Annotated in this window: 55 protein-coding genes and 2 tRNA genes (2 of these 57 cut by a window edge); 43 read left to right on the top strand and 14 right to left on the bottom strand. The window is 31.7% G+C overall.

From position 1 onward, the window contains the following. The 18 genes in view from JE46_RS14345 to JE46_RS14260 are tightly spaced (at most 55 nt apart) and all read left to right on the top strand, a layout consistent with a single transcriptional unit that may run on beyond the window. On the top strand, positions 1–26 hold the 3' portion of the coding sequence (locus JE46_RS14345; RefSeq protein WP_031455988.1) for a polysaccharide pyruvyl transferase family protein. Its footprint begins 790 nt before the window's first position; 26 of the gene's 816 nt are visible here — the last part of the coding sequence; its start codon lies beyond the left edge, outside the window; its stop codon occupies positions 24–26. Between the two features lie 10 nt (positions 27–36). Further along, positions 37–1,131 (top strand): glycosyltransferase family 4 protein, encoded by a 1,095-nt coding sequence (locus JE46_RS14340; protein WP_031455987.1) that lies wholly within the window; start codon positions 37–39, stop codon positions 1,129–1,131. Further along, positions 1,132–1,794: an acylneuraminate cytidylyltransferase family protein gene (locus tag JE46_RS14335; RefSeq protein WP_031455986.1), complete on the top strand. Its 663-nt coding sequence runs from the start codon at positions 1,132–1,134 to the stop codon at positions 1,792–1,794. 10 nt (positions 1,795–1,804) lie between these two features. Next, positions 1,805–2,845: an N-acetylneuraminate synthase family protein gene (locus JE46_RS14330; protein ID WP_031455985.1), complete on the top strand. Its 1,041-nt coding sequence runs from the start codon at positions 1,805–1,807 to the stop codon at positions 2,843–2,845. Continuing rightward, positions 2,838–3,983 (top strand): UDP-N-acetylglucosamine 2-epimerase, encoded by a 1,146-nt coding sequence (gene neuC, locus JE46_RS14325; RefSeq protein ID WP_031455984.1) that lies wholly within the window; start codon positions 2,838–2,840, stop codon positions 3,981–3,983. The genes JE46_RS14330 and neuC overlap by 8 nt, the downstream gene beginning before the upstream one ends. Further along, positions 3,970–5,364: a glycosyltransferase family protein gene (locus tag JE46_RS14320; protein ID WP_031455983.1), complete on the top strand. Its 1,395-nt coding sequence runs from the start codon at positions 3,970–3,972 to the stop codon at positions 5,362–5,364. The genes neuC and JE46_RS14320 overlap by 14 nt, the downstream gene beginning before the upstream one ends. Then, entirely contained in the window at positions 5,361–5,999 is a 639-nt protein-coding gene (locus JE46_RS14315) for a CatB-related O-acetyltransferase (RefSeq protein WP_051872891.1), read from the top strand. The genes JE46_RS14320 and JE46_RS14315 overlap by 4 nt, the downstream gene beginning before the upstream one ends. 55 nt (positions 6,000–6,054) lie before the next feature. Further along, entirely contained in the window at positions 6,055–7,488 is a 1,434-nt protein-coding gene (locus tag JE46_RS14310; RefSeq protein WP_031455981.1) for an MBOAT family O-acyltransferase, read from the top strand. Further along, positions 7,488–8,369: a hypothetical protein gene (locus JE46_RS14305; RefSeq protein WP_031455980.1), complete on the top strand. Its 882-nt coding sequence runs from the start codon at positions 7,488–7,490 to the stop codon at positions 8,367–8,369. Before JE46_RS14310 ends, JE46_RS14305 begins: the two co-directional genes overlap by 1 nt. Next, complete coding sequence (locus JE46_RS14300; protein ID WP_317041407.1) at positions 8,366–9,523, top strand: glycosyltransferase family 4 protein; 1,158 nt, start codon at positions 8,366–8,368, stop codon at positions 9,521–9,523. Before JE46_RS14305 ends, JE46_RS14300 begins: the two co-directional genes overlap by 4 nt. Next, positions 9,523–11,058 (top strand): glycosyltransferase family 2 protein, encoded by a 1,536-nt coding sequence (locus tag JE46_RS14295; RefSeq protein WP_031455978.1) that lies wholly within the window; start codon positions 9,523–9,525, stop codon positions 11,056–11,058. Before JE46_RS14300 ends, JE46_RS14295 begins: the two co-directional genes overlap by 1 nt. After that, entirely contained in the window at positions 11,055–12,056 is a 1,002-nt protein-coding gene (locus JE46_RS14290) for a glycosyltransferase family 2 protein (protein ID WP_031455977.1), read from the top strand. Before JE46_RS14295 ends, JE46_RS14290 begins: the two co-directional genes overlap by 4 nt. A gap of 5 nt (positions 12,057–12,061) precedes the next feature. Then, positions 12,062–12,850, top strand: coding sequence for a hypothetical protein (locus JE46_RS14285; RefSeq protein WP_157505928.1), 789 nt, complete (start codon positions 12,062–12,064; stop codon positions 12,848–12,850). Then, positions 12,837–13,676: a class I SAM-dependent methyltransferase gene (locus JE46_RS14280; RefSeq protein ID WP_031455975.1), complete on the top strand. Its 840-nt coding sequence runs from the start codon at positions 12,837–12,839 to the stop codon at positions 13,674–13,676. Before JE46_RS14285 ends, JE46_RS14280 begins: the two co-directional genes overlap by 14 nt. 1 nt (position 13,677) lies before the next feature. Next, positions 13,678–14,796, top strand: coding sequence for a glycosyltransferase (locus tag JE46_RS14275; protein WP_031455974.1), 1,119 nt, complete (start codon positions 13,678–13,680; stop codon positions 14,794–14,796). Then, positions 14,793–15,881 carry a glycosyltransferase gene (locus JE46_RS14270; protein WP_031455973.1) on the top strand — a complete coding sequence of 363 codons (1,089 nt, stop codon included), beginning with the start codon at positions 14,793–14,795 and terminating at the stop codon, positions 15,879–15,881. Before JE46_RS14275 ends, JE46_RS14270 begins: the two co-directional genes overlap by 4 nt. After that, on the top strand, positions 15,871–17,220 hold the full coding sequence (locus JE46_RS14265) for an O-antigen ligase family protein (RefSeq protein WP_031455972.1): 1,350 nt from the start codon (positions 15,871–15,873) through the stop codon (positions 17,218–17,220). Before JE46_RS14270 ends, JE46_RS14265 begins: the two co-directional genes overlap by 11 nt. A gap of 51 nt (positions 17,221–17,271) precedes the next feature. Further along, on the top strand, positions 17,272–18,666 hold the full coding sequence (locus JE46_RS14260) for a sugar transferase (RefSeq protein WP_031455971.1): 1,395 nt from the start codon (positions 17,272–17,274) through the stop codon (positions 18,664–18,666). A 6-nt stretch (positions 18,667–18,672) separates the two neighbouring features. Here JE46_RS14260 and JE46_RS14255 read toward each other — a convergent pair whose 3' ends face one another. Together JE46_RS14255 and JE46_RS14250 are read right to left on the bottom strand one after the other, a co-directional pair. After that, the gene (locus tag JE46_RS14255; protein ID WP_031455970.1) at positions 18,673–19,803 is read right to left on the bottom strand and encodes a lipoprotein N-acyltransferase Lnb domain-containing protein; all 1,131 of its coding nucleotides are present in this window, start codon (positions 19,801–19,803) and stop codon (positions 18,673–18,675) included. Positions 19,804–19,828: 25 nt separating this feature from the next. Next, positions 19,829–20,896, bottom strand: a complete 1,068-nt coding sequence (locus tag JE46_RS14250; RefSeq protein ID WP_449403939.1) for a putative type IX sorting system protein PorV2 — start codon at positions 20,894–20,896, stop codon at positions 19,829–19,831. 190 nt (positions 20,897–21,086) lie between these two features. Between JE46_RS14250 and JE46_RS14245 the strand changes: the two genes are divergently transcribed. Continuing rightward, positions 21,087–21,797 (top strand): CDP-alcohol phosphatidyltransferase family protein, encoded by a 711-nt coding sequence (locus tag JE46_RS14245; protein WP_031455968.1) that lies wholly within the window; start codon positions 21,087–21,089, stop codon positions 21,795–21,797. Positions 21,798–21,806: 9 nt separating this feature from the next. Next, positions 21,807–22,658 carry a glycoside hydrolase family 25 protein gene (locus tag JE46_RS14240; protein WP_031455967.1) on the top strand — a complete coding sequence of 284 codons (852 nt, stop codon included), beginning with the start codon at positions 21,807–21,809 and terminating at the stop codon, positions 22,656–22,658. A 94-nt stretch (positions 22,659–22,752) separates the two neighbouring features. Here the strand turns inward: JE46_RS14240 and lptB are convergent, their stop codons facing one another. The 4 genes from lptB to JE46_RS14220 form a co-directional block, all read right to left on the bottom strand. Further along, positions 22,753–23,493, bottom strand: a complete 741-nt coding sequence (gene lptB / locus JE46_RS14235) for an LPS export ABC transporter ATP-binding protein (protein WP_031455966.1) — start codon at positions 23,491–23,493, stop codon at positions 22,753–22,755. A gap of 139 nt (positions 23,494–23,632) precedes the next feature. Beyond that, positions 23,633–23,983 carry a carboxymuconolactone decarboxylase family protein gene (locus JE46_RS14230; RefSeq protein WP_031455965.1) on the bottom strand — a complete coding sequence of 117 codons (351 nt, stop codon included), beginning with the start codon at positions 23,981–23,983 and terminating at the stop codon, positions 23,633–23,635. Continuing rightward, positions 23,976–24,791 (bottom strand): twin-arginine translocase subunit TatC, encoded by an 816-nt coding sequence (gene tatC / locus JE46_RS14225; RefSeq protein ID WP_031455964.1) that lies wholly within the window; start codon positions 24,789–24,791, stop codon positions 23,976–23,978. Before tatC ends, JE46_RS14230 begins: the two co-directional genes overlap by 8 nt. Then, the gene (locus JE46_RS14220; protein ID WP_031455963.1) at positions 24,791–25,756 is read right to left on the bottom strand and encodes a KpsF/GutQ family sugar-phosphate isomerase; all 966 of its coding nucleotides are present in this window, start codon (positions 25,754–25,756) and stop codon (positions 24,791–24,793) included. The genes tatC and JE46_RS14220 overlap by 1 nt, the downstream gene beginning before the upstream one ends. Positions 25,757–25,840: 84 nt before the next feature. Here JE46_RS14220 and recQ point away from each other — a divergent pair, with 84 nt between their 5' ends. Genes recQ through JE46_RS14205 form a run of 3 tightly spaced genes read left to right on the top strand, consistent with a single transcriptional unit; the run spans position 25,841 to position 29,228 of the window. After that, positions 25,841–28,033: a DNA helicase RecQ gene (gene recQ / locus JE46_RS14215; protein WP_031455962.1), complete on the top strand. Its 2,193-nt coding sequence runs from the start codon at positions 25,841–25,843 to the stop codon at positions 28,031–28,033. 9 nt (positions 28,034–28,042) lie between these two features. Further along, a complete protein-coding gene (locus JE46_RS14210; RefSeq protein WP_031455961.1) occupies positions 28,043–28,801 on the top strand; it encodes a hypothetical protein in 759 nt (252 codons plus the stop codon). A 4-nt stretch (positions 28,802–28,805) separates the two neighbouring features. Further along, entirely contained in the window at positions 28,806–29,228 is a 423-nt protein-coding gene (locus tag JE46_RS14205) for a hypothetical protein (protein ID WP_123921936.1), read from the top strand. Between the two features lie 72 nt (positions 29,229–29,300). Here the strand turns inward: JE46_RS14205 and JE46_RS14200 are convergent, their stop codons facing one another. Further along, positions 29,301–29,540 carry a hypothetical protein gene (locus JE46_RS14200; protein ID WP_031455959.1) on the bottom strand — a complete coding sequence of 80 codons (240 nt, stop codon included), beginning with the start codon at positions 29,538–29,540 and terminating at the stop codon, positions 29,301–29,303. Between the two features lie 111 nt (positions 29,541–29,651). Between JE46_RS14200 and JE46_RS14195 the strand changes: the two genes are divergently transcribed. The 3 genes from JE46_RS14195 (at position 29,652) to JE46_RS14185 (ending at position 33,702) form a co-directional block, all read left to right on the top strand. Next, positions 29,652–31,211 carry an NAD(P)/FAD-dependent oxidoreductase gene (locus JE46_RS14195; protein WP_031455958.1) on the top strand — a complete coding sequence of 520 codons (1,560 nt, stop codon included), beginning with the start codon at positions 29,652–29,654 and terminating at the stop codon, positions 31,209–31,211. A gap of 77 nt (positions 31,212–31,288) precedes the next feature. Further along, positions 31,289–32,377: a DUF6630 family protein gene (locus tag JE46_RS14190; RefSeq protein WP_031455957.1), complete on the top strand. Its 1,089-nt coding sequence runs from the start codon at positions 31,289–31,291 to the stop codon at positions 32,375–32,377. Between the two features lie 515 nt (positions 32,378–32,892). Continuing rightward, on the top strand, positions 32,893–33,702 hold the full coding sequence (locus tag JE46_RS14185) for a polysaccharide lyase family 7 protein (RefSeq protein ID WP_051872889.1): 810 nt from the start codon (positions 32,893–32,895) through the stop codon (positions 33,700–33,702). Between the two features lie 91 nt (positions 33,703–33,793). On the opposite strand, the gene msrA is transcribed toward JE46_RS14185, so the two are convergent. Then, positions 33,794–34,414, bottom strand: a complete 621-nt coding sequence (msrA, locus tag JE46_RS14180; RefSeq protein WP_031455955.1) for a peptide-methionine (S)-S-oxide reductase MsrA — start codon at positions 34,412–34,414, stop codon at positions 33,794–33,796. 11 nt (positions 34,415–34,425) lie between these two features. Next, positions 34,426–34,977, bottom strand: a complete 552-nt coding sequence (gene msrB, locus JE46_RS14175) for a peptide-methionine (R)-S-oxide reductase MsrB (protein WP_031455954.1) — start codon at positions 34,975–34,977, stop codon at positions 34,426–34,428. 296 nt (positions 34,978–35,273) lie between these two features. On the opposite strand from msrB, the gene idi reads away from it, so the two are divergent. From idi to JE46_RS14140, 7 genes are all read left to right on the top strand, one after another. Further along, the gene (idi, locus tag JE46_RS14170; protein ID WP_031455953.1) at positions 35,274–35,801 is read left to right on the top strand and encodes an isopentenyl-diphosphate Delta-isomerase; all 528 of its coding nucleotides are present in this window, start codon (positions 35,274–35,276) and stop codon (positions 35,799–35,801) included. A gap of 23 nt (positions 35,802–35,824) precedes the next feature. Next, the gene (locus JE46_RS14165) at positions 35,825–36,235 is read left to right on the top strand and encodes a 6-pyruvoyl trahydropterin synthase family protein (protein WP_031455952.1); all 411 of its coding nucleotides are present in this window, start codon (positions 35,825–35,827) and stop codon (positions 36,233–36,235) included. 3 nt (positions 36,236–36,238) lie between these two features. Continuing rightward, positions 36,239–36,697, top strand: coding sequence for a peroxiredoxin (locus JE46_RS14160; protein WP_031455951.1), 459 nt, complete (start codon positions 36,239–36,241; stop codon positions 36,695–36,697). Between the two features lie 60 nt (positions 36,698–36,757). Continuing rightward, positions 36,758–37,726: a type I phosphomannose isomerase catalytic subunit gene (locus JE46_RS14155; protein WP_031455950.1), complete on the top strand. Its 969-nt coding sequence runs from the start codon at positions 36,758–36,760 to the stop codon at positions 37,724–37,726. A 56-nt stretch (positions 37,727–37,782) separates the two neighbouring features. Further along, a complete protein-coding gene (locus JE46_RS14150) occupies positions 37,783–38,049 on the top strand; it encodes a hypothetical protein (protein ID WP_031455949.1) in 267 nt (88 codons plus the stop codon). A gap of 78 nt (positions 38,050–38,127) precedes the next feature. Then, a tRNA-Thr gene (locus tag JE46_RS14145) sits at positions 38,128–38,201 on the top strand. 103 nt (positions 38,202–38,304) lie between these two features. After that, positions 38,305–38,378, top strand: a tRNA-Thr gene (locus tag JE46_RS14140). Positions 38,379–38,539: 161 nt separating this feature from the next. Here JE46_RS14140 and JE46_RS14135 read toward each other — a convergent pair. Then, entirely contained in the window at positions 38,540–39,259 is a 720-nt protein-coding gene (locus JE46_RS14135) for a DUF4369 domain-containing protein (protein WP_031455948.1), read from the bottom strand. Positions 39,260–39,439: 180 nt separating this feature from the next. Between JE46_RS14135 and JE46_RS14130 the strand changes: the two genes are divergently transcribed. The 5 genes from JE46_RS14130 (at position 39,440) to JE46_RS14110 (ending at position 44,025) form a co-directional block, all read left to right on the top strand. Continuing rightward, entirely contained in the window at positions 39,440–40,342 is a 903-nt protein-coding gene (locus JE46_RS14130) for an EamA family transporter (protein WP_031455947.1), read from the top strand. Positions 40,343–40,407: 65 nt separating this feature from the next. Further along, positions 40,408–40,761, top strand: coding sequence for a DoxX family protein (locus JE46_RS14125; protein WP_031455946.1), 354 nt, complete (start codon positions 40,408–40,410; stop codon positions 40,759–40,761). A 30-nt stretch (positions 40,762–40,791) separates the two neighbouring features. After that, positions 40,792–41,499 (top strand): aquaporin Z, encoded by a 708-nt coding sequence (aqpZ, locus tag JE46_RS14120; protein ID WP_031455945.1) that lies wholly within the window; start codon positions 40,792–40,794, stop codon positions 41,497–41,499. Positions 41,500–41,794: 295 nt separating this feature from the next. After that, on the top strand, positions 41,795–42,073 hold the full coding sequence (locus JE46_RS14115) for a DUF2805 domain-containing protein (protein ID WP_031455944.1): 279 nt from the start codon (positions 41,795–41,797) through the stop codon (positions 42,071–42,073). 98 nt (positions 42,074–42,171) lie between these two features. Beyond that, positions 42,172–44,025 (top strand): M61 family metallopeptidase, encoded by a 1,854-nt coding sequence (locus JE46_RS14110; RefSeq protein ID WP_031455943.1) that lies wholly within the window; start codon positions 42,172–42,174, stop codon positions 44,023–44,025. Positions 44,026–44,103: 78 nt separating this feature from the next. Here the strand turns inward: JE46_RS14110 and JE46_RS14105 are convergent, their stop codons facing one another. Beyond that, a complete protein-coding gene (locus JE46_RS14105; RefSeq protein ID WP_031455942.1) occupies positions 44,104–46,515 on the bottom strand; it encodes a S9 family peptidase in 2,412 nt (803 codons plus the stop codon). A 260-nt stretch (positions 46,516–46,775) separates the two neighbouring features. Between JE46_RS14105 and JE46_RS14100 the strand changes: the two genes are divergently transcribed. Both JE46_RS14100 and JE46_RS14095 read left to right on the top strand, forming a co-directional pair. Then, the gene (locus JE46_RS14100) at positions 46,776–47,783 is read left to right on the top strand and encodes a 3-oxoacyl-ACP synthase III family protein (protein WP_031455941.1); all 1,008 of its coding nucleotides are present in this window, start codon (positions 46,776–46,778) and stop codon (positions 47,781–47,783) included. A gap of 84 nt (positions 47,784–47,867) precedes the next feature. Further along, positions 47,868–48,539: a copper homeostasis protein CutC gene (locus JE46_RS14095; protein ID WP_031455940.1), complete on the top strand. Its 672-nt coding sequence runs from the start codon at positions 47,868–47,870 to the stop codon at positions 48,537–48,539. A 93-nt stretch (positions 48,540–48,632) separates the two neighbouring features. Here the strand turns inward: JE46_RS14095 and JE46_RS14090 are convergent, their stop codons facing one another. Then, complete coding sequence (locus tag JE46_RS14090) at positions 48,633–51,029, bottom strand: TonB-dependent receptor domain-containing protein (RefSeq protein ID WP_031455939.1); 2,397 nt, start codon at positions 51,027–51,029, stop codon at positions 48,633–48,635. A gap of 287 nt (positions 51,030–51,316) precedes the next feature. Here JE46_RS14090 and argS point away from each other — a divergent pair, with 287 nt between their 5' ends. After that, positions 51,317–53,098 carry an arginine--tRNA ligase gene (argS, locus tag JE46_RS14085; protein WP_031455938.1) on the top strand — a complete coding sequence of 594 codons (1,782 nt, stop codon included), beginning with the start codon at positions 51,317–51,319 and terminating at the stop codon, positions 53,096–53,098. A gap of 259 nt (positions 53,099–53,357) precedes the next feature. On the opposite strand, the gene JE46_RS14080 is transcribed toward argS, so the two are convergent. Further along, complete coding sequence (locus tag JE46_RS14080) at positions 53,358–54,260, bottom strand: DUF6607 family protein (RefSeq protein WP_031455937.1); 903 nt, start codon at positions 54,258–54,260, stop codon at positions 53,358–53,360. A 109-nt stretch (positions 54,261–54,369) separates the two neighbouring features. Here JE46_RS14080 and JE46_RS14075 point away from each other — a divergent pair, with 109 nt between their 5' ends. Both JE46_RS14075 and JE46_RS14070 read left to right on the top strand, forming a co-directional pair. Then, positions 54,370–56,436 (top strand): TonB-dependent receptor plug domain-containing protein, encoded by a 2,067-nt coding sequence (locus JE46_RS14075; RefSeq protein ID WP_031455936.1) that lies wholly within the window; start codon positions 54,370–54,372, stop codon positions 56,434–56,436. Between the two features lie 25 nt (positions 56,437–56,461). Continuing rightward, positions 56,462–57,061 carry an HmuY family protein gene (locus JE46_RS14070; RefSeq protein ID WP_031455935.1) on the top strand — a complete coding sequence of 200 codons (600 nt, stop codon included), beginning with the start codon at positions 56,462–56,464 and terminating at the stop codon, positions 57,059–57,061. A gap of 224 nt (positions 57,062–57,285) precedes the next feature. On the opposite strand, the gene JE46_RS14065 is transcribed toward JE46_RS14070, so the two are convergent. Next, positions 57,286–57,671, bottom strand: partial view of a T9SS type A sorting domain-containing protein gene (locus JE46_RS14065; RefSeq protein WP_031455934.1) — the 3' portion only. The gene runs 391 nt beyond the window's last position; 386 of the gene's 777 nt are visible here — the last part of the coding sequence; its start codon lies beyond the right edge, outside the window — the gene reads right to left on this strand; the stop codon is at positions 57,286–57,288.

Raw genomic sequence — 57,671 nt, 5'->3', positions numbered from 1 at the left:
AATTAATGGAAGTTTGTCCATTTTAAATAAATCTATATGCCAAAAGTAATTTTGATATCTCAATTTGCATTACCCTATCATAAGACAGGAAGTTGGACTACTTTGTATGCTAATTATTTAAGAGGAACTAATCAAATAGACTATGTGATTTGTGAACAACCTGAAAAAGTTTTTGATAATGTTAAATACGAATTTGTAAGCCAAAGCAAAAAATATAAGTTTTTTAAAAGATGGAAAAAAAAACCATACTTTAATTATTTGCAGGCATTAAAAAAAAATCTAAATGAAGAAGAGAAATACGTAATTCAAATTGTAGATAATTTTGGGATTGTAAAACCTCTTCAAGAACTTTTGTTACAGTTAGGACTTAGAAAAAACTGTTTTCTTCAGTTTTTCTATCATGGTTTCGCTCCTTTTTATGGAAATTTGGCAAGTCGATATTTTTATGAAACTATTGACGAAATGGTTTTGCTTACGCATGATAGCTACAAGGCTCATAAAGAATATTATACTATTTTACCTTGTAGGTTTTCTGTACTTCATAACGGAATTGATACTTCAAAATTTCAAAAAATAAGCAATGAGCAAAAAGAAATTTTAAAAGATGAATTAGAATTAAAAGATAAAAAAGTTTTCATCTGGTGTTCAAGAGATGTTCCTAAAAAAGGATTAGATTTTATTTTACCAATTTGGAAAAAGATTAATACATTTCATAAAAATGCAATTTTATTAGTGGTTGGCGCTACCAGAAATACTCCGGTAGAAGGAGTTCGGTTTTTAGGACAGATTCCAAATGATACGCTTCCTAAATATTACCAAATAGCAGATTGTTATTTGTTTCCCACCTTATGGCATGAAGGTTTTGGTTTGAGTTTGATAGAGGCTTTGCATTCTGGTTGTTACTGTATTGCTTCGGCTTTAGGGGGAGTTCCAGAAGTTTTGCAATATGGAAAATTAGGAAAGTTGATTCAGAATCCACATTTTGAGCAAGAATGGGAAGATGCTATTTTGGAATTTTTAGATCAAAATAAAAATGATTCAGCACCAGTTTTAGAAGAATTATACAGTTCGGAAAGCTGGAATTCAGGAATGAATGTAGTTATTGAAAATGCTAAAAACAGATTGCTATAAATGAAAACAATAGCTATAATTCCAGCTAGGGGAGGTTCTAAAAGACTACCACAGAAAAACATAAAAATTTTTGGTGAAATTCCTTTATTGGCACATAGTATTTTATATGCTCAGGCAAATAATGATATTGTTGATGAAATTTATGTTTCGACAGATGACGAAGAAATAAAACGAGTTGCCATACAATTTGGTGCTAAAATTGTAAACCGTCCTCAATCCTTGTCAGGTGATTTAGAACCTACAATTTCAGCATTAAAAAATGTTCTGGAACAAATTGATGATAAAGTAGAAAATGTAATTTTATTACAAGCTACAAATCCATTAAGACCAGTAAATTTATTAAAAGAAGCATTTGAAATTTATAAGGAAAAAAAAATAGATAGTTTATTTACCGTTAGTCAGAATTATCAAAAGTTAGGAAAAATAGAAAATAATAAATTTATTCCGTTCAATTATACAATCGGTCAGCGAAGTCAGGATTTAGAGCCTTTATTTTATGAAAACGGATTACTTTATATCAGTAAAGCAAAACTGATTTTAGAAAGTAAAATTTTATCAGAGAATGCTTTTCCTTTAAAAATGAATCATATTTTTGCTAATGTTGATATCGATGATCAAAATGATTTTGATTATGCAGAATATCTTCTGTACAAGAAACAATAATAATACATTTATGAATCCATATATAGAAATTTCCGGACGAAAAATAGGAGCAGATTTTCCGCCTCTAGTTATAGCTGAAATAGGAATTAACCATGAAGGGTCTCTTCTGGTTGCCAAAGAAATGGTTGATGCTGCGCATAGAGCAGGAGTTGAGGTCGTAAAACACCAGACCCATATTGTTGAAGACGAAATGAGCGGAGCTGCAAAAAAAGTAATTCCGGGTAATGCAGATGTTTCTATTTACGAAATTATGGAGCGTTGCTCGTTGAACGAAGACGATGAATTAGAGCTTAAAAAATATGTTGAAAGTAAAGGAATGATTTTTATTTCAACACCGTTTTCGCGTGCAGCTGCTGAACGATTAAATAAGTTTGATATTCCGGCTTATAAGATAGGTTCTGGAGAGTGTAACAATTATCCATTATTAGAACATATCGCATCTTTTGGAAAACCTGTAATTTTAAGTACGGGCATGAATACAATTGAAAGCGTACAGAAAGCAGTTGCTGTTTTTGATAAATATAATATTCCGGTAGCTCTTTTACATACTACCAATTTATATCCTACACCAATTCATTTGGTTCGTTATGGAGCTATGATAGAATTACATGAAGCTTTTCCCGATAAAGTTTTTGGGTTAAGCGATCATACATTAAATAATAATGCCTGCCTTGGAGCAGTAGCTCTTGGAGGAAGTATTTTAGAGCGCCATTTTACAGATCATATGCAGCGTACAGGACCAGACATTGTATGTAGTATGGATGAAAAGGCATGTCAGGAGTTAATTATTTCATCTGCAGAAATTGCTTTAATGCGTGGTGGATCTAAAAAGCCGGCTTTAGAAGAACAAGTCACAATTGATTTTGCATTTGCGACAGTTTGTTCTATTAAAGATATCAAAAAAGGGGAGATATTAAATAAAGAGAATATCTGGGTAAAACGTCCCGGAACCGGTAAAATTTTAGCAGAAAACTTTAATAATATTCTCGGAAAAGTTGCTTTGCGTGATATTGAAAACGATGAACAATTAGACTTTTCGGATTTTGAGTAGTTCACAAAAAAAGATTCTTTTCCTAACAGGTACACGTGCTGATTTTGGAAAAATAAAATCATTAATTCAAATCCTTGAAATACAGCAGGATTTTGAAGTTTTTGTTTTTGTTACAGGGATGCATCTGCAGGAGTTGTATGGTTATACTTTAATTGAGATTGAACGCTGTAATTTTAAAAATGTTTTTATTTTTGAGAATCATACTCATGAGACTACTATGGATTTAACCCTGGCCAGAACCATAGAGGGGTTGTCAGGCTATTGCAAGACAATTAATCCAGATATGATTGTGGTACATGGTGATCGTGTAGAAACGCTTGCAGGAGCCATTGTAGGGTCATTAAATAATATTTTAGTTGCACATATTGAAGGTGGAGAAATTTCAGGTACTGTAGATGAATTAATCAGACACAGTGTGAGTAAATTAAGCCACATCCATTTTGTTTCAAATAAACAAGCTGCTAAGAGGCTGCTTCAAATGGGAGAAATCAATGAATCTGTTTTTACTATTGGTTCTCCTGATATTGACATTATGTTTTCGGACCTTTTACCTGATTTGGATGTAGTTAAAAAATACTACCAAATTCCTTTCCAAAAGTTTGCAATTGTAATGTTTCATCCTGTCACTACAGAATTTAAAGGCATGCAAAAATATGCTCACGATTTTGTTGAAGTTTTATTAAATGACAATCACAACTATATAGTAATTTATCCAAATAATGATTTAGGAAGCCAATTCATTGTAGAAGAATATGAGAAACTAAAAGATAATCCAAGATTTAGAATCTTTCCATCGCTTCGTTTCGAGTATTTTTTGATGTTATTAAAAAACAGTCAATTTATTATAGGCAATAGTAGTGCTGGAATTCGCGAAGCACCCTATTATGGAATCCCAATTATAAACATTGGAACAAGACAGCAAAATAGAGCTATTCATGCAGATATCATAAATACAGACTATTCTGGAACAAACATAAAAGAGGCTCTGAATTTAATAGTTTCGCATAAAGTTAATCCTTCCAATGAAGATTTCGGACAGGGCAATAGTAAAGAATTATTTCTTGAGTGTATAAAAAACCAAGATATTTGGAAGCTTAATCATCAAAAACAGTTTAGGGATTTTAATGAAAAACAATAAGATTTTTATTTTATTACCAGATGGCGTTGGCTTACGAAATTTTGCATTTACAAATTTTCATAAAATTGGTATTCAAAATGGTTTTGATATTACATTTTGGAACAATACCCCTTTTCAATTAAAGGAACTAGGTTTTAAAGAAATTAAAATTGAAAAAGCCAAAACGCATTCTTTTACGGATATTTATAAAAATGTGAGAAAACATATTGAACTCAATTTAAATATTAAAAAGAATGATGATATTGTTTATGATACTTATAGATTTCCGTTTAGTTATAAAGGAATTAAGAGCAAAATAAAAAGTTTTACTGCACAGATACTCATTTATTTTCTTTCCTCAGAAAAAGGATTAAAAGTTATTCGTGAAAAGATCAAAAAAAGTGAAGAAAAAACAGCTTATTATCAGAAATGTTTAGAAACACTTCAAAGCGAAAAACCTGCTATAGTTTTTTGCACAAATCAACGTCCTACCCTTGCTATTGCTCCAATTTTGGCTGCGAAACAATTAGGAATTCCCACAGCGACTTTTATTTTTTCCTGGGATAATTTGCCTAAAGCCACAATGGTTGTTGAAACGGATTACTATTTTGTGTGGAGCCAGCATATGAAGAACGAATTACTTAATTATTATCCCTATATAAAAGAGAAACAAATATTTATTACAGGAACACCTCAGTTTGAAACGCACTTTAATATAGATAATTTAGTTTCACGTGACCTTTTCTTTGAACAAAATAAATTAGATGTAAATAAAAAATATATTTGCTATTCAGGAGATGATATAACAACCTGCCCTGATGATGCAGAATATTTAAAAGATGTTGCAGAAGCAGTTCGTAAGCTTAATGATCAAGGAAATAATTTAGGAATTGTTTTTAGACGCTGTCCTGTTGATTTCTCGAAAAGATACGATAAGACACTCGAAGATTACAAAGATATTATTAGACCAATTGCTCCTGCATGGCAAAAAATAAGTGAGGATTGGAACACAATTTTACCAACTCAGGCTGATATTATTTTGCATGCGAATACTATAAAGCATACAGAAATGGTTGTAAATCTTGGTTCTTCGATGGTTTTTGATTATGTGAGTTTTGAAAAGCCATGTGCTTTTATTAATTATGATGTTGTTAGCAAGAAAGATAAAAACTGGGCGGTAGCAAAAATTTATAATTATATCCATTTTAGATCAATGCCTGACAAAAAAGCGGTAATATGGTTAAACTCGCGTGAGGAAATTGGTCAAAAAATAAACGCCAGCTTGTCAAATACAGAGACAACAATTAAATACGCTCAAAAATGGTTTGAAAAAATAAATCAGCACCCACCACAGTTAGCATCTCAACGTATATGGGACGGTATTAAACATATAGTAAAATGAAATTGCTTTTACGTAAAATAGCGTGGAAAATATTAGGAAAAAACTACCATGATTTTCTAATAGGTCAAAATAAAACATATTTGCATCAGGCAAAAAATGTTACGATAGGATATAAGACATATCATAATGGCGCATTTGTATGGCAATGGCATAATAATTCACACTTAGAGATTGGCAAATACTGTTCTATAGCAAATGATGTTAATTTTATATTAGATTCTGGTCATCATATGATGAGTGAGGTTACTACATTTCCTCATTTTAACCATATGGTAAATAAAAATTTGCTCATTGGTAATAAAACGCAATCTGAATTTAAGGAAGAAATAAAAACAGATCCAAGTAAAACTAAAATTGGCAATGATGTATGGATTGGCATGAATGCAGTAATTTTGCCAAACATAACAATTGGTAATGGTGTAACTATTATGGCTGGTGCAGTTGTAACGAAAGATGTTCCTGATTATGCTATTGTTGCAGGTGTTCCGGCTGAGATTGTCAAAATGAAATATGATTTGGATACAATTTCAAAAATGAAACAAATAGAATGGTGGAATTGGAGTCCGGAAAAAGTTGAAGAAAATGTAGGAGATTTTTATATTCCGATTCAGGACTTTATAATCAAGTGGCTCTAATACTTTTATTTCATGACAATAAGAATCTATTTGTGATTAATAACTAACTTAATTTATGTTTTTTAACTCTTTGGCTTTTGCCATTTTTTTACCAATTGTTTTTTTTCTTTATTGGTTTGTTTTTAATAAAAGCAAAAACACTCAAAACGCTTTATTGATAGTTGCCAGTTATTATTTTTATTCTTGTTGGGATTGGAGATTTCTTTTTTTATTGGTTTTCTCCACATTTCTGGATTATTATACCGGAATTCAAATCGAAAAAGGAAAATCAGATAAAAGCCGAAAATTCTGGTTTTGGTTAAGCATTATAGTTAATTTAGGATTTTTAGGAGTCTTTAAATACTATAACTTTTTTGCTGCTTCATTTTCAGAATTATTAAATACTGTCGGAATAAAAGCTAGCCCAATTTTGCTAGATGTGATTCTTCCGGTCGGAATTTCATTCTACACTTTTCACGGTTTATCTTATGTAATTGATATCTATTATAAACGAATAAAAGCCGAATATAACTTTATAGATTACTCCTTATTTGTGAGTTATTTTCCGCTTTTGGTAGCAGGACCAATAGAAAGAGCGACACATTTATTGCCGGAAATAAAGGTCAAAAGAGAATTTGATTTAGAAAAAGCTAAAGAGGGTATTTATCAAATCATTTGGGGGCTAGTCAAAAAAGTAGTAATTGCTGATACATGCGCAACTTATGCCAATGCCATTTTTGATCATTATACTTCAATGAATTCATTTTCATTAATTCTGGGAGCAGTGTACTTTGCATTTCAGATTTATGGAGATTTTTCAGGATATTCAGATATTGCATTGGGAGTTTCAAAATTATTCGGATTAGATTTACTACGAAACTTTAATTATCCTTACTTTTCAAGAGATATTGCAGAGTTTTGGCGTCGATGGCATATATCACTTTCGTCCTGGTTTCGTGATTATTTATACATTCCATTAGGCGGAAGTAAAGGCGGAATCTGGATGAAAATCAGAAATACATTTATCATTTTTGTAGTCAGCGGATTTTGGCACGGAGCCAGTTGGACATACATTGCATGGGGATTTATTAATGCCGTTTATTTTTTACCATTGTTGTTATCTAATAGCAATCGAAATAATATGGATGCTGTTCTGCTAAAATTCAATTTAGATTCGGCAAAAGTTATAATAAGCATTCTTTGCACTTTTTTATTAACTTGTTTGGCCTGGGTATTTTTCAGAGCCAAAACAATTACGGACGCGGTTTTGTATTTAAAGAGAATTTTTACTAATAGAGATTTTAACTTTCAATATTTAGACAACGAAAGATATAGTTATGAAATTTTGCTGATGATTGGTGCGTTTGTTTTAGTCGAATGGAATAATCGTACCAAAGTTGAGCCACTTTCAGGAAAAAGAAGTATGCTTAAAATAGCTTTGGCTATTGGATCCATAATAGCTTTTGGAACTTATTCAGATTACAAAGAATTTATTTATTTTCAGTTTTAATGAAACAGTTTTTGACTTATACGCTCAAGATTTTATGTATCACGATCTTAATAGCAATCATTCTTGACGGATTGTATACTTATGTTTTTTTACAATCTAAAAATAGAGGAAAAATAGAGGATGTTTTTAATTCAAAATCCAGAAATTTTGATGTGGTAATCTTAGGTTCATCAAGAGCTAATAACCATTTTGATGCAAAGATGTTTGAAGAAAAAGGATTAAAAACTTTTAATTATGGAATGAGTGGGGGACATTTATTTGAGGCTTCCTTACTTCTAAAGTTAATGATTGAGAGAAAATATAATATCAAGAATGTAATTTTGGAGGCAGATTTGAATTTGTCAAACGAACATGAAGCAGAGGGAATATCGGCTTTATTTTTACCTTATATTCACAATTCAAAAATCATAAAAAGTCATTTTGAAGGGCAGCAAAATTTTTGTGAGTTATATTATATTCCTTTTTACCGATATATTAAATATGAAACTAAAATAGGGTGCAGAGAAACATTTTTTGCAGCTATTCACAAAAAAACAAATCAGTTAGATAACCTGGGATACCGTGGATTAGAAAGGCATAAAAATGCTAATATGAAGAACAATATTGCAAAACTAAATCCATTGACTCATAATAAATATTATGAGGAAATCAAGATTATCTGTAAAGCCAATAAAATTAATTTTATACCAGTAATGACACCCATGTGCGAGAATGTTGTGGGTATGAACTATTTTAACAAAGTAAAAAAAGCTTATCCTGAAATTCATAATTATGAGAATGTAGTAATAGAAGATAAATATTTTTCGTCATGCGGTCACATGAATGATACCGGGTCTAAAATTTTCACTTCCATAATTTTAAGAGACTTTTTTAAGAAATGATTCATATAGCTTTTCTAACTCCCGAGTTCCCTCATGCCAAAGTAGCAAATGCGGCTGGTATTGGTACAAGTATTAAAAATCTTGGAATCGCTTTAGTAAAAGAAAATGTAAAAGTCTCAGTATTTGTTTATGGTCAAAAATCACAAGAAATTATTGTTGAAAATGGAATTAAAATTCATTTGATAAAAAATAAAAAATATAAATTATTGAGTTGGTTTTTTCATCGAAAACATATTCAGAATTATTGTAATGCGATTATTGAAAAAGAAAAAATTTCGCTCATTGAAGCTCCTGATTGGACCGGAATTACAGCTTTTATGAATTTTACTGTTCCGGTAATAATTCGTTTTCATGGCAGCGATACTTATTTTTGTCACTTAGAAGCCAGAAAGCAAAAACGCAAAAACTTGTGGTTTGAAAAAACAGCGATTCAACAGGCTGATGCATTTATTGCACCAACTGGTTTTGCGGGAGAAGTTTCTAAAAAACTTTTTAAAATCAAAAAAAAAGAAATTAAGGTTATTTACCACGGATTGGAACTTCAAAATTTTGAAAACACAACTCCGGAAGTCTACGAGAAAAATTTAATATTGTATATAGGAACTTTAATTAGAAAAAAAGGAGTGTTAGAATTGCCTGAAGTTTTTAATAAAGTGAGACAAAGTTTTCCTGAAGCCAAATTGGTTTTAATAGGAAGTGATGCTCCTGATATTCAAACAAAATCAAAATCGACCTGGCAATTGATGAAAAATCAATTTAAGGATGAGGATTTAAAAAATGTGAATTATCTGGGTAAGATTCCCTATTCTGAGATTCAGCATTACATAAAAAACGCAAATATATGTGTGTTTCCAGCTTATGCTGAAACCTTTGGGATGGTAACTATTGAATCTATGGCTTTGCAGAAAGCGGTTGTAAACAGTAATATAGGCTGGTCTAAAGAACTTATTGAAGACAAAGTAAATGGATATTTGGTTCACCCGGCTGATTATGATTTATATTCTTCAAGAATAATAGAGCTATTACAAAATGATCAGCTTTGTTTAGAGATTGGTAAATTGGCAAGGTTTAAAGTAGAGTCAAAATTCGATATAGGTAAAATTGTTTCAAAGAATATCGATTTTTATAAAGAAGTTTTAAACTCAAGGAAATAATGATAGCGATTTATCATGAAAATAATAATGTAGTTCAGGTTGAAGTTGATGCAAAGCCCATCACTTTTTCTCAAAATAACATAGCCAGAACATTATTCGAAATGGCAAAGTTGTATCCCAATTCTTTATTGATTTGGTGCCATATTGATTTAAAACCCAATTTAAATCTTGCTGGAATGGTTACGGTTTTTCATCATAATAAAATAATGGTATCATATAATCCTATTGATGAAACGTTTCTTTCAGAAGCAATTGGATATTGCGAGTTATCATCTTTCATTAAAATTAATAAAAAAGTAAGTTATCCAAGCTGGCTGGTTAGTAGTTTTGCAGGCGGAATTCATACTTCGGTATTAAATACTTTAAAAGATAGTTTATCAACATCCGGCAGCTTTGATTATTTTTTACATTCTTTAGCAAAACTGGCTATGCCTGAAGGTCTTCTATGTTATTCTGAGCCTCAATTATTAACTGGTTTTTCACGAAAAATCGCGACAAGCAAGAAAAATACTTTTGTATTATTTCGATTTGTAAAACAGCATTATAAGATACAGTGGATCTTTCTGTTGTTTTTAAATTTATTTTTATACGAAAGAAAGATACCCGTTTTGCCTTTTGTCTTTAGTCTGTTTTATGTTCGAAGAAAATTAAGCGAAAATATTTTAGATGAAATTGAAGTCAGCTCTAAGAAACAGGTTACGGGTGGAAAAATAGATGTTATTATTCCCACAATAGGTAGAAAAGATTATTTATACAATGTTTTGCAGGATTTAAAAATACAGACAAGTTTGCCTTCAAAAGTTATAATTGTAGAGCAAAATCCAAATCCTTTAAGTATATCTGAATTAGATTATCTTACTCGTGAAAATTGGCCGTTCTCAATAGAACATATTTTTACGCACCAAACAGGAGCGTGTAATGCCAGAAATTTAGCATTAAAGGAAATCAAAAGCGAGTGGGTCTTTATGGCTGATGATGACATTAGACTTGAAAAATATTTTCTTGAGAAAGCTTTAGAACAGATAAAATTGTACGGAATAAAAGCCGCAACTTTTAATTGTTTTCAAAAAAATGAAAAATTAATTTATAAAAAAATATTTCAATGGCCTACTTTTGGTTCCGGATGTAGTATTGTTCAGCATCAATTTATAAAAAATATGCAGTTTAATATGAAATTCGAGTTTGGTTTTGGGGAAGATGCAGATTTTGGTATGCAGCTTCGTAATCAGGGTGTTGATGTTATTTATTTTCCAAAACCTGAAATTTTGCACTTAAAAGCTCCAATAGGAGGGTTTAGAACTAAACCTGTTTTACCTTGGCACAATGACAAAATTCAGCCTAAACCTTCACCAACGGTTATGTTGTATGACCAGTTGCATTTGTCTAAACAACAGATAAAAGGATATAAAACCATTTTATTTTTTAAGTTTTACAAATTACAGACTATTAAAAATCCAATACGATATTTTTTAAATTTTAAAATGCAATGGAAACAAAGTGAATATTGGGCTAATGAATTAAAGAATAAAAAATGAAGTTTTCACTAATAGTTTGCACTTATATGCGGCCAGAGCCTCTACTGAAACTCTTAAAATCGGTTCAGGCGCAAAGTTTATATCCAAATGAAATTTTAATTGTAGATGGATCAACTAACAATAAAACGGAAAAGATTTTAAAACAAAATTCATTTCAATATTTAAAATACGAATTAGTTTCTGATGAAAATAGAGGACTAACCAAACAAAGGAATTTTGGTATTTCTAAAGTAGCAAAAGATATTGATGTTGTTTGCTTTTTAGATGATGATACGGTTTTAGAATTGGATTATTTTAAAAATTTACTTCATACATATGACGTATACCCGGAAGCCTTAGGGGCAGGCGGGTATATTATAAATAATAATGCAGATTGGCAAAGATGTAGTGAAAACGAAGTTAAGAAGTTTAATTATTTCTATTTTGAAAGTTGGAAAAGAAAATATTCCCAAAGGTTTGTTTTAAGAAAAAAAATAGGTTTATTAGACAATAGTCCTCCCGGAATTGTTCCGGATTTCGGACATGGAAAAGCAATGAGTTATTTTCCGCCCACAAATAAAATCTATAAGACAGAATTTTTTTTAGGAGGTGTTTCGTCTTTTAAAAAGAATATTTTAGAAACTATTAAATTCTCAGAATACTTTGAAGGATATGGTCTTTATGAAGATGCTGATTTTACGATAAGGGTATCTAAAATAGGAGATTTGTACGTTAACACATCTGCTAAATTATTTCATTATCATGATGATGGCGGAAGACCCAATCAATTTCAATATGGAAAAATGGTTTTACGTAACGGATGGTATGTTTGGCGAGTAAGTTTTCCCAAGCCACTACTAAAAGCACGAATAAAATGGAATTTAACTGCACTATTTCTCACTGCTGTCCGAGCCACCAATATCTGGAATAGTAAAAAAAAGAAGGAAGCATTAACAGAAACAGCGGGAAGGATTTATGGTTGGTTTTCAATATTGTTTAATGCACCAAGACAAAAATAATAGGTATGAATGTATTTTCATTGTTTAAGAAAAGGAATTATATTTATTTTTATCATAGACTAAAACCATATTCCAGATCTGTTAGAAAAGGAATGTTGGATTATTCAGATTACGAATCATTAAATAATTTAAGTGATTACTTTAGAATATCAGATTTTAAAAAAATTGTCGTTGTAGCAAGTGGTCCCAGTGCAAAAAAAATAGTACTGGAGAAAGACGCACTTTATTTTTGTTGTAATGATTCAATCAATATTGTCAAAACCATGCCTCATATTTATGTTGTTCATGATCCATTTTATCTAATAAAATATTTGAAATCTTTTGTTCCAACAGATAAATGGATGGGAACTACTTTTTGGATAATGAATAATAAATCTAAAATAAACTCCAATTCGTTTGAAAAAGTATTGCATTATATTCTTAGAAAACATAGAAATAAAAGAGAATTTTTGATTACTAATTATAAGTATAATAAAAGTTCAGAATTCTTATATAAAGAATTAATTGAAAGTCTGAAGGAAGATTTTGGTTTTACATATCAAAGTATCAATTCAGGTTTCAATACCTTAATGTTAGGAGCAATATTAGCCTTTAAAAAAGATAAACCCCTTGAAGTATATGGCCTGGATATGGGAATTGGAGGGAATCAATATTATAATAAAAGTGCAAGTATAGGAAAAAGTATAAGTGGTGATAACAATAAAGAGATTGTTAAAGACTTTCTTAACCAATTGTACAAACAAAAAATTAAAATTTATAATGCCTCAAATTTTATGAATTATGAATCAAAATAGTTTTTATGGAGTTTGCAAGTGCTGTGGCGCTGAAATTAAAGATGAAAATCAAAAATTTAATTTAGTGAAGTGTAATTCATGCGATTTGGTTTTTTGTAGAAAAATTTACACTGAAAAGGATTTTGAAAGGGTTTATAACGAACTTTACAATGCAACTAATCCGAAATACAGTAAACACTCTGTTGAAGAGTTTAATAATTTAAAAAAGCAAATTGTAAATATTGGTTATAATAGAAAAATACTCTTGTCTAAAATAATTAAAAAGCATAAGCAAAAAATTTTAGAAATTGGTTCAGGTATAGGACTAGTAGGAGTTTATTTAAAGAGTTTTAAAAATATAATTTACCAAGGTATCGAAATTGATAAAGCTACACATGAAAAAGCATTAGAATTAGAAGTTAACTCTATAAATGGAGATTTTTCGAAAATGAATGAGAATCCTGAGACGGTGGATATCATTATGTTATGGGAAGTGTTGGAGCATATTCAGGACCTTAAATTGTTTTTTGAACTGGCAAAGAGTAAATTGGCTCCAAAAGGTAAATTAGTTTTTTCAGTTCCTAATTACAATAAGCGTCTCAATTATAAAATTATTGAAAGAGATGATAAAATATACCAAAGCGGACCTCCTGTTCACCTTAATTTTTTTGAAGAAAATTCCATAAAAAAAGTTTTGGATTTCAATGGATTTAAAACGAATGAAATTAAAATTAAAAAAATTCCTTATTTGGATTTAAGAAATAAAAAGTTTTTTAACTTTCTGTTCAAGGCGTTAATTGGCAAGTATCATGGCTCTACTATTTATGTAATTGCCGAATTAAAGTAAAATGAGATTTGCAATAATCACCCATGTCAATCACATTCAGAAAGGCAGCCAATATTTTGGTTATGCTCCTTACATACGTGAAATGAATATTTGGTTAAAATATGTTGATGAGGTAACCATTGTAGCGCCTCTTGTAGAAAGAGCTCCTTCAGTAATTGATATTGCCTATAATCATAATAAAATTAACTTCAAAAAGGTCCCTAATTTTAATATTACTAATTTTAAAAGTATAATACTATCCTTAATTAAGTTTCCTGGTATTTTTATTAAGATATTCTATGCAATGAAAAAGGCAGATCATATTCATTTGCGATGCCCGGGAAATATGGGATTAATAGGCTGTATTATACAAATGTTTTTTCCGTATAAAATCAAAACGGCCAAATATGCAGGAAATTGGGATCCAAAAAGCAAACAGCCGTTTACATATAAATTACAGAAATATATTTTGGGTAATTCTTTTTTAACACGTAATATGCAAGTTTTGGTTTATGGTGAATGGGAGAATCAATCTAAAAATATACGACCTTTTTTTACTGCAACTTATTCAGAATTAGAAAAAGAATATATACCAAAAAAAGCTTTTAAGTCAATAATCCAATTTTCTTTTGTAGGAAGTTTGGTTGCCGGTAAAAATCCGTTATATGCTATCAAATTGGTTCAGCATTTAGTACAAAAAGGAAACAATATTTTGTTAAATATATATGGAGAAGGCGTTGAACGAATTGCTATAGAAGCTTATATACAAGAAAATAAATTATCAGATTATATAATTCTAAATGGCAATCAGGATCAGGAAATAATTAAGGAAGCTTATCAAAATAGCCATTTTGTACTTTTACCTTCTAAAAGTGAGGGATGGCCAAAAGCAATCGCAGAAGCTATGTTTTGGGGATGCGTACCTGTCGCTACAAAAGTTTCCTGTGTATCTTTTATGTTAGATGCCGGCAATAGGGGCATTTTGTTAGAAATGAAGCTGGAACATGATACAAAACAAATCGATAATTTGCTAAAAAATCAAAATGAATTTATTTTAAGGAGCGAATTAGCAAGAGAATGGTCGCAACAGTACACTACAGATATTTTTGAATCCGAAATAAGAAAACAATTAATAATATGAGAGTTGTACAGATAATAGACTCTTTAGAAGCAGGAGGCGCTGAACAAATGGCAGTGAATTATGCAAATGCATTATCTGAAAGAGTTGCTTTTTCGGGCTTGATTGTAACGCGAAGAGAAGGAGCACTTTTACAACAGATTGACCCTAAAACGTCTTATTTGTTCTTGAAGAAGAAAAAAATAATCGATATAAAAGCGGTTCTGCAGTTAAAGAATTATCTAAAAAAAAACAACGTATGTCTCATACATGCTCACAGTTCTTCTTTTTTCATTGCTGTTTTATTAAAAATTATTTCGCCGGGAATTAAAATTATTTGGCATGATCATTTAGGAAAAAGAGTAACTCAGGCAAAAAAAAATAATCGTATCCTAATACTTTTTTCTTCTTTTTTTAATTCTATTGTTACAGTAAATCCACAATTACTTGACTGGAATAAAAAGAACTTGCTTTGTTCAGATGTATCATTTTTGCCAAACTTTGTTAAAACTAAAATTGAGTTTCAAAAATCAACCTTTTTGAGAGGTACCGATTTAAAGAGAATCGTATGTATAGCAAATTTAAAAGAACCAAAAAATCATATAGCTATTTTAAAAGCATTTTTAAATTTGAATTTAAAAGATAGTGACTGGACTTTGCATTTAATCGGACATGATTATTTTGATGATTATTCAGAGAACTTAAAAAAAATTATAAAAGAACATTCTCTGGAAAATCACATTTATTTATATGGCAGCAGAAATGATGTTGCGCATATTTTATCACAAGCAGCTATTGGGATTTTAGCTTCTACGCAGGAAGGATTTCCTGTTGTATTATTAGAATATGGTTTGGCTAATGTGCCTGTTTTATCAACTAATGCAGGATATTGTTCTTTATTGATAAAAAATCATTTTAACGGCTTGTTGTTTGATCCAAATAAGAGTGGTGAACTCGAAAACCAATTACATTATTTATTATTGTGTGATGAGGAAAAAAAGAAGCTTTACAGCAAAAATATGAAGCAAATAGTGATGGAATCTTACTCTGAAGAAACGGTAGTTCAAAAACTTATAATGGTGTATAAAAATTGTCAGAATGAAAAGTAAACTGTTTTTTTATATTTCACTGCTTCTTATTCATTCAGGAATAGCTTTGGTTGTTTTTATTTTACCTTTTTTTAGTAAAATCTACGCTGTTATAATTCCAATTATCGGTTTTTTTTATGTGTATAAGACAAAAAACAAAAATAACGAAGTGTTGGTAGTCTGTGCTTACTTAGTAGGAGCAGAAGTTCTTATAAGAATGACAGGGGGGAACATTAATAATGAATATATAAAATTTTGCGTTATATTATTTATGTTAGTGGGAATGGCATATAGTGGTTTTTCGGTTAAATCAATATTTTTTTGGCTTTTTCTTTTACTGCTTGTTCCCAGTATTTTAGTCACAGCTTCAACAGATGATTATGGGGTAGATGTAAAGAAATATTTGGTTTTTAATCTTTCAGGTCCGATATGTTTAGGCGTTTCGGCGATTTATACTTTTAGGCGTAATGTTAGGTTTTTGGACTTACAATATATGGTTGTTGCAATGGGGTTGCCCATTTTTACTACAGCAATCTATTTGTTTTTATATAATCCGAGTGTACAGGATGTAATTAAAAGTACACAATCTAATTTTGAAACTTCAGGCGGATTTGGACCTAATCAGGTTTCAACAGTTCTAGGCTTAGGCATGTTTGTCTTTTTTACACAATTGCTTTTATTTTCCAAGTCAAAAATATTACTTGTAATTAATGGTTTTATTGTTTTACTTATAAGTTACAGAGCAATTGTTACTTTTTCGAGAGGAGGAGTCATTACTGGAGTAGTAATGATTGTGGTTTTACTGAGCATATTGTACTTTTATTCGAGAGCCCAAATTAGACAGAAATTTATTTATATATTTTTGCTTACAGGTTTAATGGGAATTGCTGTCTGGTCTTATACATCAGCTCAGACTTCCGGTTTAATCGAAAAAAGATATTCAAATCAGGATGCTGCCGGAAGAAGCAAAAAAGATCGTTTAGGAGGCAGGGAAGCTATAATGGATATTGAATTTAAAACGTTTATGGATAACCCTATTTTAGGAGTAGGTGCAGGAATGGGAAAACAAGTAAGAAAAGACAAATTGGGCATAAATGTTGCTTCACACAATGAAATAACACGTATGTTGAGTGAACATGGTATTTTTGGGCTTTTCGGACTCTTAATACTTTTTATAACTCCATTTATTTTGTATATTAAAAATAGGCAGCATTTGTATTTTTTATCTTTTTATTTTTTTTGGCTTTTGACGATCAACCACGCAGCTATGCGAACAGCTGCTCCTGCATTTGTTTATTCCCTGTCTCTTCTTTTAGTTCAGATCAGGAATCAGGAAAAAGACATTAATAGCCTGAATTAAATGTCAATATTTATAATACATTTGTCAATAATAAATTAACCTGAAAATTTTATGCTTTTTAAAAACAAGATGCATTTCGAAATATCTGAACGTAAAATATTGCTTCGTCTTTTTGATGCTCTGTTTATTTTAGGAATGCTATTTTTGATAGGTACGTTTTTTAATCATAATTATTTTGAATTTAAAACCATAAATTTTCAGGGACTGTGGTTATTGATAGGATATGTATATATTTTTGGATCAATTTTCGAGATGTATAATTTACAAGTTGCAAGTAATCAGTTTCAGATACTTCAAAGTGTAGTTTTAACAAGTACAGCCACAGTTTTACTTTATTTGTTTACTCCTGTTTTATCGCCTGAATTACCTAAACACCGATCAACAATACTGGTTTTTTATTTTACCGTTTTGAGTGCTTTATTGCTTTGGCGATTTTTTTATGTATACTTTTTGGCAACGCAACGATTTTCGCAAAATGTAATTTTAATTTGTAACAAGAATCAGGCAGACGAACTCGTTTTGGGTCTGGAAAACGTTGATCCTCATTATAAGATTATTGGTTTTGTAAATGCTGATTATTCTGCCGAAGAGGATTTTTCTTTAAATTACATTAAAGAAATTGAAAAGAGTGATTTGTTAAGTTTTGTAAGTAAAAATAATATCTCTGAAATTGTGATCGCTTCTCAAAAAACAGAAGGAATTACTACCGATTTATACCAAAATTTGCTTCATTTGCTTGAATCAGGAAATATTATTAGAGAATATACTCAGGTTTATGAAAGTAAAACGCAACGAATTCCGGTACAATATATTTCTCGGGATTTTTATCGTTTTTTCCCCTTTAGCCGGAGCAACAATAATAAGTTATATCTATTATTGGTAAGTATTCTTGAAATCATTTTTTCTTTAATGGGTTTATGTTTTTGCGCTGTTTTTATTCCATTTATTTTTATAGCCAATATCTTTTGGAATAAAGGACCTCTGTTTTATACACAGGAGCGAGTAGGTAAATACGGAAAAATATTTCAAATCTATAAGTTTAGGACAATGACTGAAAATTCCGAAACTACTGGAGCTGTTTTTGCAACATCAAATGATAAAAGAATCACACCGTTTGGAAAATTCATGCGTAAAACAAGAATTGATGAATTACCTCAGTTTATTAATGTCTTAAAAAGGGATATGGCTGTAATTGGCCCAAGACCCGAAAGGCCATTTTTTGTAAAAGAAATTGCAGATATAATGCCGTTTTATGAAACCAGACACGTTATAAGGCCCGGGCTTACAGGCTGGGCACAGGTTAATTATTCATACGGTGAATCTATAGAGGAAAGTCTTATAAAACTGCAATATGATTTGTATTATATAAAACATCGAAGCATATTCCTTGATCTGAGTATTACTTTTAGAACCATTACAACAGTTTTATTCTATAGAGGACAGTAAGTAATTTTAAATGATTATCGGAATTCTTTTTTTATTTCTGATGGCAACTCTTATCAAAACTATCCCGCTGGTAAAAATCATTGGTAAAACAATAAAAAAGTGTGCTTTGTTAATTATAAAGAGTGTATAAATAAGTAATAAAACCAAATGCAGCACAGCGAATTTATAGGTCCATTTTTTATTTTTAAACGCTGATAAAATAATCAAAATCAATAAAAATGGGCTAAATAACAAGATGTTATAATTCATTGCCAGTTCTTGGTGAAAAGAATAAAAACCAACTGAGAAAAAAAAGATTCCCATTACGGACAAAATAAATAAATAAATTTTATCGATAAATTTTTTGTTTATAAGGACAATAAAACCAAGTAAAATAATATAACTGTAGACGTTATTCCACCACGAAGCCGGTGTTTCTTTTTTAAAATCTAATAATGTTTTGCTTTTGCTTACAAAAGCATGATTTTGAAAAGTTGTTTTTTCTAAACTGTTTTTTAACTCAAAAGGCAGAAATATTTTAGTGCTTAATTGATCTACTTTTGTCCCAAAAATGATGCTCGTTCCTAACTTTTCATAAAAATGACCGTCAAAATAAGGAAATAAAACGCTTCTGTATGTTTTATCCGTATTATCCTTTTTGGTAATTACGTCTTTTTTTAATGTTTTATTAATGACATCAACCACCATAGAAGTACAGTTTTTATCAATAAATTTATAGGTGTAATAACGATCCCCGGAAAGTAGAGTAGTATTTAAATTGTCAAAAAGTTTTTGTTTTGCCTCTTGTGATATAAGCAGTTCTTGTTCAAAGACACTTCTTTTTTCGTAATTATATTCATTTATAAAATCAGCATAAGAATGCGCAATTACGAAATATTGTAAATCACCTTTTGCAAATTTGGCCACAAAGTTTGGAGTTCTGAAATCAAATGCTCCATAATTGTATACAACATCAATGTTGTTTGCAGTATCGGCAACACGAATTGCAGTATGTCCGAAAAAGGAATAAGATTCATTGCCAAGTCCACAAGTTAATACGCTTACATGTACTTCTTTTGATAAGGGCAAACTTTGTCCAAAACTAAAATTGAACATCAGTAATAACAATATTATTTTTCGAAACGTAAAACCTCTCATGGCTGGATTTTTTTAATAATAAATCTTATCTAAAGATTCCTAAGTCTACTTTAAGTGAAAAAATATTAGAATATAGAGCAGTACTTTGGTTTCCTAAATCTGTAAGAGCATAATCAACCTGGATTCCTTTATATTTAAATCCAAGCCCAATATTAGGCTGAAAATTTAATTTCTCTGTATTGTCTAATTGCGTCACGTTTTGAAAGTTTCCTACTCCTCCTCTTAAAAAAACAAGCTCAGTATAACCAAATTCAAGTCCAAGTGCAGGATCAATGCTCACAATATTGGATGAAATAATATCGTTAGTCTGTTCAAAACGCATATTTAGGTTTGTTGCAACCAAAAGACTCGTATCATTATGAAATTCAAACTTTTTAGAAATTCCTAATTGTGCTTTTGGCAATGTAATCTCAGTACTTTCTGGTAATTCCTGATTTTCTCCGGGAATAGCATCTGAGATTTTCTTATATTCTTCTTCATCAATATTCCAAACATTGTAAGTAGTTGTAATATCGCGTAACATCAATCCGAATTTCCAGTCGTTTCTTTCAAACTGTAGGCCAAAATCAAATCCAAATCCCCAGGAATTAGCAAATTTACCAATTACACGGCGAATGACTTTGGTATTTACACCGTACTGAAATCCTTCAATTGGCAGTTTTCGGGCATACGAAAATGTAAAACCATAATCAGCTGTCGAGAATAAACTGATACGGTTGTAATCAATATTGCCTTGATTATCTATTAATTCTGTTGTATCTAAAATGTCATCTACCCCAAAACGAATCATTGAGATTCCCCAGGCACTTCTGTCATCAATTGGAATTGCATATCCAATATAATCGTACTGAGCAATATTTGCAAAATAATTGGCATGCATTAATGAAATTTGGTGATCCTCAAGATTTGTCAAACCTGCCGGATTCCAATAAACAGAATTAACATCATTTGTCGAAGCAACAACAGCGCTTGACATTGCCAAAGCTGCTGCATCAACTCCAATATTCATAAACTCGTTCGAATATTTTCGAACAGTCTGTGCATAATTGGAAGCACAATTCCAAAACAATAAAAATACTAAGATTTTTTTCAACGTATTTGTTTTTTCAAACCTAGGCTTGTTTAAATTTTTACCAAAAATATAATTTTTTACTGAGCAAATTTCTTCCTTTTGATAAATAATGTAAAAGTCAGGTGTCAGAATAAAAAACTGTATTAAAAACGCATATAACATTGAGTTATTATGCTAAATTTGTTCTCTATGTTTATCAAATTTATAAAAAATGAATATTAAAAAACACATTCCTAATTTAATTACACTAATCAATCTTTTTTGTGGCTGTATTGCCATTGTTTTTGTTTCTGAACAAAATTATGAAATGGCTTTTTACATGGTTTGTTTAGGAATATTTTTTGATTTTTTTGATGGTTTTTTTGCCAGATTATTTAAAGTTTCGAGTCCACTTGGATTGCAATTGGATTCTTTGGCAGATATGGTAACCAGCGGAGTAGTGCCTGGGTATGTTATGTTTTCAATGTTTACAAATAGTGCCCACGAATTAGGAACAAATCCGGTAATTCCATTTTTAGGATTTATTATCACCTTAGGTTCATGTTATCGATTGGCTAATTTTAATATCGACACGCGTCAAACAGATTCGTTTATTGGTTTGCCAACTCCGGCAAATGCACTTTTTATTCTGAGTCTGCCTTTGGTTTTAAAATTTTCTGACTCATTAATGATTTTGGAAATTTTAACCAATCAATGGATTTTACTTGTTATCACCTTATGTAGTGCGTACATTTTGAATGCTGAAATTCCGCTGTTTGCCTTAAAAATTAAAAAGTTTACTTTCAAAGACAATGTGCTTCAGATTGTTTTTTTAGCAATCTCTATTGTTTTGCTTTTGTTGCTTCAATTTAGTGCAATTCCTGTAATTATCATTTTTTATGTATTGTTATCAGTCATAAATAATAAATTTTTGAAAAAGTAGTTTATTCGAATGGCCAGAAAAACCACTTATCGTAAAACGGCTTCCAGAAAAAGCGGCAGATCCTTTTTTAGCAAGATATTACGTTTTATTTCTTTCTCCGTTTTCGCAATACTTTTTGTTGCAGTAATCTATCATTATCGAAGAGGACTAGCCTATTATTTAGGTTTTAAAAGCCATAAAATGTCTGAAAAAGAGATTGAAGATAAGCGTTTATCAGATATTCGCAATTTTCAGGTTTTGGCCAAGCATGAAGGAAAATCAATTGGTTTGGATGTTTCGGAATATCAGGGCAAAATAAGCTGGTCCTATGTTGATACCTTAGAGCAAAAGTATCCGCTCGATTTTGTTTTTATAAGAGCTACTGTCGGTAAAGACAGAAAAGATTTTCAGTTTAAACGAAATTGGATTGGTGCCAAGAAAAACAATATGATTCGTGGAGCATATCATTATTATCGTCCAAACGAAAATTCTATAGAGCAGGCTGATCTATTTATCAAAACAGTAAAATTAGAAAAAGGCGATTTACCTCCTGTACTGGATATCGAAAAACTGCCAAAAAATCAATCATTGGATAGTCTCAAAAAAGGACTGAAACGCTGGTTGTTAAAAGTTGAAAATCATTATAAAGTACGGCCAATAATATATACCGGAGAAAGATACTATTCTGATTTTTTGGAAGATGAGTTTGGTGAATATCTTTTTTGGATTGCCAATTATAATTTTTACAGAGAAAAAATCGAAGACGAGTGGCTGTTTTGGCAGTTTACTGAAAAGGCAACTGTTCCTGGAATTGAACGTACAGTGGATATAAATATTTATAACGGAGATTTACAGCAATTGCAATATATAACAGTAGATTAGTTTTTATTGTGAAAAGTAAGTTGCAAAAAGAAAAATGGTAAGAATTAAAACAACTATTTTAGTTCTTACCATTTATAATAGCTAAAAAGAATTTTTAGAATTCTAATTTCTTCTTTCTTAATTCGAAATTTTGACCCAAATAAACCCGGCGAACCATTTCATCTTCAACTAGTTCTTCAGGAATTCCTGCTTTCAAAATTCCTCCTTCAAACATTAAGTATGTTTTGTCAGTAATTGCCAAAGTTTCCTGAACGTTGTGATCTGTAATCAGGATTCCGATATTTTTGTTTTTTAACTGCGCTACAATTCTTTGAATATCTTCAACTGCAACCGGGTCAACTCCTGCGAAAGGTTCATCTAATAAAATGAATTTTGGATCTGTTGCCAAAGCGCGTGCAATTTCAGTACGTCTGCGCTCTCCACCCGAAAGCAAATCACCTCGATTAGTACGGATATGCTCTAAGCTGAATTCTTCGATCAAACTTTCCATTTTTGCAATTTGAGCTTCTTTAGAAAGCTTCGTTAATTGCAAAACACTTAAGATGTTATCTTCTATGCTTAGTTTTCTAAAAACAGAAGCCTCCTGTGCTAAATAACCAATTCCTTGTTGTGCACGTTTGTACATTGGGTAATCGGTGATATTTAAATCATCAAGATAGATATTCCCCTGATTTGGTTTTACCAATCCCACAATCATGTAAAAAGAAGTTGTTTTTCCGGCACCATTTGGTCCCAAAAGGCCAACAATTTCCCCCTGATTTACTTCAACGGAAATTCCTTTTACAACACTACGCCCTTTATAGGTTTTGATTAAGTTATCGGCTCTTAATTTCATTTGTTCAATTAGATAATTAGGTAATTTGAAAATGAGATAATTTCAATCCCAGATCGGCAAAATAAATAAAAATTAATTAATCAAATAAATGAATTAACATATCGTGTTAAATTATCTAATTGACTAATTGTCAAATTATCTAATTTCCTGACTCTTCCAGAGCTTCCCAAAATTCGTATGCTCTTCTTAAATGCGGAATTACAATTGTTCCTCCAACAAGAGTTGCAATTCCCATTGCTTCCATCATTTCTTCTTTGGTAACGCCTTCTTTATGACTTGTTTCTAAATGATATTTTACACAATCATCACAACGTAAAACAGCAGAGGCCACTAAGCCCAACAGTTCTTTTGTCTTTACATCCAAAGCGCCAGGTGCATATGCATTAGTGTCAAGATTAAAAATTCGCTTTACAATTTTATTGTTGTCAGCGAGTAATTTTTCGTTCATTTTAGAACGATAGTCGTTGAACTCTTGAATGATATCAGACATTTTCTTTCATTTTATTTTTATAAACAATCCTTGAGATTAGGATGCTTACTTCGTAGATAATTAACATTGGTACAGCAACAATTGTCTGGCTCACAACATCTGGAGGTGTAACGATTGCAGCAATAATCAAAATAATTACTACAGCATATTTCCAGTACTTTCTTAAGAAAGAAGGAGTTACTAATCCTAATTTGGTTAAGAAATAAATAACAATTGGTAATTCAAAAAATAATGCACTACCAAGAATACTTGTTTTTACCATTCCCATATACGATTCAAGCGTAAATTGATTTTTTACAATATCGCTGACAGAGAAAGTTGCAACAAAGTTTACAGACATCGGTATTACAATATAATATCCGAATATAACTCCCAGGAAGAAAAGCAATGAAGAAGTAAAAATAAATACTCTTGCATTTTTACGTTCTTTCTCATATAGAGCAGGACTGATGAATTTCCATATTTCCCATAATATATAAGGGAAACCTAAAATAAATCCGGCTAAGATACACATCCAGACAAATATATTGACCTGGCCTTCCATTTCAGTATTTTGAATAATAAAATTCAGTTCTGTTATGCAGATACTGTCTGCAAATCCCAATTGATGGGATAAGTCACAAAACCATACATAAGTGAAAAATGTAGGCCTGATAGGACCCAAGATAATTTGGTCAAACAAATAATCACTTATAAAATAAGTTGCAAAAGCCATTATCAATATTGCAATTGTACTTCTAACCAATAACCATCTTAATTCTTCAAGATGATCTAAAAACGACATTTCGCTAAGATTTTTCTTTGCCATTATACAATTCCCTCTTTTAAAATGTCATGTAAATGTAATACTCCTTTGTATTGGCCATCGTCAGAAACAATCAATTGTGTTATCGAAAAATCTTCCAAAATATTCAGGGCATCTACAGCCATGGTATTTGAAGAAACTAATTTTGGATTTTTACTCATAATATCTTTGGCGGTTAAATCTGCAATCGAATCTCTGTCGTTCAGCATTCTTCTAATGTCTCCATCTGTTATAATTCCTATTATTTTATCATTTTCGATAACGGCAGTTACACCAAGTCTTTTTTCGGAGATTTCAAAAATTACCTTTTTAACAGATGTGTCCGGTGAAACCATAGGTTTTAAGGAATTCTCAATCATGTCTTTTACACGCAGTAATAATTTTTTTCCTAAAGCGCCCCCTGGGTGATAAACGGCAAAATCTTCGGGTTTAAAGTCACGCATTTCCATAAGGCAGACTGCAAGTGCATCACCCATGACAAGTTGTGCTGTTGTGCTGTTTGTAGGAGCAAGATTTATGGGGCACGCTTCCATATCAACAGTAGTGTTTAAAACATAATCAGAACCTTTTGCTAAAAACGAAGTTATATTTCCTGTCATTCCAATCAAAATATTTCCAAAGCGTTTTAGTAAAGGAACTAAGGCCTTAATTTCAGGGCTATTTCCGCTTTTTGAAATACAAATGATAATGTCGTCATTTTGTATCATTCCTAAATCTCCATGGATCGCTTCAGAAGCATGAAGGAACATAGAAGGGGTTCCGGTCGAATTGAATGTGGCAACCATTTTTTGCGCAATAATGGCGCTTTTTCCGATTCCTGTAACAATTAATCTGCCTTTTGTTTGGTAGATGCGTTGTGTTGCTTCGTAAAAATTTTCATCAAGAAAATCAATTAATTTTGTAATTGCCTCACTTTCAGAGAGTATTGTTTTTTTTGCGATAGCTAAAATATTTTCTTTTGTAATCAAAACAGGAAAGTTAAAATTTGTGAATGTGAAAGAAATTCGTATCTTTATGATGCAAATTTATACAAAATACCATTAATATAAAGAATGAATTCAAACGAAATTGAAATACATAAAGAATTAAAGAAGTATTTCGGCTTTAGCCAATTTAAGGGTTTGCAGGAACAAGTTATTACAAGTATTTTAAATAGAAAAAATACTTTTGTCATTATGCCAACCGGGGGTGGTAAATCTCTTTGTTATCAACTGCCTGCTTTAATTCAGGATGGAACAGCTATCGTTGTTTCTCCTCTAATTGCTTTAATGAAAAATCAGGTGGATGCTATTCGAAGTCTTTCTTCTGAAAATGGAATTGCACACGTACTTAATTCATCTCTCACAAAAACAGAAATTGCTCAGGTCAAAAAAGATATTACATCTGGTTTAACTAAACTTTTATATGTTGCTCCGGAATCTTTAACAAAAGAAGAATATGTGACTTTTTTACAAAGTGTACCTATTTCATTTGTAGCAATTGATGAAGCGCATTGTATTTCAGAATGGGGTCATGATTTCAGACCTGAATATCGAAATCTTAAAAATATAATCAAACAATTGGGTCAGGTTCCTATTATAGGACTTACTGCTACTGCAACTCCAAAAGTTCAGGAAGATATTCTGAAAAACCTTGATATGTCTGATGCGAGTACTTTTAAAGCATCTTTCAACAGGCCAAATTTATATTACGAAGTACGTACAAAAACTAAAAATATTGAGTCGGATATTATTCGATTTATTAAACAGCATAAAGGAAAATCCGGAATTATTTATTGCCTGAGCCGTAAAAAAGTAGAATCGATTGCTGAGGTTTTACAGGTTAACGGAATTAGTGCTGTTCCTTATCATGCAGGTTTAGATGCGAAAACCCGTGCCAAACATCAGGATATGTTTTTGATGGAAGATGTAGATGTGGTGGTTGCAACAATCGCATTTGGGATGGGAATCGATAAACCGGATGTTCGTTTTGTAATTCATCACGATATTCCAAAATCTCTCGAAAGTTATTATCAGGAAACAGGTCGTGCCGGACGTGATGGAGGAGAAGGACATTGTTTGGCTTACTACTCTTATAAGGATGTAGAAAAGTTAGAAAAATTCATGTCTGGGAAACCAGTTGCAGAACAGGAGATTGGTTTTGCTTTGTTGCAGGAAGTTGTAGCCTACGCCGAAACCTCAATGTCAAGAAGAAAGTTTTTACTGCATTATTTTGGGGAAGAATTTCCGGATAATGGCGATGGGGCCGATATGGATGATAACGTGCGTAATCCTAAGAATAAAATTGAGGCCAAAGATCAGATGGTTAAGTTGTTGGAAATTGTTCGCGATACCAAGCATATTTACAAATCAAAGGAAATTGTATTTACTTTAATTGGCCGTATAAATGCGGTTATTAAGGCACATAAAACAGATACGCAGTCGTTTTTTGGTTCAGGATCTGACCACGACGAAAAATATTGGATGGCACTGCTTCGACAAGTTCTCGTAGCCGGATATTTATCTAAAGATATAGAAACTTATGGAGTAGTTAAAATCACCAAAAACGGATTGGATTTTATTGAAAAACCAGTTTCTTTTATGATGTCTGAAGATCATGAATACAATGAATCTGAAGATGAAGCTATTGTCACTGCCGGAAAATCATCAGGAACTGCAGATGAAGTTTTGATGGGAATGTTACGTGAATTGCGTAAAAAAGTAGCCAAAAAACTTGGAGTTCCTCCTTTTGTAGTTTTTCAGGATCCTTCTCTTGAAGATATGGCTTTAAAATACCCGATTTCTTTAACAGAATTATACAATATTCATGGAGTTGGTGAAGGAAAAGCCAAGAAATATGGTAACGATTTTGTTACTTTAATAAGCCGCTATGTAGAGGACAATGATATCATTCGCCCTGACGATTTAGTAGTGAAATCTACCGGAGTAAATTCAGCCAATAAATTATATATCATTCAGAACATAGACAGGAAATTGCCATTAAGTGATATTGCTTCTGCAAAAGGACTTTCCATGGATGCCCTGATTAAAGAAATGGAAATGATTGTGTATGCAGGAACCAAGTTAAATATCAAATATTGGGTGGACGATATGCTTGATGATGATCAGCAGGAAGAAATTCACGATTATTTCATGGAATCAGAATCCGATAAAATCGAAGACGCACTTAAAGAATTCGATGGAGAATATGATATTGATGAATTACGACTGATGCGAATTAAGTTTATTAGTGAGGTTGCAAACTAAAATGTTTCTATGAGTTTAAAGTTTTTTTTTACCTTTATTTTTCTTCTTGCAACAGTAAAATTATTTGCGACAGCCCAAGTTCCAGATTACTTAATAGTAGAAAAGGACACTTTAAGTATACAATCAAATCCATTAGAAAGTTATTTTAAAGAACATCCAATTCCTGCAAATTTAATTACCTTAATGTCCAGTGCTAATTGGAGAGGTTATATTGCTTATTTTAAATTTTTGGATGGGAAATTAGTTGTTGAAAATATTTATAAAGAAGAATACAAAGAAGATGATAAGGGAAATTCTCATTTCTTTTTGACGTCAATATATAAGAACATTTTTGGTGAAAATAAAAATTTTGAATGCAGTTATTATTCCGGCCTTTTGATTTGCCCTTCTGGAAAAATATTGCACTATGTTCATATGGGGTATAGTTCTTTGTATGAAAATTACAATCTAATAGAATTAAAAGATGGAGTTAAGGTAAAATCTAAAAAGTTAACTGCTCAGGAATTTATGGATTATAAAAAGGATTATTTTAAATACTATAAGAAAACTGAAGAATACCAACAAAAAGCAAAAGAATTTAAAGAAATGACAGATGATGTTGATAAAAAGCTGGATTTGAGCATTTCTGGAAATTCAAAGAACAAAAAGAAAGAAAATAAATATTTGAAGGAAAAAGAAGCTGCTTACAAAGCAGATAAAGAAGTAGAATCTTTTATGTTTATCTTTTTAAATGATTATATGAAAACAATTGAAATACCAGTTAATTAATTTTATGAAAAAAGCTTCCTTATTATTTGCGCCAGTAGGTTTGATTTTATTATCACTCTTAATTTTTAGTTTTTCATCAAATCTAAAAGAACAAGACTCAAAATTAATTGGTGTTTGGAAAGGTTTCGAAGTTGAGAAACAAATTGAAGGTGTAGAAAAACACTGGATACAGCAAAGATTTGAAAATGGCACCTATGTTATTATGTTTACAACAAAGCAGGACTGTCAAATAGAAACTTTTACAGAAAAAGGGAAATGGTGGACAGAAAAAGGAAAATTCTATGAACTTTCATCCAATGCAAAAGATCCTGAAATATACATATACAATGTAAAAAATGAGGATGAAGTGGTAGATTTTAAAAGTGTTAAGATGTCAGGAGAAAAAAATGAAAGTTATACCTTTAGTGACTACAAAATTAGTTTCTAATCCCTAAAAAAATAAAAAATTCCAAATTCAAACTGAGTTTTCAGTTTGAATTTGGAATTTTTTATTTACATCTTACTCAGAATACAGTTCTCCTCGATGTGGTTTCAAAGCATCTCTTACCTGAATCATGTTTTCATCAGTAACAACCATAAAAGCAATTGCCAGCATTTCGGTGATAACTTCAAAACCCGTTATATTTAAGGGGAGTTTTTCGATTGCGATATATTCTTTCAAATGAATTTCATGATGTTCCGCTGTTTTTGCAGAAGCAGGACCACGAAAATCCCAAATTAGTTTTATTTTTCTGGACATTATTATAGGTGTAAAGTTTCAAAGACACAAAGGTACAAAGTCTCACTTCAAAATGTTATTTTTGCATATTCTTTTCATAAATAGAAAAGCTAATCGAATAAATAAAATACAATGCCAAGAGAACTTTTACTTCAGGTAACTCCCGAAATAGCAGCAAATGAATTATTGCTAAAAGACTATTTGTCCAAACAAATAAAAGTATCTCCCCAGGAAATTCAACATGTTTCGATTCTGAAGCGATCAATTGATGCGCGGCAAAAAGCGATAAAGATCAATTTAAAAGTATTTATTTATTTAAAAGGAGAACCATTTCAGGAATCTAAAATTGAACTTCCTGTATATAAAGACGTTTCAAAATCGCAGGAAGTAATTGTTGTTGGTGCTGGTCCGGCAGGGCTTTTTGCAGCTTTGCAATTAGTTGAATTGGGTCTAAAGCCAATTGTAATCGAACGAGGAAAAGACGTGCGCGGACGCCGCCGTGACTTAAAAGCAATAAATCGCGAACATATAGTAAACGAAGATTCTAATTATTGTTTTGGAGAAGGCGGAGCAGGAACCTATTCAGATGGGAAATTATATACTCGTTCTAAAAAGCGTGGTGATGTTACCAGAATCTTAGAACTTTTAGTCGCTTTTGGGGCATCAGAAGATATTTTGGTAGAAGCGCATCCTCATATTGGGACCAATAAATTACCTAAAATAATCGAAGATATTCGTAACAAAATAATCGAATTTGGCGGTCAGGTTTTATTTGATACCCGTGTGACCGATATATTATTAAAAAACAATGAAGTTGAAGGAATTGTAACTCAAAATGGAGATACGATTCTTGCCAATAAATTGATCTTGGCAACGGGTCATTCTGCACGTGATATTTTTGAGTTATTGGATAAAAAGAAAATTTTCATTGAAGCAAAACCTTTTGCATTGGGTGTACGCGCAGAGCATTCTCAGCAATTAATTGACAGTATTCAATATAGTTGTGATTATCGTGGTGAACATTTACCCCCCGCGCCATATTCTATTGTAAAACAAGTTAACGGACGCGGAATGTATTCATTTTGTATGTGCCCCGGAGGTGTAATTGCTCCTTGTGCCACAAGTCCGGGAGAGGTTGTTACAAACGGCTGGTCACCTTCTAAGCGTGATCAGGCAACGGCAAATTCCGGAATTGTAATTGAATTGAAATTAGAAGATTTTAAACCTTTTGCAAAATTTGGTGCCTTGGCCGGAATGGAATTTCAAAAAAGTATTGAACAAAAAGCATGGCATTTAGCAGGAAGAACCCAAAAAGTTCCGGCACAGCGTATGATTGATTTTACTCAGAATAAAGTGTCAGCAGATATACCAAAAACATCTTATGTTCCCGGAACCACTTCGGTAGAAATGGGGCAGGTTTTTCCAGGATTTTTATCGCAAATTTTGCGTGAAGGGTTTAAAGAGTTCGGGAAATCCATGCGGGGTTATTTGACCAACGAAGCAATTTTGCATGCACCGGAAAGCCGAACTTCATCACCGGTTCGTATTCCAAGAGATCCTATTACTTATGAGCATTTGCAAATAAAAGGTTTATATCCGTGTGGAGAAGGTGCGGGTTATGCGGGAGGAATTATTTCTGCGGCAATTGATGGCGAAAAATGTGCTTTGATGATTGCGGAAACTTTAAAATAATTTTAGAGCAGAAAATATTTAATGTCTGTATTTCTTATTACTTTAGAGATACAACATGTGAATAATAATTAACTGCTATGAAAAACTTTTTATCAAATTTATTTAATAGAAACAATGAACCCAAATCAATAATTTCTTTTGATGTTATTGAGCCGATTTATTCATACTTATATAACCAAAATGGAAGTCTTGAATTCAAAATAAAAGGGATTCAGGAAACAATATCGGTTAATTTATTCTATTTTCCAGGTTCGTTTGATCATAACGATGGACATACAGAAATTAAAAAAGCGGGTTTCAATAACGCTTATGAAGTTTTAAATGAACTTTATAAAAAAATTGATATTGGTGGTGTTTCTGAAGAAAATATACAAGAAGGCTTGGAATATGATTTTATTCATATTCAGTTTTATTCAGTTCCAGGTACGCAAATGAAAACACATTTTAAACGTATTCTGAATAACTTTGTTATCTTTTTTTGCTGTACAAATAGTACAGAAATAAACGATTTTAAGATTTTATATTCAAGTGGTCATTTTATAGATTATACAAAAGGTTTGTTGGACTCAGAGTATCTGAATTTTAATGATCCAAAAAATGAAACGCAGGAAATTGGCATCAAAGATTTCAAAACTGTTTTGCAGGGGATTTGTCAATATATGAATATTGAAATTCCGAAAGATATTGAGCTGATTTCTTCAGAGAATTTACTACAAGCAGAAGAAGTTACAGCAGAAACTTTTGAAGAGTTTATAAAACTTGTTTCAAGAGGGAATGCAGATCAAAAACTACTGGCGAAACATTCTAAAAAGCTGTTTAAAGATTTTCAAAAAGAAACAAAAGAGTATCATGCACAAGTTGAAGGTCATTTCGATTTTTTTGAAAGTATAAATGCATGGAACAGCGACTGGAAATTTGATCCCGAAGATGCTGAATATTTTATTTCTGAAATGATTGGTGAGGATTTAAATTTTGAATACCCGGAAGAAACGTATAGTCATGAATTATTTCCGTATATTCAATCTGCTTTAGGAAAATTACATTTTGAATTAATGACTTACGATACAGGTGGGGATAATTATTTATTTTTTGTAGTAAATAAAAGTGATTCAGAAAGGATTTTAGAATTATCAGACATTATTAAAATAAAAATTGATAAACTATAGTAATCAATTTAGCTGATGTTTTTTATGTAATAAATGTTAATTTTACACTTGTGTATAAAAACAAACAAACATTTGTTACATTCTGTTTTTAATTTTTTTTTCTTTTATAAGAGTAAAAAATTCATAATCACATATTTTTTTTGTATGTAATTACTTTGTAATTCTGTTTTTTTTTAGTTAATTATAGATTTTTCATTTAAAAAATCCATAGGTTTCTATTTTAAATTATTCAATGATTTGCTGTTTCTTTCTGTTATTTCTTAATGATGTTTATTTATTTTTGATTTTTAATCATGAATTGTTATTTTTAAACTGTTTTTTTTAAGGAATAGAAAAAAATATTAAAAAAAATATAAGGATATTAAAAAAAAAATATATTTTTATGCAATCGATTACAAAGAAAAATATGCAAAAAAAATTATTCTGAAAAAAAATATTTGGAACTTGATTTTATTTTTTTTCCTGCTTATTTCTCTTAAAATCAAATATTATTTTAATCCAAAAACAGCAAAAAAATGAAAAAAATTAGAACTTATCTTTTATTACTATTAACAAGTACTACTTTTCTAATTCATGCTCAAAAAGCACCAAAAATAGATTTGACTTTATGGAAATTAACAATTCCTGAAGGTTCTGTTACTACATATAAAGCGCCAAAAATTTTGGATTATGCTGAAAATGTGGAAATTCAAAAATTCATGTTCAATGACTTGACTGACAGATCTTTGGTTTTTTATGTCTATCCTTCAATAAAATCTAAACGATCTTTTAATAAAACAGATTTAAAAGAGCAAAATTCATTTGGAGGAGATGCAAGCTGGTCTTTTAAACAAGGGGCTAAATTAAAAGCATCACTTAAAATGGGGGAGATTTATAAAAAGAACGATCAGCACCCACGTGTTATATTTGCCCAAATAGGTGGTAGATTAAAAGAAGATCAGGTTAATCAAATTGGTGCAAAAGATAAATCTGCCCCGTCAATCTTAAAAGTTTTTTGGGATAATGGATATGTAAAATTAAGATCAAAAAGACTTGCTGACCCCTCTATTACAGGAGTTGATATTTTAAAAGAAGATTCCTGGATTGATGATGATGGTTATATATTTAAAAATAAAGTTGGTTTTGATAAATTTACATTTCAAATTGAAATTAGTGATGGAAAGATGGAAGTTAGTGTAAATGGTGAGAAAAAGGTATATTCCGGAGGTGATTATAAATTATGGAATTCATTTGATAATTATTTTACTGTAGGATGTAATCTTCAGGGTGATGAAACCGGAGCTTATGCAAATGTGAAATTTTATTCTTTAGATGTTACTCACTAAGAATCTGATTTTTTAATAAAAAACAAAAAGTCTGTGTCGTATTTGACACAGGCTTTTTTGTTGGTAATTATTTGAATATAAGACCTTTGTTTTAAGGTTTCTTTTTCAATTTAGCTTTAAAAATTTTTTCAAATTTTTCTATTTTTGGCTGAATTACCATCTTGCAATACGGTTGGTTTGTGTTGTTTTCGTAATAATTCTGATGATAATTTTCGGCTTTGTAGAATTTTGTAAGAGGTTCGATTTTTGTAACAATAGGGCTATTGTAAACTTTTGCATTATTAAGTTCATTAATAATTCGTTGAGCTGCTTTTTTTTGTTCCTCATTTTTATAAAAAATTACAGATCGGTATTGAGTTCCTATATCTGCGCCTTGTCTGTTTAATGTTGTCGGATCATGAACCGTAAAGAAGACTTTAAAGATTTCATTAATGTTGGTAATATTTTTATCATACGTAATCTGTACTACCTCGGCATGACCGGTTGTTCCTGTGCAAACGTCTTCGTAAGTAGGATTCGCAGTTTTTCCTCCTGAAAAACCTGAAACTACAGATTTTACGCCTTCTAAATTTTCATAAACAGCTTCAACGCACCAATAACATCCTCCGCCAAGAGTAATGTTTTCCAGATTAGAAGTGCTTTTTGTTTTGTTTTCCTGTGCAAATCCATTAAGCGTGAATGCTATCAGTAAACATGAAATTATGTTTTTCATATATAAAATATTTATTTTTTAGAATCAGGAATGAAGTCAAGGGCAATCGAGTTCATGCAATATCGTTTTCCTGTAGGTGCTGGGCCATCATCAAATAAATGACCTAAATGACCATTGCATCTTCCGCAGAGAGCTTCGATTCTTTCCATTCCAAGAGAGTTGTCGTTTTTATAAATAACACTTTTTTTATTGTTTTGTTCGAAAAAACTTGGCCACCCGCAGCTGCTCGCAAATTTTGTTGTTGATCTAAAAAGTTTATTTCCGCATGAGGCGCAATAATAAGTTCCTTTCTCATCTGTGCTCCAATATTTTCCTGTAAAAGGTCTTTCTGTATCTGCTTCTCTCATGACAGCATAAACATCTTCGGGTAAAACTTTTTTCCATTCTGCATCGCTAACATTTAATTTGGTTGTAGCTGTATTTGAATAATAAGGATTTCCGGGTTTGTTGATTTTGTTTTCCACAACTTTATTTTCAGGTTCTTTTTTAGTGTTTTGTCCGCAAGCCTGCAAAATAAAAAGAGGCATTAGGAAGAATAGGCTGATGAGATTTTTTGATTTCATGTTTTTGGAGATTAATCTGAATTCCAAAGATACGATGAGATTTCATGCAGAAATATTTGTATATTATAATTCAGATATATTTAAGTGTGTTTTAACTTTTTGTTTATTTACGTAAAAATATATAGTTGTAGTTTTAAAAGCCTGGTTTTAAAAGGTTTTTTTTGAAAAAATAATGAAATATGATGTTGAAAATCAATAGAGTATAATAAAATGAGGCTTAGTTAAACTTTTCACAATCTTTTCTGAGATTTTCAAGCCATTTCTTTTTTCGTATTTTTGTTACATCAACACGCCTTATGATAGAAGAAAACGTAATATTAGTTAATACAAATGATGAGCAAATTGGTTTAATGCCAAAATTAGAAGCACACGAGAAAGCGGTTTTACATCGCGCTTTTTCAGTTTTTATTTTAAACAGTAAAAATGAAATAATGTTACAGCAGCGTGCTCATCAAAAATACCATTCACCTTTACTATGGACAAATACTTGTTGCAGTCATCAACGTGAAGGGGAGTCGAATATAGAAGCTGGAAGTCGCAGATTGTTTGAGGAAATGGGTTTTAGAACCGAATTAAAAGAACTGTTTCACTTTATATACAAAGCGCCTTTTGATAATGGTTTGACTGAACATGAACTTGATCACGTGATGATTGGATATTATAATGATAGTCCAGCCATCAATTTAGAAGAAGTAGAGGATTGGAAATGGATGATGATAGAAGATGTAAAAGATGATATTGAAAAGCATCCCGAAATTTACACTGTTTGGTTTAAAATAATTTTTGATGAATTTTATCATTATTTAGAGGACCACAAACTATAAAAAACCTACTAACTAAAGCCTAAATGAGAGTAACCATATCAAGAAAAGCACATTTTAATGCTGCGCATCGATTACACAGGAAAGACTGGACATCTGAAAAGAACGATTTAGTTTTTGGAAAATGTAATAATCCCAATTTTCATGGTCATAATTATGGTTTAACAGTGAGTGTTACAGGAAAAATTGATCCGGAAACTGGTTTTGTAATGGATGTAAAAGTATTGGCGGACATCATACTTGCAGAAGTTGAAATTCCGTTTGATCACAAAAACCTGAATCTGGATGTTCCTGAATTTCAGGATTTGAATCCAACAGCTGAAAACATCGCCGTTGTGATATGGAATAAAATTAGAAAAAGAATTCAGCCCGATTTTGATTTAGAAATCGTTTTGAATGAAACGGAACGTAATTTTGTAACTTATAAAGGAGAATAAAGAATGTCATTAAAAATAGGAGATATAGTTCCGAATTTTACTGCGAAAGATAGTCACGGAGAAATTTTTGAAAGCCAAAGTGTTTTGGGGCGGAAGCCACTCGTGATTTATTTTTACCCTAAAGATAATACACCGGGTTGTACTACCGAAGCCTGCAGCTTTAGGGATCAATATGAAGATTTTAAAGATTTAGGGGCAGAAGTAATTGGGATAAGCAGTGATAGTGTGAAATCCCATCACAAGTTTGCTAAAAAACATGAGTTGCCATTTATTTTGTTATCAGATGAAGATAAGAAATTGAGGCATCTTTTTGGAGTTAAAAATAATTTATTCGGACTCCTTCCCGGAAGAGTAACGTATGTAATTGACAGAAATGGTCTTGTAATTTTGATTTTTGACAGTATGAATGCTGCCAGCCATATTCCGAAAGCGTTGCATACAATTAAAGAATTAGTATTATAAGTTTAAAAAATAGTATTAGATAAATATTGTATTAATAAAGATATTAGCCAAAAAAAAACTATGAAACCAAAATCATACCCTTTGCAATTCGAACCAATTTTAAAAGAAAGAATTTGGGGAGGAGAAAAACTAAAAACAATTCTTAACAAGCCAATTGTTTCAAAAATTACCGGAGAAAGCTGGGAGTTGTCAACTGTAGAAGGAGATGTGAGTATTGTAGCTAATGGAGAGCTAAAAGGTAAATCATTAATGGAGCTTATTGATGAAATGCCAAACGAAATTTTGGGAACCGAAGTTTACAAGCGTTTCGGGAAACAATTTCCTTTGCTTTTTAAATATTTAGATGCTAGAGAAGATCTTTCTATACAAGTTCATCCAAATGATAAATTAGCCAAAGAACGTCATAATTCATTCGGCAAAACCGAAATGTGGTATGTAACACAGGCTGACCCGGACGCAAGAATTATTGTTGGCTTCAAAAATGATTCCAGCAAAGAAGAGTATTTGCAGCATCTTAATGATAAAAACCTGGTTTCTATTCTTGATACTGTAAAAGCTAAATCTGGAGATGTTTTCTTTTTAGAAACCGGAACGGTTCATGCAATCGGAGCAGGGCTGGTTGTGGCCGAAATTCAACAAACTTCAGATATTACATATCGTTTGTATGATTTTGATCGTAAAGATGCTCAAGGAAATACAAGAGAGCTACATGTAGATTTAGCGCTTGACGCAATAAATTATAATAAAGTAGATACACAAAAGAAATACGAAACAAAAACGAATACATCAAATGTAGTTGTTGATTGTCCTTATTTTACAACCAATTTTATACCGTTGGGAAATAAGGTTTCCGTTTCTAAATCAGGAGAGACTTTTACGGTTTATATGTGTATAGAAGGGGCTTTTGAAATTGAATTTGATGGTTTTAAAAAAGCATATCAAAAAGGAGATACTGTTTTGATTCCGGCTGAGATAAATGCATTTATTTTGAATGGAAAGGCTTCAATTTTAGAAATTTATATTTCATAGCGCTTAATATAAAGATTATGTGTACTTTTGCAAACGCAAATTAAAATTAAAATAAAATGGCAAACGTTAAGAATTTAAAGAAAGACATCAATTTCGTATTAGGAGATATTATTGAGGCAATTTACTTATTTGAAATGTCTACTACAGGAAATCCTACACCTGAAACGAATGCTTTGATCGATCAGGCAATCGCTGCTTTTGATACTTTGATCACAAAAGTGAATGCTAAAAATGTTGAAAACAAAAAGGCACACTTCAAGCAAATCAATGTTGAGTTGGAACAAACTGCTAATCAATTAATTGCTAAAATCAACGAATTGTAAGCCAAAAAAAAGTATAAAAAGTTCAAATATATTTTGGAAAAACCAAAAACCGCCTTATATTTGCACCCGTAATGAGTCGCCAGCGTAGCTCAGTTGGCTAGAGCAGCTGATTTGTAATCAGCAGGTCGTGGGTTCGAGTCCCTCCGCCGGCTCAACAAAAAAACCATCACTTTTGTGATGGTTTTTCGTTATAATGAAGGGCAGTCTTATTTTTGGGACAACAAAACCATTAATAATTGTGTTTTAAAATGAGTCGCCAGCGTAGCTCAGTTGGCTAGAGCAGCTGATTTGTAATCAGCAGGTCGTGGGTTCGAGTCCCTCCGCCGGCTCAGCAAAAAACCATCACAAAAAGTGATGGTTTTTTTTTGGAATAAATTAAGTTTTAGATTCAATGGTTTATGGGATCAGGTTCATTATGATTTTTTAATGTCTTGTAATAAAACAAAAAGTCCTGAAAATTTTCAGGACTTTTTTGTTTAAAATATTCAAATTATTTTTTTTCTTCTTTTTTGATGTCATTAACATACTTGGTTAGCTTTTTACCGTATAATGATTTAGCTACATTAGGAGTCATCGACTTTTGAATAGTATCCAGAAATTTAATATTGATATCATAAATTTCTGCCAAGGCTATATAAGGTGCTATTTCATGATCTTTATTGTTAATTGCAAAGTTGGTAGCGAATAAATATTTTCGTTTAATATTCGAATTACCTTTTGCTTCAATGCTATCCATTGCTTTTTGATCCTGTCTTTTCAATGCTTTAAATTTTGCTTCTATCAATGAAAGACTTTCGTCTTTAAAGCGGGAGTTTACTTTTTGATATTCTTCATATAGCTCTTGGTTTTTTGAACCGGTAATCTTGGCGCCATTAATAAAATTATCAAGATTTGCATCGATATTTATATTTCCTGGTTCAGCAAAAAACATGATATTATTGTCTAATGAATTGGTAACGCCACGATCCAGGAATAAATAAAGCATTTCCGGGGATTCTAATTTTATAGTAGTTTCAAAAGCTGAATTTCCATCAATCTTAATGCTGTCAATAGCTACCAAAGTTGTGTCATTATATCTTTGTATATATAATTTTCCTTCTTTTAATCCTTTTATGTTTCCTGTAATATGTACACTGTCAGTTGGTTCTTTTTTATCACATGAGACAGCTAATAAGGTAATTGCAATAAATGCAATAATTGATTTTTTCATTGTTTTTTAGATTTGGGTGCAAAATAAAGAAATTTTTTAAATGAAGTTGATTGAAGGTTTGATTTTTCAGAAATAAATTTTAAACAGGCTCTTAAGTTAAAATTTTGCCTTTTTGGTTTTTTGAATAGTAAGCCCAAAACTATGTGTTATCTTTGCAGGCTCAATTTTAAATAAAGCAAAATGTCACAAAAAAATATACTGAAAGGAGTTTTTCTGGTTGGTTTAGGTGCTACAAGTTATGGTATGCTGGCTACATTTGTAAAAATGGCTTATGCGGAAGGTTTTACGACTGCAGAAGTTACTACTTCTCAATTTATATTAGGCATTTTAGGTATTTTGTTGATTAATGCTTTTCAAAAAGCAAAGCATAAGGAAAATGTAGTAAAAGCAACGACGAAAAATATTTTTAATTTAATGTTGGCCGGAACTTCATTGGGTATGACTAGTTTGTTTTATTATTTAGCTGTAAAGTATATTCCTGTTTCAATAGGTATTGTTTTGTTAATGCAGACTGTCTGGATGGGGGTTTTGCTTGAAATGATTTTAGAAAAGAAACTACCATCAATTCAAAAGATAATTGCTGTTTTTATTGTTCTTATTGGAACTGTGTTAGCAACTAATATTCTTAACAATAATGTTGCGTTAGATTGGCGTGGAATTGGCTGGGGCATTCTGGCAGCGGCATCATTTACTACAACCATGTTTACAGCAAACCGTATAGCTGTCAAAATTTCTTCGGCTCAAAGAAGTTTATATATGCTTTTGGGTGGTTCTGTTATTGTTTTTTCGTTTGCTCTGGCTACACAAAATGCACCTTTTGATTTTTCAATTTTCTGGAAATGGGGTATTGTGCTTTCTCTTTTCGGGACTATAATTCCTCCGATACTTATGAATGCCGGTTTTCCTTTGACCGGAATTGGATTAGGCAGCATTGTTTCTGCTCTTGAACTGCCAGTTTCGGTAATGATGGCGTTTGTTTTATTAAATGAAAAAGTGATTTTTTTACAATGGATCGGAATCGTACTAATTGTTTTGGCAATCATTATAATGAATGTTAATTTTAGAAAAATAATTGATTTGTAAAAAAAATCATACTTTCAGGTAAAAGTCCTTGGAATTTATTAAATTCGTGCTAAAATCTGATTATCATGGATTTACCCTGGCATTTGTATCTAATGGCTTTTCTTTATATTGTTGCCGGAATTAATCATTTCAGATCTCCGGGGATGTATCTTAAAATCATTCCTCCTTATTTCCTAAATCCCGGATTACTAAATATTATAAGTGGAGCCGCCGAAATAATTTTAGGTTTTCTCCTCGTTCTTCCTTTCATGAGCCATTTTGCTGCATGGGGAATTATAGCTTTGCTCGTTGCTGTCTTTCCGGCAAATCTTTTCATGTATCAAAATAAAAAAGCAGGTTTTGGTTTACCAAAATGGATTTTATTGCTGCGTATGCCATTACAGCTTTTGTTGATTTTATGGGCATATCAATATACCTAAATTACTAACCATTAGTTAAAATCATTTATTATGAAAAAATTATTTGCAGAGTTTTTTGGAACATACTGGCTTGTTTTTGGAGGCTGTGGAAGTGCACTTTTTGCAGCCGGAATTCCTGAATTAGGAATTGGTTTTCTTGGGGTTTCATTAGCATTTGGTTTGACCGTATTAACAATGGCGTATGCTGTCGGGCATATTTCAGGGGGGCATTTTAATCCTGCAGTTTCAATTGGGTTATGGGCAGGTGGAAGATTTTCGGCAAAAGATTTGATTCCGTATGTTATAGCACAATGTATTGGTGCTCTCGCTGCAGCAGGAACATTGTTTATTATCTGGTCAGGCAAAGCAGGAAATGCAATAGACAATACTAAAGCCGGAGCTTTTGCATCTAATGGGTTTGGCGCATTTTCACCAGAGGGATATTCTATGTCATCAGCATTTATGGTTGAGTTCGTGCTTACATTTTTTTTCCTGCTAGTAATTTTGGGTGCTACAGATAAATTTGCAAACACAAGTTTTTGTGGTATTGCAATTGGTTTAGCCTTAACATTAATTCATTTAATTAGTATTCCAATTACAAATACTTCAGTTAATCCTGCACGATCATTATCTCAGGCTATTTTTGCCGGAGGTGAACCTTTGTTACAGGTTTGGTTGTTTTGGCTTGCTCCGCTTTTAGGTGCAATTGCAGCAGGATTTATTTACAAAACAGTATTGCAAAATCATGAAAATAAATAGTTTAATATTAGTTTTTTAAAAATAGAGAGAGCAAATCAGATATTGGTTTTCTTTTTTTATGTAGAAATTTTATTTTATAAGATTTTAAAATGCATATAAGGGTTAAGAATAAATGATAAATTATAAAATTTGCAAATATGTCAGAGAAAATTCAGATACCGTAAAAAAATGCTGAAATCAATAAAAAAAATATACTCAATCTGATCAACTAATTATTTTTTTTATTAATATTGATACTTAAATTGAAAATCAATCTATTAATCATTAACCTCTATTTTGAATTAATTTTCACGAGATGAAAAAGAGTAACCGCAAAGAATTGAATTGGGAACAAACTGAAAAGCTTGTTTCGTTGGCATTAGAAGAAAAGAATCCATTCGAAATTATAAAAAAAGAATTTGGGCTGTCAGAAAAAGAAGTTCTGGAAATAATGAAAAAGAAAATGCCTCTTGAAAAATTTGAGATGTGGAAAAAGAAGGCAATTGCAAATAAACCAAAACCCAAACCGGTTAAAATAGATGATTTTGATGAGGATTTGGACGGCAAATATTATATCAAAAATAAATTAGATTAAACAAAAACTCCTGAATCGCAGGAGTTTTTTTATTTTATATCTTTACTGTAACAGTTTTACATTTTGTAAGACTTATATAAAAATTAAACTTTTAATAAATGAAAAAAATAATTTGCACATTAGCTCTCGCAGTTACACTTTGGAGCTGTAAAACCGGGACTTCAGGTGCTACGCAAAAAAATGTGGCTGTCAATATTAATCTTACAGATATAAAGGATGATAAAGTTTTGGTAACAGTTACTGCACCTGAAATAAAAACTAATGAAGTAATTTACAGTATTCCTAAAACTGTTCCGGGAACCTATTCTACGGATAATTACGGAAAATATTCAGATGGTTTTAAAGCTTTTGATGCTAAAGGAAATGCTTTAAGTGTAAAAAGAATTGATGATAATTCCTGGTCTATTTCTGATGCAAAAAAATTAAAAACGATTACCTATTTGGTGGGTGATACTTTTGATACTGAAAAAGGAACCGGTTTTGGTAATGATGATGTCTTTTCGCCAGCGGGAACAAACATAAATGCAGGAATCAACTTTATGGTCAACACACATGGTTTTGTTGGATATTTTCAGGATAAATTAGATATTCCTTATAAAGTTACCATAACACATCCTGAAACACTTTGGGGAGCAACTTCAATGACAGATGAAGATGCAAGCAAAACAAGTGATGTTTTTACAACTTCTCGTTATGCTGTTTTGGTAGAGAACCCAATTATGTATTCTAAGCCTGATTATACTACATTCAACGTTAATGGAATGGATATTTTAATTGCAGTATACTCTCCAACAGGAAAATTTACGGCAGAAAGCATTACGCCGGAGATGAAAACAATGATGACAGCGCAGAAAAACTTTTTAGGAAAAGTAAATGCTACTAAAAAATATACAGTTTTGTTGTATCTGTCAAGTATGGCAAAAGATGATGCACATGGTTTTGGTGCTTTAGAACATCCAACTGCTACAACTGTAGTTTTGCCGGAATCGATGCCTAAAGATAAATTGGTTGAATCGATGAAAGACGTAGTTTCTCATGAGTTTTTTCATATTGTAACTCCATTAACTATTCATTCTAAAGAAATTCAGTACTTTGATTATAATGCTCCAAAAATGTCTGAACATTTGTGGATGTATGAAGGTGTAACAGAATATTTTGCCAATCTTTTCCAGATTAATCAGGGGTTAATTGATGAAGCTGAATTTTATACCCGTATTGCCGATAAGATCGAACAGGCAAAAGGTTTAAATGATACGATGTCTTTTACTGTTATGAGTAAAAATGTGTTGGAACAGCCGTATAAAGACCAATATTTGAATGTATATCAAAAAGGGGCTTTGATTGGAATGTGTATTGATATAATAATCAGGGAAAAAAGTAACGGAGAACGAGGAATTCTTGATCTAATGCACAAGTTATCTGAGGAATACGGAGTCGAAAAACCATTTAATGATAATGAACTTTTTGATAAAATTACAAAGTTGACTTATCCTGAGGTTGGGGAATTTTTAAAAACTTACGTGGCCGGAACAACTCCTATTCCGTATGATCAATATTTGGCAAAAGTGGGGGTAACCAAAGCTTCTGAGAAAAAGGCAGGATCAGTTTTCTTAAAAGGACAGGTGCCGTATATAGGAGTAGATCCAAAAACAAAAGAAATAAGTGTTCGACCGGATATTGAGTTAAATCCGTTTTTTACTAATTTGAATCTTAAACCATCAGATGTTATTTTGTCTATAAATACTAAACCATATTCATTAGATAATATTTATGACTTAATAGGTGAGAGTGAAAACTGGAAAGATAATGATCCAATTACTGTTCAGATAAAGCGTGAAGGAAAAGTGCAATCTATTAAAGGAACTGTAAAATTACCATACGAGGAAAGCGAAACTTTTAAAGCTACAGATATTTCAAAAGAAAAACTAAGAAATGCCTGGCTGAAAGGTTAAAGTTTAAAAAACACAAATAAAAAAGTCTCTGAAGTTTATCAGAGACTTTTTTGTTTGTGAATAGAAGACCAAATATCATTAGTTTTTTAAATATTTTTCCAGAAATTGATCCTGTTCCCAAAGTAAGTGCAGGATATTTTCTTTAGCAACATAACTGTGCGCTTCTTTTGGCAGAATTACCATCCTCGCAGGAGCGCCTAATCCTTTTAATGCCTGAAAATAGCGTTCAGTTTGTAAAGTGAAAGTTCCAGGATTATTATCTGCTTCTCCATGTACTAATAAAATAGGTGTTTTCATTTTGTCTGCATTCATAAAAGGAGACATCGTATTATAAACAGATGGAACTTCCCAGTAATTACGCTGTTCAGTCTGAAAACCAAAAGGAGTCAGAGTTCTGTTATACGCTCCGCTTCGTGCAATTCCGCAGGCAAAAAGATTAGAATGAGTTAATAAATTCGCTGTCATAAAAGCGCCATAAGAATGTCCGCCCACAGCAACTTTCTTGCGGTTAATATATCCTAATGCATCAACGGCATTTATTGCTGCTTCAGCATTATCGACTAATTGAGTAATAAAGTTGTCATTTGGTTCTGTTGTACCTTCTCCAATTATAGGAAAGGCAGCATCATCCAAAACAACATATCCTTTTGTTACCCAATATACAAATGAACCATAGTACGGAAAAGTAAATTCATTTGGGTTTTGACTTGTCTGTCCGGCACTGCTTTTGTCTTTGTATTCTGCCGGATAAGCCCAGATTAATAAAGGCAATTTTTCTTTTTTGACTTTGTCATATCCTGCCGGCAGGTATAAAGTGCCTGATAATTCAACACCGTCTTTACGTTTGTACTTAATTACTTCTTTGCTGACATCTTTAATACTTTCAAACGGGTTTTTAAAACTGGTAATTGGAGTCAGGGCGTTTTGCTTTTTAATATTTCTGAAATAATAATTTGGGTAGTCATTTTTGGATTGGATCTGGACTAAAACTTTTCCGGTTTTAAAATCTTCAATTTCCAAAAGATCCTCTTTTTTATCTTTATAAGCAGAAGTATATAAACGTTTGGTTTGTAAAGTTTTTAGATTAAACTCATCGATAAAAGGAAATTGCCCATCCTTGGTAAAACCTTCACCAATTCGATAAGCAGTATTATTCTCAATTGCTAATACATATTTGTTATAAGCATTTTTTCTGGTTTCAAAAATACCAGGGTCAGAATAGATGTCCTGCGAATTCCTGTCTGAAATTACCTTTGGCTGTTGATCCGGATTTGAAGGATTTATGAGGTATGTTTTTGTATTTCGAGTATCATACCATTCATCAGAAACAATTGCTGTATGGTCATCACCCCAGGTAATATTGTTAAATCGTTGAGGTATTTTTACTAATGTATTGGCATCCTTTGTAAATGGTGCTTCCCATAAAAATAGTTCATCTCTAAAATCTGCTTTATTGGCAGGATCTCCCTCGTCTAAAGCTACAACATATGATAGAGTAGCTGGTTTGTCATTTCGCCATGCCATTTCTCTTTTTCCTTTTCTGACTGCCATGAAGCCTTTTGGTATAATTTCATTAAGCGGAACTTCATTTACCACTTTTATCTCTACCCCATTATTGTCATAAACCACCGTTTTAAAAGGAAATCGGTTTAAGGGTACAACATACGAAAAAGGCTTTTGGATAGTGGTTAATAGTATGTAATTTCCATCAGGCGAAATTCGTTCTCCGGCATACATAGCAGCTGGTTTAAACAAGGTAGCAGTTCCGTTAAGATTGACTTTATATAATTCAGAAGTGATAATGTTTTCAAAATTTATTTCATCATTTTGATTTTTCAACATATCAGGATAGGTTCTGTTTTGTGATTTTGTTCCTGATGTATTCGAAATGATAGGTCCGGTTGGCAAATCTTTTTTGGCGTCAAGTAAAGGTTGTCTGTTTTTTGGAAGCATTTTAACCAAAATAGTTTCGTTGTCTAAAAACCAACTGAATGGATTTCCTAGATTTGCATTGACAATTCCCTCAGTAAGTTTTTTAGCTTTTGCTGAAGCAACATCCAAAACCCAAAGTTCAACTCCTGAATTTGTTGTATGAGAGAATAAAATTTTCTTATCGTTTGGAGACCAAAGAATATTACTTATTTTTGGATTGTCCGGCAATCCCGAAACCTGTATTTCCGCTGTGTTATTTATTTTTCTTATTTTTAAATTGTTTATATAAGTTACAGTGCTGGAAATATTAGTGCTAGGGTTAATTCTTAAACCAGCCAGTCTCAGTTCATCCTGATTTAAATCATCTAAAGTCTTATAGGTGCTTCTATAGGATAAAAGCAAATATTCTTTTTTAGTATCCATAGATACACTAGGTGCTCTTTCATAATCAGCCAGGTCCAAAATTGATTTGGATGGTTTTTGATACATGAGGTTTTCTTGTGCAAAAGCAATAAAACTCACGTTTAAAAATAGAAGCAGGGTAATTTTTAATTTCATAATTTCAATTTTTGTGTTTAAAAAGGAAGGATGTATTTTGTTAGTCTAAAATATCGTAATCTTGTTACATTTCTTGTGCTTTTTACTTCTTTTTTAAATTTATTAAACAAAACAAAATATAAAAAAAGAGAAATTAAGATAATGAATAGTTTTAAGAAAGTATTAAATTGTTAATTGCGAAAAAAACAGTAATTTGTATACTTATGTTTTTAAGTATACTTAAATTTGTAGTCCAAATTTTTAACAAATAATAAAAAAATATGTATCATTCAAAAATAACGGGCTTAGGATATTATGTTCCTTCAAATGTTGTGACAAACGATGATTTGTCTAAGATTATTGATACCAATGATGAGTGGATTCAGGAAAGAACAGGAATTCAGGAAAGAAGACATATTATTCGTGGAGAAGATACCACAACTTCGATGGGAGTAAAAGCGGCTAAAATAGCAATTGAGCGTTCTGGTGTTGCCAAAGAAGATATTGATTTTGTAGTTTTTGCTACATTAAGTCCGGATTATTATTTTCCTGGTCCCGGAGTTTTAGTGCAACGAGATTTAGGATTAAGAACTGTAGGAGCATTAGATGTTAGAAATCAATGTTCTGGTTTTGTGTATGCAATTTCTGTTGCGGATCAATATATTAAAACCGGAATGTATAAAAACATTTTAGTAATTGGTTCTGAGGTTCATTCTACAGGATTAGATATGACAACCCGTGGGCGTGGAGTTTCGGTTATTTTTGGAGATGGAGCAGGAGCGGCAGTCTTAAGCCGTGAAGAAGATTTAACGAAAGGAATTTTATCGACTCATTTACATTCTGAAGGGCAGCATGCTGAAGAATTAGCTTTGCAGGCTCCGGGGATGGGGGCACGTTGGGTAACGGATATCATTGCCGATAACGATCCTAATGATGAAAGTTATTATCCCTACATGAATGGACAGTTTGTGTTTAAAAATGCAGTTGTTCGTTTTGCTGAAGTTATCAATGAAGGTTTAGAAGCAAATGGTTTGCAGGTATCGGATATTGATATGCTGATTCCGCATCAGGCAAATTTAAGAATCTCACAATTCATTCAGAACAAATTCAAATTATCAGACGATCAGGTTCATAATAATATACAGAAATACGGTAATACAACCGCTGCGTCTATTCCAATTGCTTTAACAGAAGCATGGGAACAAGGAAAAATTAAGTCAGGAGACACTGTTGTTTTAGCAGCTTTTGGAAGTGGATTTACCTGGGCAAGTGCCATTATCAAATGGTAAATTATTACTTGGAAATTATATAAAACCTGTTTCATTTTGAAGCAGGTTTTTTTATATTTGGTTCAATTCAATTCCTGTTACATAATGAAAAAGAGTCAACTTGAAATAGCCTGTTTTAATTACGAATCAGCATTAATTGCCCAGGAGAACGGTGCTGACCGAATAGAATTGTGCGAAAATATGCATCTTGGCGGTACAACACCTAATTATGTTTTGGCGGTAAAGGTTCGTGAAAAACTTTCTATAAAAATGCACGTTATAATAAGACCCAGAGGTGGAGATTTTGTTTATTCAGATGAAGAAATTGTCGAAATGAAGCAAGACATAAAACAATTTAAGAAATTAGGTGTTGATGGTTTTGTTTTTGGAATTTTAAATGAAAACGGGAGTGTCAATAAAAAGAAAAATCAGGAATTAGTCAATTTAGCTTATCCCCTTTCCTGTACTTTTCATCGTGCTTTTGATGTGGTTAAAAATGTTGAGCAGTCTTTAGAAGATGTTATAGATTGTGGTTTTAAAACCATTTTAACTTCCGGACAGCAAATAAGTATTGAAGAGGGAATTTTTAATTTAGAGAAAATTCAAAAATTAGCCAATTACAGAATTGAAATTATGCCTGGCGGAGGATTACGATCATCAAATATTAAATTATTGCAGGATAAATTAGAACCTACTTTTTATCATTCATCAGCCATTACAGATAATACAGAAACAGCAAATCCCGAAGAAATAAAAGAAATTCGAAATTTTTTATAAATGTTAATCAATAAAAAATGCCTGAAGTTGGCAAACTCCAGGCATTTTTCTACAAGTACTAATAAAAAAAATATTCAAAATTAAAAAGTAGGACTAAAACATTCCGCCACCACCTTTATTAGTGTTATCTTCTCTTTGTTTACGTTGCAGGTTTTTAATTTTTCCACCTCCAAAATTATAGGTTAAGCCTAAATAAACTGTTTGACTTTCCCATGTAAATTGTCCTGATTGCGGATAAGGATATTGGGTGTCAAAAGCATATTTCATAGTGTTGAAAACATCATTAAAACGTAAGCTAATATTCATTTTGTTGTCTAATAATGTGTAACGTGACCCTATATCCATTTTGTACATTTCATGGCTGTTATTTTGAACTCCATCAACAGCCCCTCTGTAAAAACCGAACAATAAGAAACTTAAACGTTTATTTGCTTTAAAGTTAGAGTTCATACGTCCGTTGAATGCTGCAACTGTAACCGGATTGTTTTTTGATGTTCCATTTGCTAAAAACACAACGCCATCCTGATCTATGCTTGAAAAATCGATAGACGGCTGAATATCCCACCATTTTGTAATTTTATAATTCAAAGAAACTTCAAAACCATATGCTGTATTGTGATCATAGTTGGCAAACGTTAAAATTTGCTTATTCCCGTTTAAATCTGATGGATCCGGACGTAAAATTCTGCCAATCTGATCATTAATGCTTCTAACAAAAACACCTGTAGTAAAACTACCTTTTTCGAAGGTTTTAGTGTAATTTACTTCAACAGAATTAGTAAACTGAGGTCTTAGTTCCTGATTCCCAAATGAAGTAACCAACGGAGTAGAAAACTCACGAATAGGTTTTGTCTGTTCTAAACTCGGACGGTCAACACGACGGCTGTAGCTAAGTTGCAAAGTGTTTTTCTCATTTAGATTATATGTTAAATAAGCTGATGGATATAAAGTAATATAATCATCATCAAATTTTTTGGAACCATTATTTAAATTAGCTGTCACGTTATAGCTTTCAAAACGAGCTCCCAATTGGTAACTTAATTTTTTAAATTTCTGTCCAAATGTTAAATAAGCAGAATAAATATCAGTATCATAAGTATAATTAACAACTTTGTCAGTAACTATAGGATTGTTGGTTGTATAGTTATTTTCAGTACGGGTTATTCTGGCTTCTGCACCCGCTTCGAGGGTCGTCTTTTCGTTTAACGGATTTACATAATCAACATTAAAAGTGCTTAATTTTCGTTCATCATTTATGAAATCACTGTAAACAATACTGTTGGATGTATTATCAGTTTTTGTTGTTTCAGTATCAAAAGCCGCATTTTGAGTTTCTTTTGTATCACTATAATTTCCTTCAAAATCTAATGTATGACCTTCTTTTTTGAAGATGTGTTTGTAAGCTAAATTATATGTACCGGTTTTGTTTGGTCCCTGATATCTTGATTTTTGATACATATTTAAAATGTTATCCGCTGAATTAACATAATCAATATTAGTATTTACAAAGCCAAGTCCTGTTGCTTTATTTTGAGTGGTGTAAAAAGATAGAGTATTATGATCATTAATTAAATAATCCATCCCCACTTTGTATAAGTAGGAGTCGTCTTCGTTTGAAATGTCTAAATCCTGTGTAATACTCTTGTCTGTTTTTTTGATAAATCCATCGTTAAAATGTGTTCCAAAGTTATTACCTGCATTCCCAAAGAAGTTTACTTTTCCGGTCTTATAATTTAAATCTAATGACTGATTGTATTTTGCAGTTTGTCCGAAGGTGATACCACCACTGTAAGTTCCGTTAAAACCGGTATTCGCATTTTTGTGTAAAACAATATTAATGATTCCTGACATCCCTTCCGGATTGTATTTTGCACTCGGATTAGTAATCAATTCAATTTTTTTAATCGAAGTTGACGGAATCTGTTTCAGTAATTGCGCCGGATCAAGATTTGTTGGTCTTCCGTCAATTAATACACGTACATTCTCATTTCCACGAAGTGAAAGCTTTCCGTCCTGATCTACGTTTACAGAAGGAATATTATTCATGATATCAGATGCCGAAGCTCCTGCAGTTGTCAGGTCTTTACCAACATTGATCACTTTACGGTCAATTTTTTGTTCAATTGTAGAACGTTCAGCAACAACATTAACGCCTTTGAGCTGAGTCGCTTCTTCTTCAAGAGATACATTAAAAGCAGCCGTTTTTTTATTGTCGCTTAAAATTACAGATCCAATATATTTTCTAAAACCAATATACTGAATTTCGATTGTGTAACTTTTTAGAGGAAGGTTTTTAATTGTAAAATCTCCGTTGTCATCTGTGTTTACCCCTGATACCACTTTTCCGTTGTCTTTAATCGAAACTGTAGCATAAGAAATGGGAGCCTTATTGGATTTTTCAATAATTTTTCCGGAAACCGTTCCCGTATTCTGAGCCTGTGCTGCTGCAATAAAACTGAATAATGCAAACAGAAAGAATTTTAATTTCATGATTTGATAATTGATTATTTTGATTTGATTGATGATTGATTGTATTCAAATTTCCTAATAAGACATTTTTGCTAACAATTTGTTACAAGAAATTAATAAGAAAAAATTAATATTTTCTTAGATGTTCTGTTTTGTAAGGGATTAGTGGTTTATTTTTTTGATAATTTTAACAATTATAACAAGTCTGTTTTTGAGAATTTCTAATTATTCTTTAGTATTTAATATGTTTTTCGTTTTCTCTAATTGATGAATAAGCATTATATTTGCTCACTTTAAAATAAGTTTACATGTCATTATCACAAATTCTTACTCCTTCTATACAAAGCGCCATTCAGGCATTATTTGATGTTACTGTTGATAAAATCGAATTCCAGACTACCAGAAAAGAGTTTGAGGGAGATATTACCATGGTGATTTTTCCTTTATTGAAATTGACTAAAAGCAATCCTGTTGAATTAGGAAATAAAATTGGAGATTATCTGGTTGAAAATGTGGCAGAAGTTGCAAGATTCAATGTTGTTTCCGGTTTTCTTAATATCGTAATTGCAGATCGCTATTATTTGAATTTCTTTAATGAAATAAAAGACAACACTAAATTTGGTTTCATAACTCCAAACCCTGAAGATAAGGCGGTAATGGTCGAATATTCTTCGCCAAATACAAATAAACCTTTACACTTAGGTCACGTTCGTAATAATTTGCTGGGATATTCTGTAGCTGAAATTATTAAAGCTTCGGGTAAAAAAGTATATAAAACACAAATCATTAACGATCGCGGAATTCATATCTGCAAATCGATGCTCGCCTGGGAAAAATTTGGAAATGGAGAAACTCCGGAAAGTTCAAATTTGAAGGGAGATAAACTAGTTGGTAAATATTATGTTGAGTTTGATAAAGCCTATAAAGGTGAAATCAATCAATTAATAGAAACTGGTAAAACGGAAGAAGAAGCAAAAAAACAAGCGCCTATTATTATTGAAGCACAAGATATGCTTAAGAAATGGGAAGCCGGAGATGAAAAAGTAATTGCACTTTGGAAAAAAATGAACCAATGGGTTTATGACGGTTTTGCTGTAACATATACCAATCTTGGAGTTGATTTTGATAAATATTACTACGAAAGCAATACGTATTTATTAGGAAAAGATGTTGTTCAGGTGGGACTTGACAGAGGAGTTTTCGAAAAAGATCCTGACGGTTCAGTATGGATTGATTTGACTGACGAAGGTTTAGATCGTAAAATTGTGCTGCGTTCTGACGGAACTGCGGTTTACATGACACAGGATATCGGAACTGCAATTCAGCGTGTAAAAGACATGCCGGATGTTGGCGGAATGGTTTACACCGTAGGGAACGAGCAGGATTACCATTTTAAAGTATTATTCTTAATTCTGAAAAAGTTAGGTTTTGACTGGGCTTCAAGCTTATATCATTTATCATATGGAATGGTTGATTTGCCATCCGGAAAAATGAAAAGCCGTGAAGGAACTGTTGTAGATGCTGATGATTTGATGCATGATATGACGGCAACAGCAAAACAAATTTCTGAAGATTTAGGAAAACTGGAAAGTTATTCTGCTGAAGAAAAAGCTAAATTGTACAAAACAATTGGGCTAGGAGCTTTAAAATATTACATTTTAAAAGTAGATCCAAAAAAACGTATTTTATTTAATCCGGAAGAATCTGTAGATTTTGCCGGAAATACGGGTCCGTTTATTCAATATACGTATGCGCGAATTCAATCGATCATTCGCAAAGCTGATTTTGACTACAATGTCACACTGAGCGGAGTCGAAGTGATTCACGAAAAAGAAAAAGAACTGGTAAAACAAATCGAACTTTTTCCTGAAGTAATTCAAAATGCGGCACAAAACCATAGCCCGGCTTTAATTGCAAATTATACCTATGATTTGGTCAAAGAGTATAATTCATTTTATCAGTCGGTACATATTTTAGGAGAAACAGATTTGACTAAAAAAATATTCAGAGTACAGCTTTCGCAAAAAGTAGCCGAAGTTATTAAATCTGCTTTTGCGTTATTAGGAATTGAAGTTCCTGAGAGAATGTAAAAATAGTTTAAAACTATATACTTTAGTACATTTCGCTTTTAGCGTCTAAAAAAGTTTTTATACCACAAATTGACACAAATAATTCGTGAAAATCTGTGTAATTTGTGGTTAAAATTAAACTTTTAAACCTTGTAGACTTTCTGTCTGCCAAACCAAATCTATAGACTTTAAGTCCATAGTGGTTTAGTCAAAACAAACAACAAAAATAGCCGGTAGTTTTTAAAACTATCGGCTATTTTAACAACTAACACAAAACAATTTATTTTACGAACTTGTCGATAATCACATCCGTTTCTGCTTTCGTTGCATTTGGTTTTAAATCAAATAAAAGAGAATATAGGGATTTTTTATCAACCTTAGCTTCTAAGTTTAAGTCTTTATGTCTGTCAAAAAGAGTCTGCCATTTATCACGAACATTTTTCCAGAGTGCATTATTTGCTGCCCACCATTTTTGACCGGCAATACATTTAATATCCGGAACTTTAGTATAAACGTCCATTCCTTTTTCTTGCGCTAACAAGACATCTTTTCCGTTGTCATCTCTGATCAGTTTATCATTGTCCTGCTCATGATTCCATCCGGTAGCAGTAATTTCATGAATGTTTCTTCTTTTTAAAACATTATAATCATTACGTTTTGTGTGTTCTCTTCTTGGCAATGGGGCATCTGTTACATTTGCCCAGTAATTCTGACCATCAACATGTACCCAGGTTGCAGACCCTTCGTATCTTGGGCTGTCGTCTACCTGATATACTTTTTGAGTCCATTGTCCTTTTACAGCTTTTTTATCCAGTTTTTTATACTTCCATGAAGTGTTTCTGTCAAATAAATACAAGTCTGTGTTTTCGTATAACCAATCTTGTCTCCAGTGTTTAATAATCATGTCATCACTTACAATTAATAAGTGCTGCATGACGATTTTGTTAGGAGTGTCCTCTAATAATTCTACCCATTCTAAAGCAGATTCATGTTTGGTTTGTGAAGGTTTGTAAGCGGCAGAATCTTTTGCATACTGAAAAGTTTCAGCAAAATTAAATTTTACTTCATAGCACCCGCACATTGATTTGATTGATTTAATGTCTTGCTGTTTTTTATCCTGGCTGAAACCAAGACTGCAAATTAAAGCCATAACGGCTGATAAGTAGAGGCTTTTTGTAATCATAACTTAGGAATTAATTTGGTTTAAAAATTTTTAGCAAATATATAAAGTTTATTTAGAATAAATAAAAATAATTATATATTTGCAGTATTATTAAGACTGAATAAAAATAATGAAAGTTAAAATTATCCTTTTTACGCTGTTTGTTTGTTGTCAGATTTCTGTTGCTCAGGAAAAACAAAAAGATAGTGTTTCTATAAATGAATTGTCGGAAGTTACGGTTACTACAGGTACAAGGACAGAAAGAGTGCTTTCATCATTGCCACTACCAATGACAATCATTACATCAGAGCAAATTATAAAATCCGGGGTTACAAGATTAAACGAAATTCTAAGTGAACAGACAGGGATTATTTTAATTCCGGATGAAAGTGGTTTTGAAGGAATTCAGATGCAGGGTCTGGATGCAGCTTATACCATGATTTTGATTGATGGTCTGCCACTTGTAGGGAGAAGTTCAGGAGTTTTAGATCTATCGAGGATTTCGGTTGGAAACATAGAAAGAATTGAAATTGTAAAAGGAGCTTCATCCGCTTTGTATGGTTCTGAAGCAATGGGCGGAGTGATTAATGTAATTACAAAAAGACCCACAAAAGACATGTTTGCAGGTGGTCTTTCTTATAGATATGCAACATTCAATACCAGTGATGCTAATGCTAATTTACTTTGGAAGAAGAAGAAATTTGCTGCCAATTTGTTTGCTAATTATTATGCAACTGATGGATATGATTTGGATAAAAGTACATCACTGAAAAATGTAGAAGGATATTATAATACGACCATTCAGCCAAAATTATATTACGATTTTTCAGAAAATCTGAAGTTAATTGTAAGCAATCGGTTTTTTAATCAGAAATCAGATAATGCTGCTGTAGTTGAATCCAAAATATACAATGGAGAGGCAAAGGAAAAGGAATGGAATTCGCAAATTAAATTAGAGCATAAATGGAATTCTAAAGTATATTCAGAATACGAATTATATACGACCAATTATAAAAATGATTCATTTTTAAATGACGAAAATAATGTACAATTTGAAAAAACATATTACAATCAATGGCTTTTCAGACCGGAAGTCAGAACAACTTTTTCAATAAAAAATGACAAATTAACTGCCGGAGTTGGTTTAAATTATGAAACCCTTGACAGAACCTATTTTGAAAGTAATGTAAATTTTAATTCTCAATATGTTTTTGTACAATACGATTACAACCCATCCGGAAAATTGAATATTCTTGCTGGATTCAGATATGACAATCATAGCGAATATGCTTCGCAGTTCAGTCCGAAACTAGGGGTGAATTATAAGTTTAATAATAATTTTTCTTTGAAATCTTCAGTTGGTTACGGTTATAAAGCACCGGATTTCAGACAATTATTTTTTGATTTTACCAATCCGTCAGTTGGTTATACTGTTTTAGGATATAATGTTGCTGAGGATCGTTTAAACGAATTTGAAGAGCAGGGTCAGCTTTTATCCAGAACGGCAGGAATAAGTTTTGACAAACCATTACAAGCTGAAAGTTCGATCAATTTTAATTTTGGAGGTTTTTATAAAAGAAACAAAATAAAAATAGATGTAAATGCTTTCTATAATTTGATAGATAATTTAATTGACACACAAGTTGTAGCACAAAAAAACAATAGACAGAATATTTTTAGTTATACCAATTTCGATAAAATATTTACTTATGGTGTAGAGTATAACTCGACTTATAGTTTTACCAAAGAATTTGTTGTATCGTTGGGATATCAATATTTAATGGCAAAAGACAAATCGGTTCTGGATAATTTTGAAGAACACCAATACATCCGAAATTCACAATTACAAACGGTTGAAATTAGTAAATCAGATTATTTTGGATTATACAATCGATCCAAACATACCGCCAATATTAAATTCGCTTATACAATTCCGGTAATAAAAACGGATATCAATTTACGGGTTTTCTACCGAAGCAAATACGGTATGTTTGACACCAATAACAATAACATTCTGGATAAATACGACAAGTTTGTAAATGATTATTTTCTAACCAATTTGTCAATTTCAAAATACATAACGGACAAATTAATGCTTCAGGCCGGAGCCAATAATTTATTTGACTATACAGATCCTGTCCAGATTGCTAACCTTGCTGGAAGACAGCTTTTTGCAAGAATTCAATATAACTTTTAATTAATATTTATTAAACATTTTTACCATGAAAACAAATTTTTTAAAACTTTCGCTTTTAGCATTAGTGATTTTTACAGCATCTTGTAGCAGTGATGATGATAAAAACAATACAATTCCAGCAGTTGAAACTATAAAAGTCTCTGATCTTGATGCATCACAAACAGGATATACAAAGTTCAGTTTTTCAGAAAATAAAGTCGTTACCACTGATAATTGGGACGTAGCTTTCAATACTACAACTATTATTGTAAATGGGGGAGTTAAAATGACAGATGCTGAACCAAACAGAACAGGATCTGGTGCAGCCAGTATCGTTTCGGGGACATTTGCCAGCGTAACTTTATATCCTGCAGCTTCTGCTTTTGCTCAGGATGCAGCTACTGTTTATGCAATTCCTAAAGGAAGTGGAAAAGGGTGGTATAACTATGATATGAATTCTCATATTATTTCTCCTATCGCAGGAAAAGTTTTTGTTATAAAAACACATGATGGTAAATATGCAAAATTCGAAATTTTAAGCTACTATAAAGGGGCTCCTGTAACTCCAGACCCATTAAAAACGGTTGATACCGGGTTTTATACTTTTAATTTTGCTTATCAGGCCAATAGTACTACAACATTCTAAGAGATTATGATGTTAAACTTTTCAATTAGTTAATAACTTGGTTTTTTTTATTTTTTTTTTGATAAAGAGGTTAGAATTTTTCTAGCCTCTTTTTTTGTCTTCATAACTTTCGATTGAGATATTAAAACATAATTGGCAATAAAAAAAGCGTCAAACTATTCTTAGAGTTAAATAGTTTTGACGCTTTATTCTAACAATTAATTTGGCTTTTTACAGCCTACCAACTATTTAATAATTATTTTTTTCCAGGTTTTTTCCTGATCGTTTTGCAATTCTATCAGGTAAATTCCCGTTTGTAAATTTTTTAATGACACTTCAACAGTATTCGATTTATCTTTTACTTCAATAGTCTGAATTAGTGTTCCTATTAAAGAGTATACATTTATTTGATCTAAACCTGTTTTTGTTTCAATGGTAAAATTCCCGTTTGATGGATTTGGTGAAATAGAAGAAGCTTTCAAACCAAAATCATCTACACCTAAAGAAGTAGATAAAGCTGTATCAATACCATATCCTCGATTTCCTCCGTGATTGTTTAGTGATTGTCCGGCAGAGCTATTTTTGGCCCATGCAAAATCTATAGTAGTATTTGCATAATTAAAGGTATAAT

Origin of the sequence: Flavobacterium chungangense LMG 26729, assembly GCF_000735715.2 — a bacterium.
GTDB classification, from domain to species: Bacteria; Bacteroidota; Bacteroidia; order Flavobacteriales; family Flavobacteriaceae; genus Flavobacterium; species Flavobacterium chungangense.
Note: the sequence above shows the minus strand (reverse complement) of the source record. Positions and strands in the feature narration are given on the sequence as shown.

Bases quoted from the DNA above. Each gene is read 5' to 3' on its own strand.
- JE46_RS14135 (WP_031455948.1), bottom strand. From the start codon at position 39,259: ATGAAAAAATCAATTATTGCATTTATTGCAATTACCTTATTAGCTGTC.
- JE46_RS14115 (WP_031455944.1), top strand. From the start codon at position 41,795: ATGAAAAAGAGTAACCGCAAAGAATTGAATTGGGAACAAACTGAAAAG.
- JE46_RS14315 (WP_051872891.1), top strand. From the start codon at position 5,361: ATGAAATTGCTTTTACGTAAAATAGCGTGGAAAATATTAGGAAAAAAC.
- JE46_RS14280 (WP_031455975.1), top strand. From the start codon at position 12,837: ATGAATCAAAATAGTTTTTATGGAGTTTGCAAGTGCTGTGGCGCTGAA.
- JE46_RS14155 (WP_031455950.1), top strand. From the start codon at position 36,758: ATGAAACCAAAATCATACCCTTTGCAATTCGAACCAATTTTAAAAGAA.
- JE46_RS14080 (WP_031455937.1), bottom strand. From the start codon at position 54,260: ATGATTACAAAAAGCCTCTACTTATCAGCCGTTATGGCTTTAATTTGC.
- JE46_RS14305 (WP_031455980.1), top strand. From the start codon at position 7,488: ATGAAACAGTTTTTGACTTATACGCTCAAGATTTTATGTATCACGATC.
- JE46_RS14070 (WP_031455935.1), top strand. From the start codon at position 56,462: ATGAAAACAAATTTTTTAAAACTTTCGCTTTTAGCATTAGTGATTTTT.
- JE46_RS14160 (WP_031455951.1), top strand. From the start codon at position 36,239: ATGTCATTAAAAATAGGAGATATAGTTCCGAATTTTACTGCGAAAGAT.
- JE46_RS14245 (WP_031455968.1), top strand. From the start codon at position 21,087: ATGAATATTAAAAAACACATTCCTAATTTAATTACACTAATCAATCTT.
- JE46_RS14265 (WP_031455972.1), top strand. From the start codon at position 15,871: ATGAAAAGTAAACTGTTTTTTTATATTTCACTGCTTCTTATTCATTCA.
- JE46_RS14150 (WP_031455949.1), top strand. From the start codon at position 37,783: ATGGCAAACGTTAAGAATTTAAAGAAAGACATCAATTTCGTATTAGGA.
- aqpZ (WP_031455945.1), top strand. From the start codon at position 40,792: ATGAAAAAATTATTTGCAGAGTTTTTTGGAACATACTGGCTTGTTTTT.
- JE46_RS14330 (WP_031455985.1), top strand. From the start codon at position 1,805: ATGAATCCATATATAGAAATTTCCGGACGAAAAATAGGAGCAGATTTT.
- lptB (WP_031455966.1), bottom strand. From the start codon at position 23,493: ATGAAATTAAGAGCCGATAACTTAATCAAAACCTATAAAGGGCGTAGT.
- JE46_RS14285 (WP_157505928.1), top strand. From the start codon at position 12,062: ATGAATGTATTTTCATTGTTTAAGAAAAGGAATTATATTTATTTTTAT.
- JE46_RS14295 (WP_031455978.1), top strand. From the start codon at position 9,523: ATGATAGCGATTTATCATGAAAATAATAATGTAGTTCAGGTTGAAGTT.
- JE46_RS14110 (WP_031455943.1), top strand. From the start codon at position 42,172: ATGAAAAAAATAATTTGCACATTAGCTCTCGCAGTTACACTTTGGAGC.
- JE46_RS14290 (WP_031455977.1), top strand. From the start codon at position 11,055: ATGAAGTTTTCACTAATAGTTTGCACTTATATGCGGCCAGAGCCTCTA.
- JE46_RS14255 (WP_031455970.1), bottom strand. From the start codon at position 19,803: ATGAGAGGTTTTACGTTTCGAAAAATAATATTGTTATTACTGATGTTC.
- JE46_RS14075 (WP_031455936.1), top strand. From the start codon at position 54,370: ATGAAAGTTAAAATTATCCTTTTTACGCTGTTTGTTTGTTGTCAGATT.
- JE46_RS14100 (WP_031455941.1), top strand. From the start codon at position 46,776: ATGTATCATTCAAAAATAACGGGCTTAGGATATTATGTTCCTTCAAAT.
- JE46_RS14090 (WP_031455939.1), bottom strand. From the start codon at position 51,029: ATGAAATTAAAATTCTTTCTGTTTGCATTATTCAGTTTTATTGCAGCA.
- JE46_RS14210 (WP_031455961.1), top strand. From the start codon at position 28,043: ATGAGTTTAAAGTTTTTTTTTACCTTTATTTTTCTTCTTGCAACAGTA.
- JE46_RS14105 (WP_031455942.1), bottom strand. From the start codon at position 46,515: ATGAAATTAAAAATTACCCTGCTTCTATTTTTAAACGTGAGTTTTATT.
- JE46_RS14205 (WP_123921936.1), top strand. From the start codon at position 28,806: ATGAAAAAAGCTTCCTTATTATTTGCGCCAGTAGGTTTGATTTTATTA.
- argS (WP_031455938.1), top strand. From the start codon at position 51,317: ATGTCATTATCACAAATTCTTACTCCTTCTATACAAAGCGCCATTCAG.
- JE46_RS14125 (WP_031455946.1), top strand. From the start codon at position 40,408: ATGGATTTACCCTGGCATTTGTATCTAATGGCTTTTCTTTATATTGTT.
- JE46_RS14335 (WP_031455986.1), top strand. From the start codon at position 1,132: ATGAAAACAATAGCTATAATTCCAGCTAGGGGAGGTTCTAAAAGACTA.
- JE46_RS14300 (WP_317041407.1), top strand. From the start codon at position 8,366: ATGATTCATATAGCTTTTCTAACTCCCGAGTTCCCTCATGCCAAAGTA.
- msrB (WP_031455954.1), bottom strand. From the start codon at position 34,977: ATGAAATCAAAAAATCTCATCAGCCTATTCTTCCTAATGCCTCTTTTT.
- JE46_RS14190 (WP_031455957.1), top strand. From the start codon at position 31,289: ATGAAAAACTTTTTATCAAATTTATTTAATAGAAACAATGAACCCAAA.
- JE46_RS14275 (WP_031455974.1), top strand. From the start codon at position 13,678: ATGAGATTTGCAATAATCACCCATGTCAATCACATTCAGAAAGGCAGC.
- JE46_RS14260 (WP_031455971.1), top strand. From the start codon at position 17,272: ATGCTTTTTAAAAACAAGATGCATTTCGAAATATCTGAACGTAAAATA.
- JE46_RS14320 (WP_031455983.1), top strand. From the start codon at position 3,970: ATGAAAAACAATAAGATTTTTATTTTATTACCAGATGGCGTTGGCTTA.
- JE46_RS14310 (WP_031455981.1), top strand. From the start codon at position 6,055: ATGTTTTTTAACTCTTTGGCTTTTGCCATTTTTTTACCAATTGTTTTT.
- JE46_RS14240 (WP_031455967.1), top strand. From the start codon at position 21,807: ATGGCCAGAAAAACCACTTATCGTAAAACGGCTTCCAGAAAAAGCGGC.
- JE46_RS14095 (WP_031455940.1), top strand. From the start codon at position 47,868: ATGAAAAAGAGTCAACTTGAAATAGCCTGTTTTAATTACGAATCAGCA.
- recQ (WP_031455962.1), top strand. From the start codon at position 25,841: ATGAATTCAAACGAAATTGAAATACATAAAGAATTAAAGAAGTATTTC.
- JE46_RS14230 (WP_031455965.1), bottom strand. From the start codon at position 23,983: ATGTCTGATATCATTCAAGAGTTCAACGACTATCGTTCTAAAATGAAC.
- JE46_RS14270 (WP_031455973.1), top strand. From the start codon at position 14,793: ATGAGAGTTGTACAGATAATAGACTCTTTAGAAGCAGGAGGCGCTGAA.
- JE46_RS14130 (WP_031455947.1), top strand. From the start codon at position 39,440: ATGTCACAAAAAAATATACTGAAAGGAGTTTTTCTGGTTGGTTTAGGT.
- JE46_RS14340 (WP_031455987.1), top strand. From the start codon at position 37: ATGCCAAAAGTAATTTTGATATCTCAATTTGCATTACCCTATCATAAG.
- idi (WP_031455953.1), top strand. From the start codon at position 35,274: ATGATAGAAGAAAACGTAATATTAGTTAATACAAATGATGAGCAAATT.
- JE46_RS14200 (WP_031455959.1), bottom strand. From the start codon at position 29,540: ATGTCCAGAAAAATAAAACTAATTTGGGATTTTCGTGGTCCTGCTTCT.
- JE46_RS14195 (WP_031455958.1), top strand. From the start codon at position 29,652: ATGCCAAGAGAACTTTTACTTCAGGTAACTCCCGAAATAGCAGCAAAT.
- msrA (WP_031455955.1), bottom strand. From the start codon at position 34,414: ATGAAAAACATAATTTCATGTTTACTGATAGCATTCACGCTTAATGGA.
- JE46_RS14165 (WP_031455952.1), top strand. From the start codon at position 35,825: ATGAGAGTAACCATATCAAGAAAAGCACATTTTAATGCTGCGCATCGA.
- tatC (WP_031455964.1), bottom strand. From the start codon at position 24,791: ATGGCAAAGAAAAATCTTAGCGAAATGTCGTTTTTAGATCATCTTGAA.
- JE46_RS14185 (WP_051872889.1), top strand. From the start codon at position 32,893: ATGAAAAAAATTAGAACTTATCTTTTATTACTATTAACAAGTACTACT.